General features: G+C 41.2%; 53 protein-coding genes and 1 tRNA gene (1 of these 54 running past the window's edge). 22 read left to right on the top strand and 32 right to left on the bottom strand.

Annotated features, from left to right (window positions below; genetic code table 11):
• The 7 genes from AN391_RS06750 to AN391_RS06720 all read right to left on the bottom strand — a co-directional run.
• A protein-coding gene (locus AN391_RS06750) for a hypothetical protein (RefSeq protein ID WP_055014691.1) crosses the window boundary here: on the bottom strand, positions 1–331 show its 5' portion. The gene continues 125 nt to the left of window position 1, outside the view; the window shows 331 of its 456 coding nt (coding positions 1–331); it begins with the start codon at positions 329–331; the stop codon falls past the left edge of the window.
• A gap of 178 nt (positions 332–509) precedes the next feature.
• Positions 510–3,632 (bottom strand): efflux RND transporter permease subunit, encoded by a 3,123-nt coding sequence (locus AN391_RS06745; RefSeq protein WP_055014690.1) that lies wholly within the window; start codon positions 3,630–3,632, stop codon positions 510–512.
• Positions 3,629–5,164 (bottom strand): efflux RND transporter periplasmic adaptor subunit, encoded by a 1,536-nt coding sequence (locus AN391_RS06740; RefSeq protein ID WP_055014689.1) that lies wholly within the window; start codon positions 5,162–5,164, stop codon positions 3,629–3,631. Before AN391_RS06740 ends, AN391_RS06745 begins: the two co-directional genes overlap by 4 nt.
• A 3-nt stretch (positions 5,165–5,167) precedes the next feature.
• Positions 5,168–6,490, bottom strand: coding sequence for a TolC family protein (locus tag AN391_RS06735; protein ID WP_055014688.1), 1,323 nt, complete (start codon positions 6,488–6,490; stop codon positions 5,168–5,170).
• A gap of 263 nt (positions 6,491–6,753) precedes the next feature.
• On the bottom strand, positions 6,754–7,119 hold the full coding sequence (locus AN391_RS06730; RefSeq protein WP_055014687.1) for a hypothetical protein: 366 nt from the start codon (positions 7,117–7,119) through the stop codon (positions 6,754–6,756).
• 63 nt (positions 7,120–7,182) lie between these two features.
• Entirely contained in the window at positions 7,183–7,791 is a 609-nt protein-coding gene (locus tag AN391_RS06725; protein WP_055014686.1) for a paraquat-inducible protein A, read from the bottom strand.
• 2 nt (positions 7,792–7,793) lie between these two features.
• Entirely contained in the window at positions 7,794–9,059 is a 1,266-nt protein-coding gene (locus AN391_RS06720; protein ID WP_055014685.1) for an EAL and HDOD domain-containing protein, read from the bottom strand.
• Positions 9,060–9,203: 144 nt separating this feature from the next.
• Here AN391_RS06720 and AN391_RS06715 point away from each other — a divergent pair, with 144 nt between their 5' ends.
• From AN391_RS06715 to AN391_RS06705, 3 genes are all read left to right on the top strand, one after another.
• Positions 9,204–9,962: an ABC transporter substrate-binding protein gene (locus tag AN391_RS06715; protein WP_055014684.1), complete on the top strand. Its 759-nt coding sequence runs from the start codon at positions 9,204–9,206 to the stop codon at positions 9,960–9,962.
• Between the two features lie 69 nt (positions 9,963–10,031).
• On the top strand, positions 10,032–10,598 hold the full coding sequence (locus tag AN391_RS06710) for an alkylphosphonate utilization protein (protein ID WP_055014683.1): 567 nt from the start codon (positions 10,032–10,034) through the stop codon (positions 10,596–10,598).
• A gap of 106 nt (positions 10,599–10,704) precedes the next feature.
• A complete protein-coding gene (locus tag AN391_RS06705) occupies positions 10,705–11,520 on the top strand; it encodes an META domain-containing protein (RefSeq protein ID WP_055014682.1) in 816 nt (271 codons plus the stop codon).
• Between the two features lie 56 nt (positions 11,521–11,576).
• On the opposite strand, the gene AN391_RS06700 is transcribed toward AN391_RS06705, so the two are convergent.
• Positions 11,577–12,416 (bottom strand): 23S rRNA (adenine(2030)-N(6))-methyltransferase RlmJ, encoded by an 840-nt coding sequence (locus AN391_RS06700; protein ID WP_055014681.1) that lies wholly within the window; start codon positions 12,414–12,416, stop codon positions 11,577–11,579.
• A 238-nt stretch (positions 12,417–12,654) separates the two neighbouring features.
• Here AN391_RS06700 and zapB point away from each other — a divergent pair, with 238 nt between their 5' ends.
• From zapB to AN391_RS06660, 8 genes are all read left to right on the top strand, one after another.
• On the top strand, positions 12,655–12,885 hold the full coding sequence (gene zapB / locus AN391_RS06695; RefSeq protein WP_024031454.1) for a cell division protein ZapB: 231 nt from the start codon (positions 12,655–12,657) through the stop codon (positions 12,883–12,885).
• Positions 12,885–13,187: a cell division protein ZapA gene (locus AN391_RS06690; RefSeq protein WP_055014680.1), complete on the top strand. Its 303-nt coding sequence runs from the start codon at positions 12,885–12,887 to the stop codon at positions 13,185–13,187. The genes zapB and AN391_RS06690 overlap by 1 nt, the downstream gene beginning before the upstream one ends.
• Before the next feature lie 62 nt (positions 13,188–13,249).
• On the top strand, positions 13,250–14,272 hold the full coding sequence (locus AN391_RS06685) for an MBL fold metallo-hydrolase (protein WP_055014679.1): 1,023 nt from the start codon (positions 13,250–13,252) through the stop codon (positions 14,270–14,272).
• A 30-nt stretch (positions 14,273–14,302) separates the two neighbouring features.
• Positions 14,303–15,787 carry a LysM peptidoglycan-binding domain-containing protein gene (locus tag AN391_RS06680; protein ID WP_408003143.1) on the top strand — a complete coding sequence of 495 codons (1,485 nt, stop codon included), beginning with the start codon at positions 14,303–14,305 and terminating at the stop codon, positions 15,785–15,787.
• Between the two features lie 67 nt (positions 15,788–15,854).
• Positions 15,855–16,343: a peptidylprolyl isomerase gene (locus AN391_RS06675; protein WP_024031457.1), complete on the top strand. Its 489-nt coding sequence runs from the start codon at positions 15,855–15,857 to the stop codon at positions 16,341–16,343.
• A gap of 26 nt (positions 16,344–16,369) precedes the next feature.
• Positions 16,370–17,098, top strand: coding sequence for an SDR family NAD(P)-dependent oxidoreductase (locus tag AN391_RS06670; protein WP_055014678.1), 729 nt, complete (start codon positions 16,370–16,372; stop codon positions 17,096–17,098).
• A gap of 10 nt (positions 17,099–17,108) precedes the next feature.
• A complete protein-coding gene (locus AN391_RS06665) occupies positions 17,109–17,948 on the top strand; it encodes an amidohydrolase (protein ID WP_055014677.1) in 840 nt (279 codons plus the stop codon).
• 52 nt (positions 17,949–18,000) lie between these two features.
• On the top strand, positions 18,001–18,372 hold the full coding sequence (locus AN391_RS06660) for a hypothetical protein (protein WP_055014676.1): 372 nt from the start codon (positions 18,001–18,003) through the stop codon (positions 18,370–18,372).
• A 130-nt stretch (positions 18,373–18,502) separates the two neighbouring features.
• Here the strand turns inward: AN391_RS06660 and AN391_RS06655 are convergent, their stop codons facing one another.
• The 4 genes from AN391_RS06655 to AN391_RS06640 form a co-directional block, all read right to left on the bottom strand.
• Positions 18,503–19,678: a mandelate racemase/muconate lactonizing enzyme family protein gene (locus tag AN391_RS06655; protein ID WP_055014675.1), complete on the bottom strand. Its 1,176-nt coding sequence runs from the start codon at positions 19,676–19,678 to the stop codon at positions 18,503–18,505.
• A 25-nt stretch (positions 19,679–19,703) separates the two neighbouring features.
• Entirely contained in the window at positions 19,704–20,471 is a 768-nt protein-coding gene (locus AN391_RS06650) for a class II aldolase/adducin family protein (RefSeq protein WP_055014674.1), read from the bottom strand.
• A gap of 166 nt (positions 20,472–20,637) precedes the next feature.
• Positions 20,638–20,961 carry a c-type cytochrome gene (locus AN391_RS06645; RefSeq protein WP_004587649.1) on the bottom strand — a complete coding sequence of 108 codons (324 nt, stop codon included), beginning with the start codon at positions 20,959–20,961 and terminating at the stop codon, positions 20,638–20,640.
• Between the two features lie 160 nt (positions 20,962–21,121).
• Positions 21,122–21,661, bottom strand: a complete 540-nt coding sequence (locus AN391_RS06640) for a DUF2058 domain-containing protein (protein ID WP_004587650.1) — start codon at positions 21,659–21,661, stop codon at positions 21,122–21,124.
• Between the two features lie 199 nt (positions 21,662–21,860).
• On the opposite strand from AN391_RS06640, the gene AN391_RS06635 reads away from it, so the two are divergent.
• Positions 21,861–23,006 carry an MFS transporter gene (locus AN391_RS06635; protein ID WP_055014673.1) on the top strand — a complete coding sequence of 382 codons (1,146 nt, stop codon included), beginning with the start codon at positions 21,861–21,863 and terminating at the stop codon, positions 23,004–23,006.
• On the opposite strand, the gene AN391_RS06630 is transcribed toward AN391_RS06635, so the two are convergent.
• Positions 22,973–23,473, bottom strand: a complete 501-nt coding sequence (locus AN391_RS06630; protein ID WP_055014672.1) for a prolyl-tRNA synthetase associated domain-containing protein — start codon at positions 23,471–23,473, stop codon at positions 22,973–22,975. The genes AN391_RS06635 and AN391_RS06630 overlap by 34 nt on opposite strands.
• 1 nt (position 23,474) lies before the next feature.
• A complete protein-coding gene (locus AN391_RS06625; protein ID WP_055014671.1) occupies positions 23,475–23,876 on the bottom strand; it encodes a hypothetical protein in 402 nt (133 codons plus the stop codon).
• A 164-nt stretch (positions 23,877–24,040) separates the two neighbouring features.
• On the opposite strand from AN391_RS06625, the gene AN391_RS06620 reads away from it, so the two are divergent.
• The 4 genes from AN391_RS06620 to AN391_RS06605 all read left to right on the top strand — a co-directional run bounded on the left by AN391_RS06620 (position 24,041) and on the right by AN391_RS06605 (position 31,034).
• A tRNA-Ala gene (locus tag AN391_RS06620) sits at positions 24,041–24,116 on the top strand.
• A gap of 154 nt (positions 24,117–24,270) precedes the next feature.
• Positions 24,271–25,533 (top strand): PotD/PotF family extracellular solute-binding protein, encoded by a 1,263-nt coding sequence (locus tag AN391_RS06615; protein ID WP_055014670.1) that lies wholly within the window; start codon positions 24,271–24,273, stop codon positions 25,531–25,533.
• Positions 25,533–28,751: a hybrid sensor histidine kinase/response regulator gene (locus AN391_RS06610; protein ID WP_055014669.1), complete on the top strand. Its 3,219-nt coding sequence runs from the start codon at positions 25,533–25,535 to the stop codon at positions 28,749–28,751. Before AN391_RS06615 ends, AN391_RS06610 begins: the two co-directional genes overlap by 1 nt.
• Positions 28,752–28,808: 57 nt before the next feature.
• A complete protein-coding gene (locus tag AN391_RS06605) occupies positions 28,809–31,034 on the top strand; it encodes an EAL domain-containing protein (protein ID WP_055014668.1) in 2,226 nt (741 codons plus the stop codon).
• Between the two features lie 44 nt (positions 31,035–31,078).
• Here AN391_RS06605 and AN391_RS06600 read toward each other — a convergent pair whose 3' ends face one another.
• Complete coding sequence (locus tag AN391_RS06600; RefSeq protein WP_055014667.1) at positions 31,079–32,326, bottom strand: glutamate-5-semialdehyde dehydrogenase; 1,248 nt, start codon at positions 32,324–32,326, stop codon at positions 31,079–31,081.
• Complete coding sequence (gene proB / locus AN391_RS06595) at positions 32,323–33,429, bottom strand: glutamate 5-kinase (RefSeq protein WP_055014666.1); 1,107 nt, start codon at positions 33,427–33,429, stop codon at positions 32,323–32,325. The genes AN391_RS06600 and proB overlap by 4 nt, the downstream gene beginning before the upstream one ends.
• Before the next feature lie 846 nt (positions 33,430–34,275).
• Here proB and AN391_RS06590 point away from each other — a divergent pair.
• Positions 34,276–36,126 (top strand): sodium:proton antiporter, encoded by a 1,851-nt coding sequence (locus tag AN391_RS06590; protein WP_055014665.1) that lies wholly within the window; start codon positions 34,276–34,278, stop codon positions 36,124–36,126.
• An 81-nt stretch (positions 36,127–36,207) separates the two neighbouring features.
• On the opposite strand, the gene AN391_RS06585 is transcribed toward AN391_RS06590, so the two are convergent.
• From AN391_RS06585 to cutA, 15 genes are all read right to left on the bottom strand, one after another.
• Positions 36,208–36,846 carry a tetratricopeptide repeat protein gene (locus AN391_RS06585; RefSeq protein ID WP_055014757.1) on the bottom strand — a complete coding sequence of 213 codons (639 nt, stop codon included), beginning with the start codon at positions 36,844–36,846 and terminating at the stop codon, positions 36,208–36,210.
• 110 nt (positions 36,847–36,956) lie between these two features.
• The gene (locus AN391_RS06580) at positions 36,957–38,270 is read right to left on the bottom strand and encodes an adenylosuccinate synthase (protein ID WP_055014664.1); all 1,314 of its coding nucleotides are present in this window, start codon (positions 38,268–38,270) and stop codon (positions 36,957–36,959) included.
• A 214-nt stretch (positions 38,271–38,484) separates the two neighbouring features.
• Positions 38,485–39,363 (bottom strand): protease modulator HflC, encoded by an 879-nt coding sequence (gene hflC, locus AN391_RS06575; RefSeq protein WP_004587662.1) that lies wholly within the window; start codon positions 39,361–39,363, stop codon positions 38,485–38,487.
• Between the two features lie 5 nt (positions 39,364–39,368).
• Positions 39,369–40,541, bottom strand: coding sequence for an FtsH protease activity modulator HflK (gene hflK / locus AN391_RS06570; RefSeq protein ID WP_055014663.1), 1,173 nt, complete (start codon positions 40,539–40,541; stop codon positions 39,369–39,371).
• A 100-nt stretch (positions 40,542–40,641) separates the two neighbouring features.
• Complete coding sequence (gene hflX / locus AN391_RS06565; protein ID WP_055014662.1) at positions 40,642–41,931, bottom strand: ribosome rescue GTPase HflX; 1,290 nt, start codon at positions 41,929–41,931, stop codon at positions 40,642–40,644.
• 15 nt (positions 41,932–41,946) lie between these two features.
• On the bottom strand, positions 41,947–42,210 hold the full coding sequence (hfq, locus tag AN391_RS06560) for an RNA chaperone Hfq (RefSeq protein ID WP_004587665.1): 264 nt from the start codon (positions 42,208–42,210) through the stop codon (positions 41,947–41,949).
• A 77-nt stretch (positions 42,211–42,287) separates the two neighbouring features.
• Complete coding sequence (gene miaA / locus AN391_RS06555; RefSeq protein WP_082422697.1) at positions 42,288–43,205, bottom strand: tRNA (adenosine(37)-N6)-dimethylallyltransferase MiaA; 918 nt, start codon at positions 43,203–43,205, stop codon at positions 42,288–42,290.
• A gap of 10 nt (positions 43,206–43,215) precedes the next feature.
• Complete coding sequence (mutL, locus tag AN391_RS06550) at positions 43,216–45,078, bottom strand: DNA mismatch repair endonuclease MutL (protein ID WP_055014660.1); 1,863 nt, start codon at positions 45,076–45,078, stop codon at positions 43,216–43,218.
• A gap of 34 nt (positions 45,079–45,112) precedes the next feature.
• Positions 45,113–46,456, bottom strand: a complete 1,344-nt coding sequence (locus AN391_RS06545) for an N-acetylmuramoyl-L-alanine amidase (RefSeq protein WP_055014659.1) — start codon at positions 46,454–46,456, stop codon at positions 45,113–45,115.
• A gap of 63 nt (positions 46,457–46,519) precedes the next feature.
• Complete coding sequence (gene tsaE, locus AN391_RS06540) at positions 46,520–46,999, bottom strand: tRNA (adenosine(37)-N6)-threonylcarbamoyltransferase complex ATPase subunit type 1 TsaE (RefSeq protein WP_055014658.1); 480 nt, start codon at positions 46,997–46,999, stop codon at positions 46,520–46,522.
• 125 nt (positions 47,000–47,124) lie between these two features.
• Positions 47,125–48,465: an acetyl-CoA carboxylase biotin carboxylase subunit gene (accC, locus tag AN391_RS06535; RefSeq protein WP_055014657.1), complete on the bottom strand. Its 1,341-nt coding sequence runs from the start codon at positions 48,463–48,465 to the stop codon at positions 47,125–47,127.
• 25 nt (positions 48,466–48,490) lie between these two features.
• On the bottom strand, positions 48,491–48,958 hold the full coding sequence (gene accB / locus AN391_RS06530; RefSeq protein ID WP_055014656.1) for an acetyl-CoA carboxylase biotin carboxyl carrier protein: 468 nt from the start codon (positions 48,956–48,958) through the stop codon (positions 48,491–48,493).
• Positions 48,959–48,990: 32 nt separating this feature from the next.
• Complete coding sequence (aroQ, locus tag AN391_RS06525; protein ID WP_024031479.1) at positions 48,991–49,443, bottom strand: type II 3-dehydroquinate dehydratase; 453 nt, start codon at positions 49,441–49,443, stop codon at positions 48,991–48,993.
• A 228-nt stretch (positions 49,444–49,671) separates the two neighbouring features.
• On the bottom strand, positions 49,672–51,486 hold the full coding sequence (locus AN391_RS06520) for a protein-disulfide reductase DsbD (RefSeq protein WP_055014655.1): 1,815 nt from the start codon (positions 51,484–51,486) through the stop codon (positions 49,672–49,674).
• Positions 51,486–51,806, bottom strand: a complete 321-nt coding sequence (gene cutA / locus AN391_RS06515; protein WP_055014654.1) for a divalent-cation tolerance protein CutA — start codon at positions 51,804–51,806, stop codon at positions 51,486–51,488. The genes AN391_RS06520 and cutA overlap by 1 nt, the downstream gene beginning before the upstream one ends.
• A 188-nt stretch (positions 51,807–51,994) precedes the next feature.
• Here cutA and AN391_RS06510 point away from each other — a divergent pair, with 188 nt between their 5' ends.
• The 5 genes from AN391_RS06510 (at position 51,995) to AN391_RS06490 (ending at position 55,587) form a co-directional block, all read left to right on the top strand.
• Positions 51,995–52,471 (top strand): FxsA family protein, encoded by a 477-nt coding sequence (locus tag AN391_RS06510; RefSeq protein WP_055014653.1) that lies wholly within the window; start codon positions 51,995–51,997, stop codon positions 52,469–52,471.
• A 109-nt stretch (positions 52,472–52,580) separates the two neighbouring features.
• The gene (locus tag AN391_RS06505) at positions 52,581–52,868 is read left to right on the top strand and encodes a co-chaperone GroES (protein WP_004587676.1); all 288 of its coding nucleotides are present in this window, start codon (positions 52,581–52,583) and stop codon (positions 52,866–52,868) included.
• Positions 52,869–52,916: 48 nt separating this feature from the next.
• Positions 52,917–54,566 carry a chaperonin GroEL gene (gene groL, locus AN391_RS06500; RefSeq protein ID WP_055014652.1) on the top strand — a complete coding sequence of 550 codons (1,650 nt, stop codon included), beginning with the start codon at positions 52,917–52,919 and terminating at the stop codon, positions 54,564–54,566.
• A 248-nt stretch (positions 54,567–54,814) separates the two neighbouring features.
• Entirely contained in the window at positions 54,815–54,970 is a 156-nt protein-coding gene (locus AN391_RS20540; protein WP_200909032.1) for a hypothetical protein, read from the top strand.
• Positions 54,971–55,194: 224 nt separating this feature from the next.
• Complete coding sequence (locus AN391_RS06490) at positions 55,195–55,587, top strand: VOC family protein (protein ID WP_004587679.1); 393 nt, start codon at positions 55,195–55,197, stop codon at positions 55,585–55,587.
• Positions 55,588–55,591: 4 nt separating this feature from the next.
• Here AN391_RS06490 and AN391_RS06485 read toward each other — a convergent pair whose 3' ends face one another.
• Complete coding sequence (locus tag AN391_RS06485) at positions 55,592–57,064, bottom strand: bifunctional ADP-dependent NAD(P)H-hydrate dehydratase/NAD(P)H-hydrate epimerase (protein ID WP_055014651.1); 1,473 nt, start codon at positions 57,062–57,064, stop codon at positions 55,592–55,594.
• Between the last annotated feature and the right edge of the window lie 607 nt (positions 57,065–57,671).

The raw sequence follows: 57,671 nt of genomic DNA, 5'->3' as shown, positions 1-57,671 counted from the left end.
AAAGTTCGATTACTTTTTTATGCTGCTCAGAGAGATAATTTTGAATAACCTTTTCATCAAACTCTTGGTCTTTGCTTATATCCTTAAACGTAATTAGCTCGGGGTTATCTGCAAAGTATTCGTAGCTGTAAGTATCTAAAGTATTGATCTCAGTAATTGCTTTAAAGCCAACTAGGTCTTCAGCTAACTTTTTTTCATAATCTAAATAATAGTCCACTAGCATTGCATTACGTTCGTCAAGCAACTCCTTAACGCTGTAAAAATTTGCCGCCATTTGTGTGTGAAATAAAACGGTCCAATCGTACACTTCTTTAATTGTTTTAACTTGCATGTGCATTCCTTACTGAGTTGACTGTATAAGCGATGAGTTGCGTAAAACGTGCCAACATAAACTTTATTAAAAACAACGAATTAAATAACAAAAAAGAGGAGCTAGGCGGTTTATCTGGTACAAGTTACAAAATACGGGTAATTTTTATAGGGCAATACAAAGCGCATTGCCCCGAGCTTTAATGAGAAATATGCCGCTTTTTCCACAGTAAATACACGGCAGGGATAACTAATAATGTAAGTATAATCGCACTTAACATGCCGCCTACCATAGGCGCAGCTATCCTGCTCATTACTTCGCTGCCAGTGCCTGTACCGTATAAAACAGGTAATAAACCAACAATAATTGTCGCTACCGTCATCATTACGGGGCGCACTCTTAGCCCTGCACCTTGCATAATAGCGTGTTGTAGCGCTTGTAAGTTAAATGCAGTTTCGGTTTGCTCGCACTGCTGTTGTTGCGCTGTATAAGCTTGGTTTAAATATACAAGCATAATGACGCCTATTTCTACGGCAACACCAGCCAATGCAATAAACCCTACACCCACTGCCACCGAAAAGTTAAACGCTTCAAAGTACATTAGCCAAATGCCGCCCACCATAGCCAAAGGAAGGGTGGCTATAATAATAAGTACTTCGCTTAGGCATTTAAAATTAAGGTATAGCAGTATTACAATAATCGCGAGTGTAAGCGGTATCACATAAGTAAGCTTTGCTTTTGCGCGTTGCATGTATTCGTACTGCCCTGCCCACGTAATTGAATAACCAGCAGGTAATTGTAGATTATCGCTAAGTACTTGCTGTGCTTGTGCTACATAGCTGCCAATATCACTGCCTTTAATATCAATTAAGCTCCACCCATTTAAACGCGCGTTTTCGCTTTTAATGCCGGTAGGGCCATCTTCAATAAATACTTTAGCAACATCACCAAGTGCAATATGTTGTCCTGATGGTGTAATAATAGGTAATAATTTTAAATCTTCAGGCGAAGAACGAAAGCGCTGCGGGTAGCGTAAATTTACCGGGTAACGCTGTTGCCCTTCAATTGTTTCAGTCACGTTTGAGCCGCCAATGGCAGTGGCTACAACCTGTTGTATGTCGGCTATATTTAGATTATACCGTGCTGCTTTTTCGCGGTTTATATCCACTTTAATATAACGCCCTGTGGCCACACGCTCTGAATACACAGAGGCTGTGCCAGGCACATCTTTTAACAACTGCTCAATTTGCTGCCCAATGTTTTGAATTTCTAACAAGCTTGGGCCTGCAATTTTAATACCTACGGGCGTTTTAATACCGGTGGCAAGCATATCAATCCGTGTTTTTATTGGCATAACCCACGCATTTGTAAGGCCCGGTAATGCAACTAAGCTTTCTAGCTCGGCTTTAATTTTTTGCTTCGTCATGCCCTCTCGCCACTGTGATTTGGGCTTAAATTGAATAAAGGTTTCAATCATTGTCAGCGGTGCGGGGTCGGTAGCGGTATCAGCTCGCCCTATTTTGCCAAATACAGTTTTTACTTCTGGCACTGAGGCTATGAGCTTGTCTGTTTGCTGTAAAATTTTTCGTGCTTCACCAATAGAAAGCCCTGGGTAAGTTGTTGGCATATACATTAAGTCGCCTTCATCTAGCAAAGGTATAAACTCACTGCCTATTTTATTTACCGGATAAAAGCCTATAACCGTCACTATAAATGCAATAAATAACGTACTTTTTGGAAATTTAAGTACGGTGGCTAACAGCGGTTTATACCCTGCAACCAAGGCTCTATTAACAGGGTTTTTATGCTCAGAAATGACCTTACCCCGAATAAAGTAGCCCATTAGCACCGGCACTAAGGTTATCGCTAAACCGGCAGAGGCTGCCATCGCATACGTTTTTGTATAAGCAAGCGGGGCAAACATGCGCCCTTCTTGCGCCTCTAAAATAAATACAGGCATAAAACTTACTGTAATAATGAGTAAACTAAAAAATAACGCAGGGCCGACCTCCGTGGCCGATTTAGTCACTATTTGCCAACGGTTTTGCTTGGTTAGTGGCGTTTTTTCCATATGTTTATGCATGTTTTCTATCATTACAATAGCACCATCTGTCATTGCGCCAATGGCAATAGCAATCCCGCCTAACGACATAATATTCGCGTTTACACCTTGCCAATACATCACAATAAAAGCCATTAATATACCCATAGGCAAGGTTATAATAGCCACCAGCGATGAGCGCACATGAAATAAAAATACCACACACACTAAGGCAACAATAATGAGCTCTTCAAACAATTTACTGCTCAGGTTATCGACCGCGCTTTTTATTAACGTGGAGCGGTCGTAAACCGGTATTATTTCAACCCCTTCGGGTAACCCTTGTTTTAATGACTCAAGTTTTGCTTTTACCCGAGAAATCGTTTCTTGGGCATTTTCGCCATAACGCATCACCACAATGCCACCCGCAACCTCGCCTTCGCCATTAAGCTCTGCAATGCCTCGTCGCATTTGTGGGCCTAAGCGTACATTTGCTACATCTCGTAATTGTAATGCACTTCCTTGGGCATTAATTCCTAATGGAATGGCTTCTAAGTCGGCGACACTTTTAATATAACCTGTGCTGGTTACCATGTATTCAGCTTCAGCCATTTCGATTACTGAGGCGCCAGTTTCTTGATTACCTTGGCTAATAGCCGTTTGTATCAAACTAAGAGGAAGGTCATGAGCACGTAACTTAATGGGGTCTACAACCACTTGGTACTGCTTTATCATGCCACCCACAGTGGCCACTTCAGATACCCCTTCAACGCTTTGTAGTTCAAATTTTAGAAACCAATCTTGCAAGCTACGAAGTTGGCTAATATTGAGCTGATTTGTTTTATCAACTAACGCATATAAATAAACCCAACCCACTCCTGTGGCATCGGGTCCAAGTTGCGCTTTTGCGCTAGTCGGCAAGCGGCTTTCTACCTGACTTAGATACTCTTGAACGCGGCTGCGGGCCCAGTAAATATCGGTATTTTCATCAAAAATAATATACACATATGAGTCGCCAAAAAACGAAAAACCACGCACCGTTTTAGCGCCAGGCACAGACAGCATGGCCGTAGTAAGCGGGAAGGTAACTTGGTCTTGCACTACTTGGGGCGCTTGGCCTGGGTAGCTGGTTTTAACAATGACCTGTACATCTGATAAATCAGGAAGCGCATCAACGGGAGTCTGTTTAACACTGTAAATACCCGCGCCAAATACAATAATACTCAGCAACAAAACGAGAAAGCGATTAACGATCGACCAGCGAATAACAGCAGCTATCATAATGACTCCCCATGCATTGAGTGATGAGCTACGCCTTTGCCAGTGGGGTGTTCAGCAATTTTGCTTATTACAAATTCACCGTCGATAATGCTAAAGGTAAAATTAACCTGCTGATTAGGGGAAAGCGCATTAATATCAAGCGCTTTAGCAAGTATAAAGTCCATCGTAGCGGGGCCTCTGTTCCATTTAGCAATAGCCTCTCTGCTAATATTAATAACCCGCTGCGCTGGGTTTATATTATTTATGGTCCCCATTACTGTGGCTGTTTGAACCGCTTCAGCCTTGTCTATTTCCATATCAGGCATATTGCTTATCGCTTGAGTGCTTGGTGCGCTCATACGCTCAAAGTCCGAGTCCTTACTCGACTCAGAGTCTATTAAAAACTGCGCAGCAGTCACAACACTATCCTCCTTGGTAATGCCTGATAGAATAGCCACCTCTTGTTGACTAATTTGCCCAACCTTTACTGCCACGGATTTAAAGCGTCCATTGCCTAGGGCAAGTACTACTCGGTTTTGTGCACCTGTACGAATAAGCGCTTGCTTAGGTATAACAAGTTGCACTGAGTTACTGTGTGTGTGAATGCTTACTTGGGCAAACATATTAGGTTTAAGAAGCCCGGCGGTATTTTCAAAACGCAGCCTTACACGTAGAGTACGATTTTGAGTATTAAGCGCTGGGTAAATGTAATCTACTACGCCCTGCCACTGCTTACCTTGGATGTAATCAAGTGTCATCGTCACAGGGAGCCCTTTGGTTACTAAAGCTGCTTGGCGCTCAAATACTTCTGCCTCTACCCATACTTGCTCTAATTTAGCGATACTCATCATTGAGGTGCCGGGCTTAACATAAAAACCTTCACGTATATTAAGCTCATCAAGCACGCCACTTTGACGCGCGTAAAACGTAATGTTTTGCATCACTTTGTTATTTTTTTCTAAGCGCTTAATAAAGCCATCAGACACATTTAGCGATTCTAAACGCGCTTTGGCAGCCCGAAGCAATACACTGTTTTTTCTATTTACTGCGAGTAAAAACTCTTCTTGCGCGTTCACAAGCTCAGGAGAGTAAAGCGTGTAAAGAGGCTCACCAGCACTAACGGGCTCCCCTTGCGCTTTTACAAATAACGTTTCTATCCAGCCTTCTACTCGGGGATGAATATGGGTTACCTGGTCTTGGTTGTATTGCACATAACCGATTGTATTAATATTGCTTTGCAGCGTTTTAACTTGCACTTTACTGGTTTTAACGCCTAAGTTATTAACCACTTCAGGTGATATTTTTATAGTACCTGGGCTGTCGTTTTCAGTGTTTGCATACACAGGTACTAGCTCCATGCCCATTGGCGATAGGCCTGGCTCATCACGCCTATAATTACTGTCCATTGGCGCAACCCAATACAACGGCTTCGCTTTTTTACTATCAGCGGTTGTGGCTAAGTGCTCTGTGTCATTAATCAGCCAGCGATTAGCAATAAACATTAACGCGGCACCAGTAAGCAGTGCTACAAGGTATTTTAAGTTCGTTTTCATTTTTTACCCTCGTAACTCAGCCATTACTAGCGAGTCTAAATTGGCTGCGTAATAATTTAGGCGAGCAATAATAATATGTTTGTCTATTTGAATATTAAGCGCATCTATTTTGGCATTTAGCTCACTAATACGCGCACGCATAACATCAGAAAAGTCGCCATCATCACGGGTGTACGCGTTTAAAGTAGCCTGCGCTTGTTGCGACATTTGCGGTAATAATGTGTTTTGATAAAGCGTATGGCGCTGCTTAATTCGCTCAAGCTGGCTAACCTCTTTAAAGTACTCCCCTTTTAGATTTTGTAGCGCCACGCGTTTGTCGGTTTTAATGGCTTCTACAGTGGCAATAGCGGCTTTAACTTGCTGATCTTGCCTGTTGTCGGTAAATAAAGGCAAATCAATACTCACGCCAACCGAAAGTAAATCAGCACGCGATTCACCAAATTGATTATCAGCGCGGTAGCCATAACCCATATTTACGCCAAGTTGTGGCTTATAGCTCTGTTTAGCAAGGCTCACTTGTGTGCGTTTAGCGGCTATACGCTGATCTATTGCCACCATAGAGGGGTGCGCCATAAGTAACTTAATGAGCTCATCAAGGTCTAAGCTATTAAATTGTGCAAGCGGAGCTGGCGCTGCAAAAGCCTGGCTTAATGGTTGGCTTAATATGCTGTGTGGTAACCACTGGACTAACCCTTGTTTAGCGGCGTCTAGTTGCTGCGCTAATATAATCAGTTTATCTTCAAGGCGCGTCAGCTCCAATTGTGCGCGAATAATATCTTGTTGGCGGGTTTTGCCTAAGCTACTGGAGTAACTGGCTACGGTAACTTCAATTAGCTGGGTAAACAATGCTTTATCTTGTTCAATTAACGCAATACTTTGCTGTGCTCTGTAGGCATTTAACCACAGTTCCATCACCCTCGCTTTTACTTGCGCCTTTCGCTGCGCCCTCAGCCACGGCTGCTCAAGTGCTTCTTCTTTTATTGCTTGCTGGCTAAGTGCCAGGCTATTACCACGGCTAAAGCTTTGGCTTATACCCAGTTTTAACTGCGTCATGTTTTCTTGATCAAACGCAAAGCCATCTACGGGTACGCTTTGTAAACCTATGCTCAGTACTGGGTCTGGTAAAGTACCTGCAGCAATACTTTGCGCTGTGGCGGCGGCTTGCTTTTGCTCACTGGCGCTCAGCCACGGCTCGTTATTGAGCGCCATGTTTATGGCATCCGTTAAATTAAGGGTGGGTACTTTTGCTATGGCATCACTATTAAATACAGCACCAAATAAGGTGGCACTTAGTAATACAGCTTTAAAAATTACAGTGCGGGTCATTGCCTGCTCCATCTAAAATTAAAAATAAAAATCTTAAATTAACAAGCAGAACAGGCGCTTTAAGCCAATATAGCTAAATTTCACGCATACCAATGGTAATGAGTTATTGAGTATTTATAGCAACAGTTAAATACAGTGATAACAAGGCATAAACATCGCCATGTAGGTGTTCTACATGAGAGGTTTATAACGCTGTTAACGCTTTATTTGGCACGCTAAATGGCTTAATAATCAGGTCGATTGGTATCACACCTATTCTGCGTTTAAGCAAACATAGGAGGGCGATATAAGGTATTACTGGGAGGGGAGGAGAGACCGCTATTAAACAGGGTAACTTTTTCACTCGATAACGAAAAAGCAGTAAATAAGGCTGGGTACGTTAGAATAGAGCTGCTTCCACAGCCATTTATTGGGCAATGACACTCACTTTGAATATCGGCTTCATCATTGCAGCAATCCATTTCCATCATACCTGTAGGCAATTTACTCTCGCTCATTACATGTGTGGCATGCTTTGCTGATAGGCTCATATGTGGCATTTCGCACTGCTGATTTACAGACGCGACGGCTTGCCCCACAAACGTGAGTAACATCACAACAACGAGCAAATTTGAGTAAAAACGCTGCAAAACTAAGCCTATTAAGTAAATTACCCAATAATAATATTTGAGTTGTTGAGCGAACTCAAATAATTAATTTTCTTTTTTAGGCGGGGTAATTAAGCTACTCGCTAAAATAGCAAAAATACAATAAGCACTAAAATACCAAAACCCCTCGCCAAACGTGCTATGCATAATGAGTAAATCGCTACTTTGGCCATGTGCATTGCCTGCCAAATAAGTCACTATTAACGCAATAACAAACACATCCACCATGCTCCACTTGCTCAGCGCGCAAATAACTACACCTAACTTATTTTTAAATACGCTGGCCGACAAGCAGCAATACAGCAATTGCATCAGTAGCTTTAAACATGGAATCACAATAGAGAACAACCCAACAAGCACCGCTACAAATAAATTATTATTGCTAGCCAGCTCATTAATAGTCCCCCATATACTTTGGGTTTTATTGTACGCGTTTATTTCACCTTCTAATTTATCAAGCCCTAACATGCTAGAGAACATCATTAACATACTGCGGGTCCGGCCATCGCCTTCCTCGGCTAACATGTCTATCCCAACCTTAGCCAGTTGCGATTTATCAATGTTACCCTCAATCGTCAATACGGGCTTAGTAACCCCTGGGAATAACAGCCCTAATGCAACCACAATACTTAAAATAGATAACCAATTACGCATATTTATTCTGCTATAGCCTCAATAATTTCGTCACTATACAGCACTGCATCAAGCACATAATTAAAAATATGCCCTATATGCAGATCACTGTTTATTGCTGGCATTAGTGTCGCTATTTTATCCATTTCATCTAGTTCAAACGCTCTAATAAGCGCAAGGCTTTGCCCTAAAATGCCCTCATTGTTTAATAATGCCTGGGCAATACTTTCATCTAACGAAAATTCTTTAACAATCGCTTCAAGGTCTGTATCTAAAATTGCATCCATTACCGAAAATAGCCCAACCAAATAGCCTTGGCCAACCAATTTTGGATAACTCTGACCTAACAATAGCGCAATAAACTGGGCTCTGGTTAACGCAAGCTTTGTAAGTTCTGTCGGTTTATCAGCGCCTAACTCACTCAGTGCTAAAACGCGAACTAGCTGCCTGATGCTATCCTCTCCTAAATACACAACCGCTTGCGATATAGAGGTAATGGTTAATTTGGTACTACTCGAGCGGGCATTAGCTAACTTTAATACACGCGCTGTAATGGCTACATCTCTGGCTACTTGCTTTTGTATTTCATCAAAGCATAAAGATTCTTTTGCCGTAAAGCGCAGTAAATCAAACACAATCACTTTGCCCGGCTCCACATCTTTGTAGGTGATCATTTCAGGACGTGCAAAAAAGTAACCCTGAAATAAATCGCAACCCGCTTTTTTTAACGAATGAAATTGCGCATGTGTTTCTATGCGCTCAACAATCACTTTTGCATGCGGGTTAGCGCGTTTAATTTTTTTTATCCGCATATTGGTCTTAATTATTACATCGTCCATTTCAATTTTGATGTAATCAACATGCGCAAGTAATGGCGCCCACTTATCGTCACCATCGTAATCATCTAAAGCAAACCTGTACCCCTCTTGCTTGAGCGCTTTAACGCGTTGAGTAACCTCTGCTATTTTGTTTGTACGCTCAACGATTTCTAACACACAATTTTGGGGCACTAGCAATTTTGGAAAGTTTTCTAAAATAGTGGCGGAAGAAAGATTAATAAACGCTAAGTGATGTGCTGTAAGTTTATCTGGCCCTAACATCATTAATGTATTAAAAAATAAGCGGCTAGTTGCTTGCTCATCAGAAGTCCCCACAGGAAATGCGTTATGGGCTGAATCGCGATAAAGTAGCTCATAGGCAAACACATTCTGCTGTGCATCAAAAATAGGTTGCCTTGCAACAAACTGCGTTAGCTTTTGCCCGTTCTCAAAAATATTTGTAGGGTTCACTTATAAAAACCTATCTTATTTAACGTTGTTTATTACAATTAAGTTATATACTGTAATTCAACTACCATGAAGATTCTAGAATCCTTGCATGTAAAGCTAAATTACATAGCACTCACTCATAAAAGTTTAGCAAAGGTTATTTATTTGTTTTTTTTAAAGTTGTTTTTATTCTTATTTATTGCCCACCTTGCTACATTTGCCAATGCAGAGCAAAGCCAGCCAGAGCTTAACTATAATGTTAGTGCATCGGGCAGCCATTACCCTTTTTACACCAGTAACCCAGAAAACCCTGGTATTTTGCCAGAAATTATTACCGCTTTAATGGCGCAGGCAAATATTACCGTCAATCATGTGGAGCTACCCACCAAACGCATTGCCAAGTATTTAGAAAACGGCTTTATAGATTTTGATGTGTTCTCTTTAAAATGGTTAGCCCAAAACGAGCGGGATAATCCTTACTATGTTTTTTCAGACCCGCTGATCCCCGCAACTGAAATGATTATAGCTTTACCTAATAAAGTGGCGCAGTATCAAACTGAACAAAGTTTATATTCGAAAGAGGTTGGTACCGTACTTGGTTACGATTACCACGATGATGAAAAATATAATCGCGTCGACTTTCCCTCTGAAAAAGAGCTACTAATTGCATTATCTAAAGCGCGTATTGATGTTGCCATTATGGGGATTCACACCGCAGCGTATTGGTCTAAGCAGTTAAATATTAAAATTGGGTTTGGCGCACAGCATTCGCACGGATATTTAAGAGTACGGTTATTAGCTAAGCATAAAGCCCTATTGCCTAAAATAAACCAAGCAATTGCTTACTTACACAGCAATGGTTATATAAAACGTATCGAAGATAAGTACATAGAGCCAATACCCGCACAAAACTTAAGGGATTAGTATCGCCCTGAGCCGCCACTGGGGTATAATACGGCCAAATGTAAACCTCCTCCTATATAAGAATGCCTTATGAGTATTGAAAAAGCCTTAATCGAGCGCAGCAATAATCAGTGTGAATTGTGCAGCGCAACCGAACACTTATCTGTTTACGAAGTACCTCCTGTTACCGAAACCCACTCAGATAAATGCATTTACACCTGTCAAACCTGTAAAGATCAAATAGAAAACAACAGCGAGCTTACCCCAACACATTGGCACTGTTTAAACGACAGCATGTGGAGCCAAACGCCTGCCGTACAAGTGGTAGCCTATAGAATGCTTACACGCTTAGCTGTTGATAGTGGCTGGGCACAAGATGCGCTAGATATGATTTACCTTGAAGAAGACACACTTGCGTGGGCCAAAAAAGCCCTTGCTGAAGATGACGATATAAAACATGTAGATAGTAACGGCGTAGTACTTCAAGCTGGCGATACCGTTACGCTAATTAAAGACTTAGATGTGAAAGGCAGTAGCTTGACCGCCAAACGCGGCACAGCAGTACGCAACATAGGCTTAACAAGTAACCCTGAGCATATTGAAGGGCGTGTAGAGGGCCAACGCATTGTTATTTTAACTAAGTTTGTCAAAAAATAGCTTTATGCTAAGGCGCATTAGCGCCTTTTTATGCCTTAAAAATTAAGCCATGATTAAGCTCCCTCCCCCTACACTTACCAGCAATACAGGAATAAGGAGCGCAAGCATGGCTAAACATCAATTGAGGTTTCAACAACGCATATTTACAAGCTTAGGTTTATTAGCACTAAGTGCATTCACATTAGCGGGCTGTGAAAAACCCGCTAACGAGTCACAATCTACAGCACAAGAAAAAAACGTGATGGGATTGACCGCTCAAGTAAGCTATAAAGATCGCAGTATGCCACGCCCAGGGTCGCAACTGATCGTAACGCTATCGGATGTATCAAAAGCAGACGTAAAAGCCGAAATAATCACCCAACAAATCCTAGATATAAACAAAGCGCCACCGTATACCGTAGAGCTTGCGTATGATGACAACAACATTGTTGATAAACACCGCTACAGCCTCACAGCCAGAATCATTAATAAAGACAAGGTTCTTTATACCAGCACAAGGCAGTACAACCCTTTTAAAAATGCAAAATCAGGGATCCTTCACGAAATTGAGCTTGAAAGAGTCGCCTCACCTAAAAGTGATGTAACGCTTGCAAATACATACTGGAAGGCAGTGACAATTAATGCACAAACAGTCAGTGTAAGAACAAAAGAGCCGTTCATACAATTTGATAAAGACAACCGTGTTAACGGCTTTTTAGGATGTAATAACGTCAGCGGCAGCTACAGTACAGAGCAACATTCAATATCGTTTAGCCAATTAGCAAGCACAAAAAAAATGTGTTCGCAAAGCATGGAGCAAGAAGCAGCGATGTTAAACATGCTCAATAACACACAAAAATGGGCTATAGAAGGCGAGTCTTTAGAATTAAAAGATAGCAGTGGCAACACGCTTGCCACCTTTAATGCGGTCTATTTTAATTAAGTAAAAGCCCAGTTAAACTGGGCTTTTTAGTGCGCGTATTTAAATACTCTCACACACTATTCATCTACTAACTGCTCGCTTCGGTAAAAGCCGCTAGGTTTACTTAAAAGCTTAACAAGCTCAGGTAGCACGTTATCCATTGTTTGCTTTAATTTCCAGGGCGGGTTAATCACTATCATACCTGAGGCAGTCATACCGTGTACGTCAGTGTCAGCCTCAGTACCTAGTTCAAATAATTGAATATTACGCATGCCCGACTCAATCAGACCTTGCTCCATATTATTGATACGCTCTCTATCAACAACAGGGTACCAAATCATATAAGTACCTGTAGCAAAACGCTGCTGCGCCTTTATCAGCGTGGTAACAACTGTATCGTAATCGTCTTTAATCTCGTAAGGCGGGTCAATAAGTACACATGCTCGGCGCGAAGCAGGCGGAAGTAACCCTATTAATCCGACAAAACCGTTTTCGCCACGTACGCGAATAGAACGCTTACCTTGCATGTTTTGCTCAAGTAACTGCAAATCGCGCGGATGTAATTCAAAAAACCAGCCTTTGTCTTGGCGGCGCAGGTAATGCTCAGCAATTTTTGGCGAACCGGGGTAAAACGCCAACTCATCCCCATCATTAAACGATTTAATTAATGAAATATAATCGTTTAGCGCCTCGTGCTCACTGCTATGCTGCCAAAGCTTAGCAATGCCCTCTTTGTATTCTTGTGTTTTTTGCGCATCTGATGAACTTAACTCAAAAAACCCCGCACCAGAGTGGGTATCAATGTAATCGAGGGGTTTATCTTTAATGGTTTGATATTGAAGTACCTGTGCAAGTACTAAATGTTTAAGCACATCGGCAGGGTTACCTGCATGAAAAGAGTGTCTGTAACTAAGCATGGATGATTTTCGCTATACGCAATTTAATATCGGCAGTGAACCACAAGCTCCGTATTTTGGCAACCTATTCACCGCTAAGCGCGCAGTTAAGTGAACCATTTATGAACAAAAAAGCCCCTACCCTGAATTATCACTTAATAAACAATAAAATTGTGCTAAAACCACCGTAAATGCTGGCAAAACAACACACTTTGCTTTACATTTGCATGACATTAATTACAGTTATATGAGCGCCTTTATGAACAACACAACTCTTCAACAACTCGAACAACTGATTGACTCGCTTATCGAGCGCAACAACCAATTACAAACGGATGTTGCTAGCTTAAAAGAGCAAAATGCAAAGCTAAGTGATGAAAACGAAATTTTACAACTAGAAGCCCTTGAAAACGAAGAAAAGCAAAAAGATGCTAGCTCTACGTTAACAGGCTTACTTGATAAACTACAAAGCGCACAACAGGCAAGCTAATGTCTGAGCTGCAAAACCAGCGGGTCACAGTTGAGTTGCTAGGTAAAGAGCAGCAGTTTGCATGCCCTGTTGGGCAAGAAGATGCATTAATAGCAGCAGCAAAAAATTTAAATGACTTGGTTGAGCAAACAAAGCAACGCTCATCAGTTCGCAACGAACAACAAGCGATACTTTTAGCAGCACTCACACTTAGCCATGAGTTACTAGAAGCTAAAACGCACGCCAGTGTAGAGCAACAACAGCAAGATCAACTCATTGATAAACTCAGCCAATGCTTGGCGAGTGACCCAACAAAAAAATAAAAAGCGCCCCGTGCGCTTTTTGTTTATTATGATAATAAATAAATGCTGCGCAGAGACACACAATGACGTTAAAACCCCTTTTAGTAACTGTAATCCCCGCTCTTTTTATTACCCTTAGCCTATTTTCTCAATCTACTCAGGCAGCGGTTACTTGGCAGCAAATTAACGACAATGTGCAATTTTTAAAACAACAAAATAAGCTACGCTTTTACGATTCAAACCAAGTGCTCATAGAGGGCGAACAATGCGCACTAATGGTTGATGCAAGCGGGAACTTTGCAGCCGTTGAAGCACTGGCAAAACAGTTAAAAAAACGCCTTAAAACCCCGTTATGTTATTTAGTAGCGACCCACTTTCATGACGACCACTTGCTAGGCATGGCCGTATTACAAAACGCCTTTCCAAAAGCACAGCTAATAGTGCATAAGCAAGTAGCCGATAACTTTGCCACATACCAGCAGGCGTACGATGATAAGTTAGCAGGCTATGAAAAAAGTATAGAACTGAGCTATCAGCGCTTAGCCACATTGCCCGAACAACAGCAAACACAGTGGCGCGAAAAGCTCTCTTTAGCTAAACAGCGTTTTTTACGTTGGAAAACCTATAACTTAGAATCACCTACAACTGTAATTAGTGAGCCACAAAGTATTGATTTAGGGAACTTTGCCGTACAAATAAAGCCCGAAAAAGCCCATACAAACGGCGATTTAACGCTCAGTACCAATAATGGCGCGCTGCTAATAGGCGGCGATATTGTGGATTGGCTACCCTACCCTGGTCACGGTCAATTACAAAATTGGCAAGCCCTACTCAAACGCTATATTAATCAGCCTAATTTGCGTACAATACTTCCCGGCCACGGCGAGGTGCTTAAAAAAACGCAACTTCAGCAACCTTTATTGTTTTTAACAAATTTAACTACCCATGTTAAAAACAATAAAAAACAATCACTTGATGAGCTAATCAACAGTTTCCCTGTGGATGTATTAGCGCCGTACAAACAAGAAGCGTTAAATACAAAATCGAGCCAATTATTTTTACAAGCAGGGCTCAAGCGCGCTCAATTAACTCAGCACACGGAATAGTGTTAACAAATAAAGGTACTTTTAAAAGAGATGATAATTCGCGGATTGTGTTTAATTTTTGCGTGTATTTTAATGTTTGGTTGCAGCTCCACAGAAAATGCAGAGCCTGTTGAAGCACCACAGATTTTCACTCACTTTGAGCCAAGCTACGAAAACCAAATTGACCTTGAGCCAGCAGAGCCAAAACAATTACAACAAGCAAAGCCTGCCCCGCCGGTAAAAGCAAAAAAAAACGTTGTAAAAAAACGCCCCGCGAAAGCTAAAAATCTATGGGTGCATATTGCCAACAACCTACATTTTACGGTGTATCAAAATCGCGCCTTAAAAAAGCGCATTAACTGGTATTTAAAACAACCTAACTATTTACCCACTGTAAATAAACGCGCCGCGCCTTATTTGTACCATATAGTAAAAAAAATTGAGCAAAAACGCCTGCCTATGGAACTGGCTTTATTGCCTTTTGTAGAAAGTGATTTTAGACCCACCATTGCTTCGTCGCAGCAAGCGGTAGGCGTTTGGCAGTTAGTGGCCGCCACCGCACATCATTTTGGGGTTAAATCCGATCAGTGGTATGACGGACGACAAGATGTACTTGCTTCCACCGATGCCGCACTTGAATACCTTAGCTATTTACACAAACGCTTTGATGGCGACTGGCTTCACGCACTAGCGGCATATAACAGTGGTGAAGGCCGAGTTAAACGAGCCATTGAGCGAAATAAAAAACGCGGTAAAAGTACCGATTATTTTTCTCTAAAGCTGCCAAAAGAAACGGCCGAATACGTGCCTAAACTGTTAGCGCTAAGCTACTTAGTAAAGCACCCGCAAAAAGGCTTTAAGCGCCCTAAACTTGCTAATAAACCAATAACAACCCTAATGAACATTGGCCAACAGTTTGATTTTTCGGTCATTGCTAAGCTCTCTGGGGTTGGCTCAAAACAGTTGCACGCGCTTAACCAAGGTTATTTAAAAAATCAGAGTTCACCTAATGGTCCCCATTCATTGCTTTTACCTATTGGCCAAGAGGCACTGTTAAAAAGTCAGTTTTTTAAGTCTAATTTTGCAGGCGAATACATCGTTAAAAAAAATGATACGCTATACAGTATTGCAAGGCGCTTTAGCATGTCGGTAAGCGCGTTAAAGCAGCTCAATGGCAAACAAAATAATATGATAGGGATAGGTGAAAAACTGTTTGTTGGACAGCCTAAAACGCTCCCCAAATCGCTCACTATAGATTATCAAATTAGTCCATATTTGGAGCCTCAAGAAGTCGTGATCCCAACCATAGAAATAGACTATGAAGTAAAACAAGGCGATAGCTTGTGGAGCATTAGCCAGCTTTACGAAGTGCCGCACAGCGATTTAGCTAAATGGAACAACTTAAGTGCCTCAAGCATTTTAAAGCCTGGCACGCAATTAACGCTATTTATTCCCCAGGCAGAACAACCCAAGCAACCGCAGCAAAAACAAGATTTACTGCAAGATCTACAAAAATCACTTATTCAACCACGCTGAGTTTATAAAGCTCGGTATTTCGCGTAAAATCGGCGTTTAACTTAGTCAAAAACTTAAAGAGACAAGCATGCAAATTAGCAAAAATTCAGCAGTTGAATTTCATTACACCTTAAGCGAAGCGGGCGAGCAACTAGAAAGCAGTGTAAACCACGCGCCGCTTAGCTATATTCATGGCAGCGAAGGCATGCTTCCTGGCTTAGAAAAAGCCCTTGAAGGCAAAGCTGCAGGCGATAAGTTTAGCGTAACACTTGAACCTAGCGAGTCATACGGTGAGCGCGTTGACGATTTAATTCAGCGTATTCCACTTAAGCACCTACAAGGTGACGTAAAAGTGTGGAAACCAGGTATGACTGCGATGGTGCACTCAAACCAAGGGCAGCACCAAGTAACATTAGTTAAAGTAGGCCGCTTTAATGCAGATTGCGATTTAAACCACCCGTTTGCAGGCAAAACGCTAACGTTTGATTTAGAAGTGGTATCGGTTCGTGAAGCAACCAGTGAAGAAATTTCGCATGGCCATGTTCACGCAGAAGGCGGCTGCGGTCACTCTCACTAGTCACATCCCTAAAATTAGGAGCAAGTATGTCTAAGGTTGCTATTGTTACAGGCGGTACAAAAGGCATTGGATTAGCAGTTGTAAAGCGCTTTATTGAAGATGGCTACACGGTGCACAATTTAGATATTGAGTACAGCGAGCTGGGTACTTTTCACCAATGCGATGTGAGTAATGTTAGTGCTGTAAAAGCATGTATTACGGCCATTTGTAATCGAAGCCCGCGCATAGATGTACTTGTTTCTAACGCCGGTAAACACCTCAGTGCTAGCATAGAGGATACCGATGAGGACACCTTCGATGCGTTATTTGCATTGAACGTGAAAGGGGCCTATGCGGCTGTACAAAGTGTACTACCAAGCATGAAAGCGCAAAACAATGGCGCCATTATTTTAATAGCCTCAGATCAGGCAATAATTGGTAAACCTAACTCGTTTGCCTACAACCTGACAAAGCATGCTCTGGCTTCTATGGCAAAAACCACAGCGCTTGACTACGCGCAATTTAATATTCGCGCAAATGCGGTATGCCCAGGGACAATAGAAACCCCTCTATTTCATAACGCCATAGATGCTTATTGTAAAAAAAGCGGTGCTAATAAGGCAGATATAGTGGCAGAAGAGGCAAGCCTTCAACCCCTAAACCGCTTAGGCCAAGCTGATGAAGTTGCCGCGCTAGTTAGCTTTTTAGCAAGTGATGATGCAAGCTTTATAACCGGTAGCCTGCAAAGTATAGATGGCGGCTATACAACACAATGAGCACATGCCGATGAGCCAAAAAATTATTGACCCCCACGTGCATTTTTTTAACCTTGCCGAGGGGCAATATACCTGGCTGCAAGGCGAAAACCCACCAGCATGGCCAAATTTAGAGTTAATAAAACAACCTATTAGTGAAAAAAAGCTAATAGGGAGCAGTGACTTTACCCTCGCCGGTATAGTACATATAGAGGCTGGTTTTGATAACAACGCCCCCATTAACGAACTCAATTGGCTAACGGCGCATTTAAAAAAGCTCCCCTTTAAAGCCATTAGTTACGCACAGTTAGATTGCGTACCTGTGCAATTTGAAAAAGCAATTAACGACCTTGCACACCCGCATTTAATCGGCATACGGGATATAACCGAAGGCGCAGACGCACAGCGATTATTTAACCCCGCTTGCTTTGGTAATTTGCAAACTCTTTGCCAGCAAGGGCTGCATTATGAAGCGCAGTTTGAGCTTGAAAATACTGTCGTAGCCGCTCAGCTTGCTCGTTACGCTAAGGCGCTGCCTCAGCTAAAAATAATAATAAACCATGGCGGCTTACCTAATAATATTAATAACTGGCAACAAAGCATTCGCATGCTAAGCGCGTACACTAATATAGCGATTAAGTTTTCGGGTTTTGAGCTTTTAGCGTTAAATTTACAACAGCAGCAATACTGTTTTGACACTTTGTTCTCGTACTTTGGCGAGCAGCGTATTATGTTTGCGAGTAACTTTCCGGTTTGCCAAATTAACGCAAGCTATAATGATGTTTGGCATAGCCATCAAGCCTTATGCAAAACAAATAAAATATGGCATAACCTCAGCTACGCAAATGCTAAGCATTTTTATAATATGTAGGGCGTGTTGATCTATATTAAATTTAACCACTTACTTAAATGCGGCAATGACTATGACACTACATTCGCGATTATCAGCCCTTGGCATCTTTACTATTTTAAGTGGTTGCGCGTCTAACACGCAGCCTACTCCTAAGCTGCATCATGCCTTACTTACCGCGCCAAATAGCCAAGCAGTTTCGCGTGTTATAGAGCGCCTAATGCATATAAAAAACATAAAACTTGCTGACGATGTATTTATGCACTCCAGCACCTTTACTCTTAAAAACACTAACCGTAGCGATATAACGGCTAATCAGCAGCGCAACTTTCCCGATCAATTTGAGCTAATGATAAACAATAACCGCTGCTATATACGCCACCTTGATAGTAAAGCCACCGCTGAAATAAACAGCGTTACGTGTTCAATTAACCCTTCTAATTAATCCCTTAAAATATTCAAGCGTTATTGCTCATAGGTATTAGGTGCGGTCACACAGCTATAAAGAAGCCGGTAAGTGAGCTATCACTTACCGGCTTTTACTTTTAAACAATAGTATTTAAATAACGCTTAGGCTATTTAATTTCTACACGCTGCGAGCGCATAACAATCTCATCGTTTAATTCAATGCCTAAGCCTGGCTCTTCTGATACTTCAAAAAAGCCATTTTTAGGTTGTGGATCTTGTAAGCACAGCTCTCGGTTCCACTTTTTAATGGCATAAGTATGATGCTCATGAATCAAAAAGTTTGGAATAGCGGTTTCTAAATGCAATGATGCGGCAGTCGCAACGGGACCACCACATACGTGCGCCTGAATACGCACATCAAAAATATCGGCGTAGTCACATACTTTTTTAGTTTCAGTAAAACCACCGCATAAACCGATATCAGGCTGTAGTACATCAATGCTTTGATCTTCTAAATAAGGGCGCACACCCCAGCGGTTGTATAAACGCTCGCCACCAGCAATGGGCACGGCCACTTTATCGGCTACTTTTGCATGTAAAGAATGATTTAAGTAGTTAACGGGTTCCTCGTAGTACATACAATCAAACTCTTCGGCTATTTCGCCAATTTGAATAGCAGAAGTTGCGCCAGGCAAGCTGTGGCATTCAAAAATAATATCCACTTCATCACCCACCGCTTCACGTATAGCTTGCATACGCGCACGGTATAACTTCATTTCACCACGAGAAATAATTTTAGTGCGGTCGTAATATGTATTCCCGTCTTTATCGTATTGAATAGGGTCAACTTTAACTGCATCATAGCCTTCGCCAACCGCTTTTAACGCTGCTTCTGCGTATTCTTGCGGTTGTACTAGCGCTTTAAACTCGCTGTCCCAGTCAAACTGTAGCTGCGATGCGTAAGTACGTAGTTTATCGTTTACTTTACCGCCCAGTAGTTGATACACAGGTAAGCCAAGTGCTTTACCTTTTATATCCCAAAGTGCTGTATCTATGGCGCTCATCGCTGCATACACAACAGGGCCGCCACCTAAACCCCAAAAGCTTTCGCGTAACATACGCGACCATAACTTTTCGGTTTGAAATGGGTCGTGCCCAATTAAAAAAGCATCAGCCATTTCTTTTATCATTGCTGCCGCTGCGCTGTGGCCTAAATCGTAAGCTAAACCAGCTTCACCTACACCACTAATACCTTCATCGGTATGAATACGTACAAAAACCGGCGTCCAAGCTGGACGCTCTGGGCAATGAATATCAAATACTTCTACGCGATTTACTTTCATTAAAATTCCTTATTAGCCACGCAGGCTATTGTGCAAAACTGGGATCAAGTCGGTACGCTTTTCGTAACATGGCAGGCCACGCTAATTGCCCGCCTGTACTGCCACTATGTACCACATTAGCTTGGTTATAAATATTGTCGATAATTGGCTGTGGCACCGGTATAACCTCTTGTGAACTGGCTTGTAATGCAAGCTGAATTTCGCAGGCACGTTGCAAGTCATAAAAACGCATAAAGGCATCGCCTACGGTTGGCCCTACGGTTAAGCCACCATGATTTACCAATAGCATATGATTGGTACTGCCTAAATCATCTTGTAATACTTTGCGCTCGTCATCATTTACAGCTAACCCCTCGTAGCCATGGTACGACAGCGAAGGGAGCGAAAACATAGAATATTGGCTTAGTGGCAATAGGCCATTTTTTTGTGTCGCAACGGCAATGGTTTCTTTGGTATGTAAGTGAATAACACAGTGAGCATCTTCACGCACTTCGTGAATGGCGCTATGAATAGTAAACCCCGCAGGGTTAATACTAAACGGAGTATCATCAATAATATTGCCGTGCAAATCAACCTTTACCAGGTTTGATGCGGTTACTTCGTCAAACGTTAAGCCAAATGCATTTACAAGGTAATGATCAGTCCCTGGTAAACGGGCCGATAGATGCGTGTATATTAAATCCCCCCAACGAAAATGCTCTACTAATCGGTAGCACGCTGCTAAATCTACGCGCAATTGCCACTCTTGCTCCGATACTTTATTTTTTAAATCTAGTTGGGGTAAATCAATCATAATCAGCCTTTTAAAATACGTACAACAACACAAGTACGAATAGATGTTTAGAAGTCTAAAGCAGTATTAATTTTATAGCAAACACAAACAAAACAGCCACACAAATGTGTGGCTGTTTACGCTTCGCTTTAATTTAAAACGATAATACGTTTTTAAACGCGGTGCTTTATTTTACCTTTGAAAGGTAGTCTGCAATCGCTTCAAACTCTTCGTCCGTTACTGTTGCAACCATTGCTTTCATTGCCGCGGTCATACCATTACTACGTGCGCCCGATTTAATATCTTTCATTTGGGCCACTAAATAGTCTTTGTTTTGACCATTAATTTTAGGGTATGCGCCCATAATAGGTGCTTTACCTTCTGCACCATGACATGTTTGACACATTTTTTGGGTGTAAAGGGCTTCGCCATCAGCAGCGGCGGCGTTAAACGAAAAACTTGCGGCTAAACTAATACCCGCGCCTACTATTAGTGCTTTCATCTTGCTCATTATATTCACTCTTCTTTTTGACGGTTAGAAAATAGTCTATTGATTGTAGTAAACAATCTGGTAAAAAGCATACGTATCAATTTACGTTAGGCGATCAAACAAACATGACTACGTTTTCAGCCATTGTTGTTAACTGTAGCAAACAATACTGAACAGACACTTACCATACTAAATCATCTGGTACTTCAAAGTCTGCATAGGGGTCGTCTTCGTCTTTTGGTTTGTTTTCAGGTTCAACATGAAAAACAATGTACTTTTCATCAACTTCTGCGACTTTACGCGCCGGTTCATCATCAAGTACGTAAAACTGCCCTTCCAGTACACAAATAGCTAAACGGCCACCCGATAACGCTTTTTGGGTTTTCTCGTTTACGTCTATCCCTTTTACTTTGTTGTCGTAAGTAAAATTAAAGGTACGCTCACCGCGGATAGAGTCTTGGTTATGGTGCTCAAGTATTTGCTTAACACGAGCAACTTGCTCACGTTGCTTAAGCTCTTCTTGGCGCGACTGGTTAAGTTCTTCAGCCTTTTTTTGCTGCTCTAATTTAGTTTGCTGTATATGCTTTTGCAGATCACTTGGGTTACTAGTAGCCCCCTTTTTTTGCTTTTTTTGTTGCTTACGTTTTTCTGACTTAGCAACTTTAGCTTTGTGCGATGTTGTTAACCCTGCTTGCAGCAATTGGTCTTGTAATGAACCCATGGCTTTGTTCCACTAAAAACTTATATTAGGTTTATTTTAATCACCAACGACTACAAATAACAGTGCTATTAGCATTAATCTAGCAAAGGGCTGAATATACACTTTGATTTAGCGCAATTGTTAATGATTTAACCTATGAAATATAAGCCATTTTTCATATACTTTGGCTAACTTATCAGCTTATATTTTAAGCCTAACAATGCGCTTTGCTCACTTACTTATTTGCTCGGTGTTTATATTTTTTGTGCTGTACGCACCTCAGCCTTTATTAAACTTATTTGCTAACGAATTTAGCGTGTCCCCAGCGCTTGCCGGCAGCTTAATGAGCGTAACCATGCTGCCTTTAGCAATAGCTCCTTTTATTTATGGGCTTTTTTTAGCCAAGCAAAACCCACTTGTTATTTTACGTATTGCTATGTTTATTTTAGGGGGGAGCTGCATACTGTTTACAGCTGCGCCCAGTTTTGAGCTATTACTTCTGGTGCGTTTTATACAAGGCTTAACTTTACCTGCCGCACTTACCGCGATGACGAGCTACATTGGTATACGCTACAGCGCAAATGCCTTACAAAAAAATATGACCTTATACATAGGCAGTACCATAGCTGGAGGTTACTTTGGCCGAGTATTGGCGGCGTTATTTAGTGATGTGTGGCATTGGCAAAGTTTTTATTATGTTATTTCGTTTGTACTTATTGGCCTAGCTATAAATATAAAGCCTACGGGCTTTGTGATACCTGTTATGCCAGCACATACGCCGCTAACGTATATTAAACAGCTAAAAGATGCAGCAATATTAAAATTGTATGGTGCCGTTTTTTGTATGTTTTTTTGCTTTGCGGCCTTATTAAATTACCTTCCGTTTATTTTGCAACACACCTTTTTAATTACAAATACTCGCGATATAGGTTTAGTGTACAGCGGCTACTTAATCGGTGCTTTAGCCTCTATTGCCACACCTTGGCTTGCTAAAAAAGCGCCTTCGCCTTGGCATTTACTGGCTGCGGTTTTTATCGTATATAACTTAAGCATAGTGTTACTTATAAGCCAGCAACTGAGTGTGTTTTTAATCGCATTTACGATATTTTGTGCTGCTATGTTTGTTATTCACTCAAGTGCAGCCCCGCTTGTTAACAAGATTAGCAAGGCACCTGCAAGTGTAACAAATGGCGGGTATGTATCGTTTTATTACAGCGGCGGAGCGCTGGGCTCGTTATTACCAGGTATTGTTTATCAGCACTCAGGGCAAACTGCATTTATGCTTTGCTTACTGAGTGTGTGTTTTATTGGTTTAGTCTTAGTCACGTTAGGCTATCGAGAAGGTAAAAACATTACCCGAGGCTGATGCCCTGTATGCTTAAAAAATATGTTTAAATCATTTTTTGTAAGCAGCCAAGTTTGGGGGTTTTCAAACGGGTGACAATGAAACAGCTCATTAAACCAAATATCTTGATCAAGCCACAAAGTGACCTTGCTTTGTTTGTCGTTTGCCAGAGCAAGCATAGACACACAGCCTGGTTGTACTTTTAAATACCGCGCTAGGCGCTCACTTGAAGCAAACCCCAACCGAGAAAGCCCTTGTTGCTTAGATAAGGTTTTTAAATCGAGTTGTTTGTCGTGTGCGGTGATCACTAAAAAGTGATTTTTTCCTTCATTATCACGCAAAAACAAATTTTTAAGTCGCGTACCTGGGCGTTCTACCATAAATGCATCAGCATCTAAACTAGTATGTAACGCAGGATGTTCTATCACATCGTAATTTATACCTAATTGCGCTAATAGCTGCGCAAGCTTTGCTTTATCGGCCAACATACTACAAACAACGCCCTCTTAGCTGCACACTTAAGTCTCGCCACAATACTTGTGTAATTTCGTGTTTATTTTCACAGTAGTTATTTTCACTTAGGGTTTGATTTAAAAACCTGACGGCTTCATCCTCCAGCTTAAGTTTTAATACACTGGAGTCTTCGAAGTGTTCTTGTTCTATGTAACGTTTTACATCAGAGCGGCTCGGTCTTTTCTCGCCTCGTCCGCCGTTATTTAAGTTTATGTTACTACGGTGCTTGGCCTTAACCGAAACAACATAAGCAAATACTTTATTACCCTGCTCATCTACGTTTTCATAAAACTGTTTGTTATTTATTTCATAAGGAGGCGCTTCATTACTTGCACAGCCGGCAAGCAGCAAAGCAAGTATACAGATACTTTTTTTCATTGTTTTTGTCGTTTCGCGAGGTATTTTTCACGAGTCTATCAAAAATAAACGATAACAGTTAAATATTGCTAAAAAATACTTGACCAATTTTATAAAAATATTTAAAGTTCACCCCGCTTGGAACTCAGCAACCAAGTAATTACAACTATGTAATTTAGGAATGTGGGGCTATAGCTCAGCTGGGAGAGCGCCTGCCTTGCACGCAGGAGGTCAGCAGTTCGATCCTGCTTAGCTCCACCACTTTCCTACTCTTCTATTATTTCCTATTTTTAATCATCTTATTATTCTATTATTTTTTACACTCTCATTTTTATATTTGCTCATTCCTTGTTTGTTTAGTCTTTGTTGTCTATAAATTATCTCATCTGTAGCGTTCATACTTTTGGCTTAAACAATGGATATACCTAAACGCACCACGTTAAAAAAGCTTGCTGTCATTGGTTTAACTGCGGGCGTGGTTACCCATGTACCTTATGTGTTTGCCAGAAAAAAAATAACCTTAAGAGTGTTAGGAACGCATGTCACGCTGCAAGAGGCTATTCGTAAACAAGCAATGCTTGATTTGGGTATAAATATAGAGTTTTCCCCTGCAGGTAGCGCTGCCGTATTACAAAAAGCCTCCATGGACCCTAGCTCCTTTGATTTATACGAACAGTGGTCAAACAGTATTAATGTACTGTGGCGAGCAGGGACGATTCAAGCCATAGAAAAAAAGCGACTAACCTACTTTAATGAAATAAATTCTCTGACTAAAACGGGTAAACTCACTCCCGAGGCCAAATTGGGCGCAGGCGACGCCCCTTATAAACTACTCAATGTACAAGAGAATGGCACACTAAGTGCAAACGAAAGCGATCATATTAGCTTTTTACCTTATGTACATAATGTTGACTCTTTTGGCTATAACACTGCCATGATTAAGCCTGGTATTGCTTATGAAACTGAAAGCTGGGGCTGGCTACTGGATGATGCGCACCGAGGCAAAGTCGGCATTGTAAATGCACCCACAATAGGCTTGTTTGACCTGGCTTTGGCAACACAAAGCAAAGGATTGATAACATTTAAAGATATTGGTGCGATTACTCGCTCTGAGCTTGACCGTTTATTTAGTATTTTAATTGACTATAAACGACAGGGGCATTTTGCGGGTTATTGGAACTCGGTGCCAGAGTCTATTGAATTTATGAAAAGCCAACGCGTGCATATTGAAAGTATGTTTTCTCCTGCTGTTGCCTCACTAAATAGTCAAAATATTAACGTACGATTTGCCGCCCCAAAAGAGGGCTACCGAGGCTGGCATGGGGTCATGTGTTTATCATCACAGGTCAATAATAACCAAAAAGATGCCGCATACGATTACATGAACTGGTGGCTTTCGGGGTGGGCGGGCGCATTTATTGCTCGCCAAGGATATTACATTAGTAACCCGCAGCGCTCAAAAGCAATGCTTTCACCAAGCGAATGGGATTACTGGTACTTAGGAAAGCCCACTTCGGTTAACTTGCTAAACACCCAGAAACAGGTCGCTGTAAAAGCCGGTGAGCAGCGAAATGGCGGTAGCTATTTAAAACGTTTAAGCAATGTAGCTGTTTGGAATAGCGTTATGCCTACTTACGATTACAGCTTACAAAAATGGTATGAGTTAATAAGCAGATAATGATAACCCGCTCAATAAAATCTAAAATAATAATTGCCTTATGCGTTTTAATTACCTTATTAATTTTGCAAAGTTACTTATTCAATTATTCGCAAAAGTCGCTTTTTGAGCTACAAAACGCGCAGCACAAAGCATTATTACAAAGTGAAGCTGTCACCCGCTTAGAAAACGATGTGATTTCTTTGCAAAGCCAAGCCATAGCTTATTTAGATCATGCTAATAGCAATACTATTGATAAGTTTAATATGCACTATAACGATGCAAAAATGGATTTAGGCAGGCTTAGTAAACATATAGAAGAATATGATGAAAGCTATCAAAGCAACATTAAGCGCCTCAACGAGTATTTAAATAATTACCAAGATACGTTTAACCGGGTGGTCGTTAACAGAACTAAGCGAGAGCAGTTGTACCTTTCACAGTTTAAGCAGCCTATTGACACACTAAAAGCGCAACTTAATAAGCTGGAGAAAAGCACGCTTGGTAACAAACAGACAATAATAGTGAATATCCTTTTAACTATTAGCAATATAGAACAGGCAGCAAACAACTATTTACACAAGCCAAATTATGATGAAGCAAAAAATGTGCAAGATAACCTAGCACACTTAAACACCCTGCTTGCGCGCATTGAAACCGCTAATACTATCCAATTTAATAATACTGACGAGCTTGAGCAAGCATATAGCCAATTAGTTATATTAACGCGCAGTTATACGTTTTCTATAAATGTAGTTTTAACTGGAATAGAAAACGAGCTCCTTTACCTAGCCGAAAAAATCAGAGCTATTGAGAAACAAAAGCTCACCCAAACAGAGCAGCAGCTGAGAGAGCACGTACTCAAAAGTACAGAGATGGGAAATCTATTTGCGGCTTTAATCTCCGTCATAATTACGATAATCACCTTTTTTATTTTTAACTCCGTCATTAAGCCTATCGCACAGTTAACCAAGCTGCTAAAAGATATGAGTAATGAAAAACAAGTTACACTTAATAGTAATACACACCATCAAAATGAAATTAACTCTGTTATTACCGCGGCCAATGCGCTGTATTTAAAAAATAAGCAAACAAAAGAGCTACTAGCAGAAACGCAAGCGCTTAATTCAAAAATGGAATCAATGAATAAAGAGCTTACACTGGCCATCACTCAAGCAAAAAATGCCAACCAAGCGAAAAGCGACTTTGTTGCTAATATGAGCCATGAGCTACGTACGCCCATGAATGGTATTTTAGGCATGCTACAGCTTTTACAAAGCAGCGCCCTGCCACCCAAGCAAAAACACTACGCCGATAAAGCCTTTTCAAGTGCCCAAAACCTTCTGCAAATTCTAAATAACGTGCTCGATTTTTCTAAACTTGAGTCTGATAGAGTCAAACTTGAATCAATCCCTTTCACTTTGCATACCGTGGTGTCTAATGTAAAAAATTTATTCTCGGTGAACGCTAAACAAAAAGGGTTGCGCCTTAATTTTGTATTACATGTTGATGCAGGGCTAGAGCTGATGGGTGATCCGCTGCATTTAAGTCAAATTATTAATAACTGTGTAGGTAATGCAATTAAATTTACAGAGCGCGGTGAAGTAACAGTAACGATTGAAGCCACCACACAAAATGAACAGCAAATTCAATTGCGCTTTGGTATTAAAGACACTGGCATAGGCATGACCCCAGAGCAAACAGCATCCATTTTTGACTCGTTCTACCAAGGCGACTCTAGTACAACACGCAAATATGGGGGAACAGGGCTAGGCTTAACCATTTGTAAGCAGCTTACTAAGTTGCTAGGTGGCGAAATACAAGTACGCAGTACACCACAGCTAGGCAGTGAGTTTTACTTTACACTCCCATTTAAAATGACCAATAAAGAAGCACTTAAAAAACATGCGCTACTTATTAGCCCCGATAATGAGCAAATAAAATCACTCACCGCGTTGTTAAGCAACGCCGATATTACGGCAGAAATTACCCAAGAGCCGTTGCGTGCAATTGCAAAAATGTCTCAACCCAGTAACCCTTTTAATATTGTTATTATGTCGTTGCCGCATAAAGAGCTAAAAGATAATTTTATTTTGCAGCAACTGTACTTACAAAAACAAAAAAATAAACATAAGTTACTGCTTATTCTACTTATTAGCGATCAAGAACACCCACAATCAATCCCCGATAGCGACCATATTGATATTTTAACAATAGGCAATACCGATACTGAGTCACAGTTAATGCGTTTATTATTGCCCGAAACAACGCAGCTTAAAGAGGGAGAGTCTTACCCACAATATACTGGTTATACTGCACTTACTGTAGATGATAACTCTGTAAACCAAGAGATTCTTGAAGCACTGTTAACTAAAATGAATATGACCGTTATCTCTGCAAATAACGGTGAAGAGGCCCTAATAAAAGTAGAAGAAAGTGCAATTGATATTATATTTATGGACATTCAAATGCCTGTTATGGATGGTTTAGAAGCCACACGTATACTACGCCAAAGAGGTTATACGCTTCCAATCGTTGCAGTTACGGCAGCTGTATTACCTAATGATAAAAAAGCCGCTATAAGAGCAGGCATGGACGACTTTTTAGTGAAGCCGCTGTTATTTGGCCTGCTTTGTAATACCGTAGAAAAACATTTAAAAAAGGCCCAAACGCTGAGTACATTAAATCTCGCTGTAGCAAAGGATAACCTTGAAGATAATAATGAACTCATCAATTCAATCTTTTCTAAATTTGACAGTGACTATAGCCACTTTATGGAAACAATCTTAAAGCATTTAAAAAATAATGAGCATGAAGCATTAGTTAGGGAAATGCATAATTTAAAAGGCCTTGCTGGCACACTAGGGTTAGAGCGACTTGAGCAAAGTGCCAAAAAAATTGAATTAGAGCTGATAAATAACACTCACCCTGATTTTAGCGCTTTTAATGAACAACTGACCTTAGCACTTTATGCCATTAAACAGTTGCAAGTAACCAATACGTATAACCAGCAGGCCGGCGCAATTAATTTAGAACAAAGCCCAGATACATTAATTGATGAGGTATATTCTTTAGCGTTATCTGCTCGTCCTATTCCTAGTAAATTAATTAGAGCAGTTGAGCTTCAAAAATTCGAGCATTCTCATCCATTATTTAAGCTAAAAGAGGCAATTGATAACTTTAACTACGCTTTAGTAATTAAACTGATTGATAAGTACAGAAATAACTATAAAAACTAGACAATTATGGCAACTATAAACTAACTTTAATGAGTAATTAAAGAATAAGGATTTAGTGTGCATTCAACCTTTCTTGCTAGCAATAATAAACCGGTAGTAAATCAACAGCGAAAACCTTTGATTCTCATAGTTGATGATGAACCTAGCAACCTACATGTACTAGTGGAAGGCCTACTTGCAGACTACGATGTACGCATTTCAACAAGCGGTGAGCAAGCGCTTGTATTTATAGAGTCCACCCGCCCTGATTTAATTTTACTCGATATTATGATGCCGGGCATGGACGGTTATGAAGTATGTAAAATACTTAAGGCAAAGCAAAACACCAAAGGCATCCCTATCATTTTTGTTACTGCTCTTACAGAAGAAGAATCTGAAGAGAAAGGCTTTGCCATGGGAGCTATTGACTATATCCATAAGCCTTATAAGTTAGCTTTGGTTAGAGCACGTATACGCACACACATTACTGCGCAAGGCATGTTAGACAGACTTATAGAAAAAAACTTTGATTTGCACGATAAATTATTAGAAATAGAGGCCCTTGCAAAAGAGTTAAGTCAGCGTGAAGAAGAGCTTAAGCAACTCTCATCTAAACAAAAATTATTTTATCAAGCCCTTACTAGTACGGCCGATGGTGTTGTTATCACTAATAGCGAAGGGAAGATTATTGCTGTTAATCCATCTTTTTGTAGAATTACAGGCTATTGCGAAGCTGAATCACTGGAAATGGACTTAAAAGATATTAAGCAAAATAACCACCCAAGTATTAGCTTTGATGAAGTGTGGAAACACGCAAACGAAGCAGGTTACTGGAGCGGCGAGCTTGTAACACGACGAAAAAATGGGGAGCTCTACCCTGAGCTTTTAACACTTAGTATGGTTAAAAGCGAACAAGACACCAATATACATTATATCGGCGTATTTAGTGATATCTCCAGCGTGAAAGTAACACAGGAACGAATAGATTATTTAACGTGGCACGATGAGCTTACTAAGCTACCTAATCGTAATGGCTTTTTGAAACAATTAGAGCAACAGTTACAAGATTGCAGTAACGATAAAACGTGTGCCTATATTTATATTATCGATATCGACAGCTTTCACTCCATTAATGATGGTTTAGGGCTTTTAGCAGGAGATAATATTTTAAAGGAGCTTGCTCAGCGTATTCATGCCAGTTTAGATAAAAAAGATATTATTGCACGCTTAGGCAGTGATGAATTTGCAGCCTTATGTAGTGTAGATAAAGGTGTTGGACGCACACGTGCGCAATCAATAGCAGAGAGCAAAGCACAAGAGCTTTTACACGCAGTTAACCGCCCTTTTGACGTTGATGGGCAAGAAGTGAGCTTAACAATTAGTATAGGCACTTATATTTTCCCGCGTGACGATGTCTGGGAAAGTGCGATTGAAACTATCAGAAATTGTGAAGCTGCCTGTTATAAAGCCAAAGAAAAAGGCGGAAACAGAGTTACATTTTTTGATACCACATTTGGTGAGCAAGCTAAACGACGCTTTGAGATTGAGCAAGATTTAAGAAAAGCCATCTCTCAAAATGAGCTATCTATATTTTTACAGTCACAATTTGATAGCAAGCAAACATTAAAAGGCGCTGAAGTTCTGTTGCGCTGGGAACACCCTCAAAAAGGGTTTATAAGCCCCTGTGAGTTTATATCAATAGCCGAAGAATCAGATGTTATTTTTGAGCTGGATTGCTGGGTTACTACCCATGCGCTTAACTTACTTACCAAGCTTAAATATAACCATCCAAGTTTAAATATCTCGGTTAATATAAGCGGCCGGCACTTTCATGAAGCGCGTTTTTTAAACTTTATAAGCGAGCAAATTAAACGTGTTGATATTAATCCTCAGCAACTGACTATAGAAATTATAGAAGGGACGCTACTAAATCACATGGAAGCCGCCATTGAAGCCGTACACTGCCTTAAAAGGCTGGGCGTACGCGTATCGATAGATGACTTTGGTACTGGTTACTCAAGTTTAACGTATTTAAAGCAGCTACCCATTCATGAACTTAAAATAGATCGCTCATTTGTACTCGAAGCCCCCACTGATAACAACGATAAATTAATTATTGATATGATTGTCAGCCTTGGCAGGTTATTTCAGTTAGAGGTCGTTGCGGAGGGGGTCGAGAATCAATCGCACTTTGACTTATTACAAGAGTATCCGGAAGTTATCTTACAAGGGTACCATCTGCATCGGCCTGAACCATTAAAAGATTGGTTAGAGAAGCTAAGTCACACTGTACAAAATGCATAAAAAAACGCCGATTTAACAATCGGCGTTTTTTTCTTTAATTGTCGTTAATCACGCACTTGGCCTTCACCATTAACTAAATACTTTTCAGTGGTAAGTGACTCAAGACCCATAGGGCCATAAGCATGTAGCTTAGTTGTAGCTATACCAATTTCGGCACCTAACCCCAATTGCGAGCCATCTGAAAAACGCGATGAAGCATTTACCATCACTACCGATGCATCAACACTGCGTTGGAAAAGCTCAGCCGCGGTGTCGTTTTTAGTACAGATAACCTCAGTGTGGTTTGAACCAAACTGTGCAATATGATCCACAGCAGCACTAAAACTTGGTACTACACGAATAGCAATTTCTAAATCTAAGTATTCTTCACCAAATTCGTTGTCGGCGAGAACTGTTGCATTATCGAAATATTTTGCCGCTTGCTCATCTGCATTAATTTTCACGCCTTCTTGGCGCAATACAACGGCACATAAATTTAAAAATTCGTCAGCGACGTCTTGATGAACCACAAGCCCTTCAAGCGCATTACATACGCCTGTACGCTGTGTTTTACCGTTTAATAGTAAGTTAAGCGCCACCTCTAGGTCGGCGTCTTTATCTACGTATAAATGACACACACCTTTAAAGTGCTGAATAACTGGAATAGTACTGTTTTCAGTTACAAAGTTAATTAACCCTTCGCCACCACGTGGAATGATTAAGTCTATGGTGTCACGTTGCTGCATTAGCTCCATAAGCAAAGCACGGTCTGGGTCAGGAATAACTGAGATCAGCGCTTTAGGTAAGTTATGTTTTTCCAGTACTCCATGCATTACGCTCGCAATGGCTTGTGAGCTTTTAAGGGCTTCTTTACCACCGCGTAAAATAACACCGTTACCCGATTTAAAACACAATGCCCCTGCATCCGCAGTTACGTTAGGGCGCGCTTCGTAAATCATGCATACAACACCTAATGGTACACGCATTTTACGAATTTTAATGCCATTTGGGCGCTCTGTAATATCGCGTAGCTGACCGACGGGATCATCTAAACTTACGATAACTTCAATACCTTCAGCCATGGCTTCAATACGCTCTTCGTTAAGCGTTAGGCGGTCAATCATTGAAGCGGCTAAGTTGTTATCGCGTGCTGCGCTTAAATCACTTTCGTTTTCTTTAATTATAAATGCTTTTTCTGCGCGCAGTGCTGCCGCCATCTCTGTTAACACTTGGTTTTTAGTCTCGGTGTCGAGTAAAGCAAGTGTATTTGCCGCTTTTGCTGCTTGGCGTGAAATATCCGTAATCAAACTCATGACTTCTCCAATAATGCGATATCTTTTTCTGAAATAACAGGACCAATAGAATCCTGCATTTTTTCACTAAATTCACTTTGCTCGTTATCAGCAATAAAGCTTAACAAGCAACTACTATAATTTGCGGTGGCTTTTGCTAAACGTGTGCCATCCTCGCTTCTAACTAAAATGGTATCGCCAATGGCAAACTCACCATGAACTTCCATTATTTCGTCGCCACGTATGCAACCGTTTTCACCTTCAAGAGACTCATCGAATGAGCCATCTACGACCACTTCACCTTGCTCATTCGCTGTATGCGTCATCCAGTGCACAGCTTCTTGCATTGGTTTTTCATAAGGAAGAAAGACACTACCGGGGTTATCTCCATCCAACAACCTATTAAAGGTCTCTTCTTTAAAACCATTAATAATGTATGTAGCAATACCGTGAGAAGTCGCTTTCTCTGCAGCTTCGATTTTGGTCTTCATACCGCCGGTGCCCACTGCGCTAGTAGCACATCCTGCCATAGCGTAAATAGACTCATCAATTGATTTTATTTCAGGCAGTAAAACTGCGTCTTCATGTAAATTTGGGTTTTTGTCATATAGCCCGTCCACATCTGAAAAAATCATTAATGCGTCAGCATCTGCAGCCGCTGCGACCATGGCTGATAAGTTATCGTTGTCGCCCACTTTTAAGTCATCGGTTGTTACAGCATCATTTTCATTAATAATGGGTAGAACACCATGTTCTAGCAAGGTAAAAATAGTTTCACGAATACTTTCATAGCGCTCACGGTCACGTAAGTCACCGTGCGTTAATAATAATTGCGCTGATGGAAAATCAAAAAAGCGATCCCACATAGCCATCATTTCGGTTTGCCCTGCCGCTGCCATCGCTTTTTTCATGACAACTGAACGTGGAATGTCAGATGGGAATAAGTGTGAGCCTGCAGCGACAGAACCTGAAGATACTAAAATCACCTCAATACCTCGAGCGCGGCAGCGAACAATAAATTGCGCAATGGTTAGTAAATAGCGTGAGCGGCACCCATCTTGATCAGGCGCGATTAATGCACTACCAACTTTTAAAACAATACGACGCCAATTTAACTTTTGCATAAAATCTCAACTTTCCATTTTATCTACATTCACACTGTGTGAACTAAAATTAGGTAATTGCGTCAATAGCACGCAATTTCGAATAGGTTTTCATACACTTTTTAAACGCACGCAAACACACGACCTAAAATTGCTTTTAGGTTTGTAAAGACATGAAACAGCACCAACCAAAATGAATGGAGGCCTATTAAATATAAAGATAAAAAGTGTTGTTTATGTATCGCTGTAAAAAGCTGTGTGTGGCTTTTTTGTTAACAACATACATAGAGCCTCTAAAGTCAGATACACCAACAGATAGGGTGATGACTCAAGGACCGAGATTTAGCCGCCACGATGGGAGCTAAACATTGAAAGTAATAGTTCAACTCAAACATTTATTTACTTAATTACTTAAATAAACATGCTTGAAAAAACCATACCAAGATATTCAAAAATACAATAGCTACTAATTTAACGCTAATAACAGCATACATTACTATTATTACAGACCAAATATGACGTTAGTATTAATATTTAACGCGGTCTTGAAAATTATAATTAGATGACTAATTGTTTGAACTCTAAATATAATACGATATTTCGATAGACAAAATCAAGGCTAAAAATCACTCTAATGTGTACCCAGCCCTAGCACAACATAAATTAGTCACTTAAAATCAATCACTTATATTTATTTTCACGCTTTTATTCATTTTTTATAAATAAATCAATAAGTTTAACCTACAATTTTTGTATTAAGCGCTAATATTTTATTAGCAAATTAAACATTTCACGTGTATACCCCTGTATTAATATTTAACAAAAGTTATACTTTTCATATTGTGATAAATAAGGAATTCTTAATTTATGTCAGCAATTTATATAGCCGGTATCGCACTTTGTTCAGTGCTTGCCCAATGGGTAGCGTGGGCATTTAAAGTACCCGCTATCTTGTTCTTATTGCTTACCGGTTTATTGCTAGGACCGTTTAGTGGTGTATTAGACCCAGATGCTTTACTTGGCGATTTGTTATTTCCTGTGGTGTCATTGAGTGTTGCTGTGATTTTATTTGAAGGCGCTCTCACTTTGCACTTCAGAGAATTAAAAGGCATAAGTAAGGTCGTTCGTAACCTGTGCTCTATTGGCATGATCACCACTTGTGTGGTGATAAGCTTAAGTGCCTATTGGCTACTCGAACTCAACTGGCGAGTTGCTGCTGTATTGGGGGCCGTACTCGTTGTAACAGGCCCCACAGTAATTGCCCCTTTACTTAATTCGATGCGCCCAACTCAAGATATTGATCGGATATTACGGTGGGAAGGCATTGTGATTGACCCAATCGGTGCCCTTTTTGCTGTACTTGTATTTGAAGCAGTTATGCTAGTAGGCCAAGGAGAAGTACTTAGCCATACTATTGTTGCACTTGTTAAAACAGTCGGCGTTGGGCTGTCTATAGGTATTGTTGCTGGGTGGATCACCACACAACTTATGCGCCGTGAATGGCTCCCCTTTGAACTCCATAAGTTTGGCATACTTGCATTAGTACTTATTAGTTTTTCGGTCTCTAATCATTTAAGCCACGAGTCAGGATTGTTGGCGGTTACCGTATTTGGTATTTGGCTTGCCAATCAAAACGATTTAGAAATCGATTCTGTATTGGAGTTTAAAGAAGACTTATCGATGATTTTAATATCATCACTGTTTATTTTACTTGCTGCACGCCTGCAGCTTTCTGACTTGATGATGTTAGATAGCGACGTATTTATATTTTTAGCCGTGGTGTTATTTATAGCGCGCCCATTGTGTATTGCTATATCTACTTTTGGTACTGACTTACCAATGAAGTCACGCCTGGTGCTATCATGGATAGCCCCAAGAGGTATAGTTGCTGCCGCGGTTGGGTCGGTGTTTGCATTAAGCATGATGGAAGCAGGCGTAGCTGATGCTGAAAAAATGGTGCCGTTAATATTCACTGTTATTATTATTACTGTGGTGCTCCAAAGCTTAACCGCTATTCCGGTTGCTAAGCTATTAGGTGTGCGCCAGCCTTCCCCAAACACTATTCTGATTATTGGTGCGAACCATGTATCGCGCGCTATTGGTAAAGGCTTGCAAGAGCAAAGTATTCCAGTTCACTTATCAGACCCCGCATGGGAGAACTGCAAAATGGCGCGTATGGATGGCCTTGCTTGTTATTACGGTAACCCACAGTCAGAGCATGCTGAGCGTTACTTACCGCTCACAACAATAAGAACGGTATTAGCGCTTTCACCTAACCGCCACCATAATGCGCTTGGTGTACAATATTTTTCTCATTTATTAAATGAAAAAAATGTATTTTCATTGCGCTCATCTACCTCGCATGCAAAAGCGAACAAAGACAGTGCAACATTCCTATCTAGGCAAATTTTGTTTGGTGAAGATGGTTCATACGCTCGCTTAAGCAGCATTATCGCTAAAGGTGGCAAAGTAAGCGCTACACGTATTTCAGAAGAGTTTGATTGGGAGAAATACCAAGAGATGAACCCTGAAGCGATCCCACTGTTTATTTTAAAAGGTGATAAAGACAACGACGAAGATACGCCAGTTAAGCTTCGCCCATTTACCAGTAATATGGAAAAGCCACCGCAAGAGGGAGAGCGTATATTTGCACTTCAGCCCCCAAAAATGTCAGTGTTAAAAGACCCAGCTAAATCAAAAGGCAAAGAAGAAAGCTAGCCACTTATAGTTATTAGACAAAAGCCCTAATTAATCATTAGGGCTTTTTATTTTATAAAAATGGTGAGTATTATTTGGCACTTACATGGGTAACCGGGCGCGGGCCACAACACTATCTGGCATTTTTTGCGCTAGTAACTTAAGTGCACGCTCAATTTTTTTATGGGTGGCTTTATCTGCTACCGTGGTATTAAATAACCAGCGGTACGCATCTTCAAAGTCACGTGGGCTTCCATAGCCTGAATTAAAAAGCTTAACCAACCTTAGCTGCGCTTTTAGGTTTCCTTGAGCTGAAGCCTCCCGTAAATAGGTAATGGCCATAGCTTTATCTTGCTGTACTAAGCGGCCAGTGTCGTAATAACGCCCAAGCTGCTCTAGCGCAGCCGCTAGGCCTTGCTCAGCCGCTTTACGCATGTAGTACACACCTAACTCTACATTGCGTTCAACACACACGTTATAAGCCAGCATATCACCATATAAAAATTGGTAAGAAGGCAGTGCCATTTTATTGGCCCTTGCCTCTATATCTTGCACTAACTGGCAATCATCTGCCTTCACACGCTGTAAATGTGTATTTTTGTTTATTAGTGCGATTAGCTCCGGCTCGGTATAAAGCGGCACCGCAGCGGGTGTTTCTTCAGCTAACACATTGCTACTGATAGATAAAAGTAATGGAGCGAGCAAAGACGCTAATAAAGTATTACAGGTAGATAGGCGCATGTTTACCACGTATATAATAAAACTTATCAAATAATATACAAAGATCGTTCCAAGGTGAATTTTAGGCATAAAAAAAGCTGCAAAAGCAGCTTTTTTTATATTAATGGTAATTAAGCAAACGGGTTGCGAAGTACCATTGTTTCTACACGATCTGGGCCGGTAGAGATAATATCAACAGGTACACCTGTGATTTCTTCGATACGCTTGATGTAGTCAATCGCAGCCTTTGGTAGGTCTTCGAGACTAGTTACGCCTACTGTGTTTTCAGACCAACCCGGCATCTCTTCGTATACTGGTGTTACTTTCTCGTAACCCTCAGCAGCTAATGGCGTTACATTAGTCACTGTGCCATCTTCTAGCTGGTAACCAGTACAGATTTTAAGTGTTTCTAAACCATCTAACACATCTAACTTAGTTAAACAAAAACCTGAGATGCTGTTGATTTGAACTGCACGGCGCATTGCCACTGCATCTAACCAACCGGTACGGCGTAAACGACCTGTTGTCGCGCCAAACTCATGACCTTTATCGCCTAAGTGCTTACCTACTGGATCTTGTTTTTCAAGGCCATCGTAAAGCTCTGTAGGGAAAGGACCAGAACCAACACGTGTAGTGTACGCTTTAATAATACCTAGCACGTAATCAAGGTTTAATGGACCAAAGCCAGCACCAGTCGCAACACCACCAGCAGTGGTATTAGAAGAGGTTACATAAGGGTAAGTACCGTGATCGATATCAAGTAATGTACCTTGTGCACCTTCAAATAAAATGTGTTCACCCGCTAAACGTGTCTGATCTAAAAGCTCAGTTACATCAACAACCATTGCTTTTAAGATGTCTGCAACAGCCATTGCGTCATCAAACGTTTTTTGGAAATCAACAGCATCTACTTTGTAGTAGTTAACTAAAGTGAAGTTATGGTATTCAAGTACTTCTTTTAGTTTAGCTGCGAATAATTCTGGATTGAATAAGTCACCTACGCGTAAACCGCGACGGGCTACTTTATCTTCGTACGCAGGACCGATACCACGGCCAGTTGTACCAATTGGCTTGTCGCCGCGAGCAGTTTCGCGAGCTACATCTAATGCAACATGGAAAGGCAGAATTAACGGACATGCTTCACTAATTAAAAGACGCTCACGTACAGGTACGCCACGCTCTTCTAACATGCCAATTTCTTTCATTAGCGCTTCTGGTGATAAAACCACACCATTACCAATCACACATTTAACATTGTCACGTAATACACCCGATGGAATAAGGTGTAGAACTGTCTTTTCACCGTCAATAACTAAAGTATGACCCGCATTGTGGCCACCTTGGTATCGAACTACTAAAGATGCTTTGTCTGTAAGGAGATCAACAACCTTACCCTTACCTTCGTCACCCCATTGGGTGCCTAATACAACAACGTTTTTACCCATTGTAAATTCACTTCGAGAAAATTAGGACGAGATTTTACCAGAAAACTAAAGTAAAGATCACCCCTGTTCAGCTTATTTTTTCTGCGCGTATTTTTTAGGCCATCATACTTTTTAAATAACCACATATATAACAGCCATTTAAACTTTCAAATTATACTTAACAAAAAGCCCCGCATAGGCGGGGCTTTATAGCTTTAAATGATTAAGGCATCGCTTATTGCGCTGCAGCGCCTTTCATATATTTAAAGAAGTCGCTGTCAGGTGAAAGCACCATCACATCTTGCTTATCTTTAAAGGTCTTTTTATACGCCTCTAAAGAACGAACAAAACCAAAGAACTCTGGATCTTTGTTGTATGCTTTAGCATAAATAGCAGCAGCTTCTGCATCACCTTGACCACGTACTGAGCGCGCATTACGCTCCGCATCAGCGAGCATGACCGTTACTCGGCGGTCAACATTAGCACGAATTGTTTCTGCTTTTTCTTGGCCTTCCGAGCGATGCTCTTTTGCAACAGCAGTACGCTCAGCGCGCATACGTTGGTAAATAGAGCTGCTCACTTCTTGTGGTAAGTTAATTTGCTTAACACGCACGTCAAGTACTTCAATACCTAACTCGCGCGCACTTTCAGAAGCTTGTACTAATGCCTCTTCCATTAGCTCACTACGCTCACCTGATACAATCTCGCGAATAGTACGCGTACCAAAGTTAGTACGCAGACCATTATTAACTTTTTGCTTTAGTAGTGTTTCAGCATATTGCTTATCACCACGAGCACGAAGGTAAAATGCGCTAAAGTCGTTTACGCGCCATTTAACAAACGAATCAACAATTAAGTCTTTTTTCTCGCTTGTCACAAAGCGGTCTGGCGTGCCATCTAGCGTTTGAATACGTGCATCAATACGACGTACTTGGCTAAAAAATGGTACTTTTAAATGAAGGCCTGGGCTGTATACAACCGCTTTGTCTTCACTGTCTTTTTCAACCTTGCTAAATAGCAACACGATTGCTTTTTGCCCTTCAGGTACTACAAATACCGCAGAGAAAGACATAACAATGGCAGCTAATAGTATGACTAAACTAAAGTTTTTCATGACGCTTATCTCCCGTTATTGTTAAAGCGATCGCTGTTAAAACGGTCGTTACCGCTGTTCACAGTGCTGTTACGTGATGTATTTACTTTGTTACGTAAATCTTGAATATCACTTGAGCTTGGTAAAGCTACACGTGTTGCAGTGCCTTGCTTTTCCATAATTTTATCAAGTGGTAAGTACATCATGTTGTTACCGCCTTTAACATCAACAATGACTTTAGAGCTACTACCTAGCACTTCTTCCATTGCATCAATGTATAAACGTTCACGCGTTACTTCTTTAGCTGCTTGATATTCAGGTAATAGCTTTTCAAAACGAGCCACTTCACCTTGCGCTTCAAGTGTAATGCGTTCTTGATAACCTTCTGCCTCTTGCGTCATACGTGTTACTTGACCACGCGCGCGCGGTTCAATTTCACGTGCATAAGCTTCGGCTTCACGGATAAAACGCTCTTCATCTTCTTGTGCGGCAATCGCGTCATCAAATGCATCTTTTACTTCAGTCGGCGGACGCGAATCTTTAAAGTTCACATCGGTCACAATTAAACCTAAGTTATACGGTTCGATGATTTTATTAAGCTCATCCCACGTATTTTGACGAACGACTTCACGGCCATTAGTCAGTACTTGGTCCATTTTTGCATGGCCAACAACGTAACGTAGTGCGCTATCAAGCGCCTCTTCTAAGCTATTATCAGCATTAGTTACGCTAAACTTATAAAGATACGGGTCAATAACACGGTATTGCACTTCAAACTCAACGCTTACTACGTTTTCATCTTCAGTAAGCATAAACCCAGATGCAGATAATGAACGCACAGCTTCAATATCTACCGGAATAACCGTTTCAATAAAGGTCATTTTCCAGCGTAAGCCTGGCTCTGCAATACGGTCATACTTACCAAATTGCAATACCACACCACGTTCGGCTTCTTTAACCGTATAAATACCACTTAACGCCCACACAATTGCGGCGATAATGAGGATAAATGAAATACCGGCTCCGCCAAGTCCACCGCCGCTATTATTGCCGGATTTTTTACCGCCAAATAAGCCGCCTAACTTGTTGCTAAACTTACGGAACACCTCGTCTAAATCAGGTGGGCCTTGATCACGTCCGCCTTTATTGTTCCACGGATCTTTGTCATTGCCATTATTACCCGGTTCATTCCAGGCCATAGCTATACTCCATTGTTATCTAAATAAATTAGGAAATTGTGTTAAATCTATCAAATCTACCGCGTTTCTCATACAAAAACCGACATTTATATACCAATTTTTAATCGCGATTGATAAAACCCTCAATTTCAGGACCAAACTCTTTAATTAATCGGCTCCACTCAACCATAGGTAAACGTACATCTAACAACCAGTTACCTTGCTCATCAAAGCGCTCTTCATGGACTGCACTTAAGCTAAATAAGGACGCTCTTAATCGGCCATATTGAGGAGCAAGTAATAACGTATCGCTAAACATTTTCTTAGCAAGCAGGTCACTTATTGCTTCGCTAAGTAGCTCACACCCTTCGCCGGTTTGTGCAGATAACCATACTCTTATAGGCTGCCCTTGGTCATCCCGATCAATTCGTGGGCTTACATCATCAAGTGCATCAATTTTGTTATATACTAATAGTTGCGGTACTTCATCGGCTTCAATCTCTTTTAAAACCGATTGTACTTCCTCTATGTTTTCACGTCTGCGCGGGTCTGCAACATCAATTACGTGTAATTGAAGGTCGGCTTCACGCGTTTCTGTTAGCGTTGCTTTAAAGGCTGCCACTAAGTCATGCGGCAAATGGCGAATAAATCCTACTGTATCGGCCAAAATAACCGAACCAACATCACCTATATCAAGTTTACGTAGTGTTGGGTCAAGCGTGGCAAAAAGCTGATCCGCTGCGTATACATCTGAGTCTGTTATACGGTTAAACAGGGTTGATTTACCCGCATTGGTATACCCTACAAGTGACACGGTAGGAATTTCGTTACGCGTACGCGCACGTCTACCTTGCTCACGTTGTACAGCGACTTTGGCTAATCGGGCACGAATATTTTTAATGCGCGCGCGCAATAAGCGTCTATCGGTTTCAAGCTGTGTTTCGCCTGGACCTCGTAAACCTATTCCCCCTTTTTGGCGCTCAAGGTGAGTCCATCCTCGGATTAATCGAGTAGACATATGCCTAAGCTGAGCAAGCTCTACTTGTAGCTTACCTTCGTGGGTACGGGCTCTTTGGGCAAAAATATCAAGAATAAGTGTTGTTCTATCAAGTACACGACATTGGCAAACGCGCTCTAAATTACGTTCTTGAGACGGACTTAATTGATGATTAAAGATGACAACATCTGCATTGTGGATTTTGACAATCTCAGCTATTTCTTCTGCTTTACCGGTACCGACGAATAGTTTCGGATGTGGTGCTTGGCGGCTGCCTTGCACAACCGCCAAACTACTAACACCAGCAGAAGATACCAACAACTCTAATTCATGAAGATCTTCACGATCGCCATCTTTAGGTAAGTCGATATGAACTAAGACTGCCTGTTCGCCGGATTCATAGCGGTCAAACAAGCATTACGCTCCTAATTAAATATTTCCTGGTTCTTGCTCTTCAGTGTCATCGCTCCCTTGAACACCTTGGAAGTTGACTGCACGAGCAGGTACAACTGTTGAAATTGCGTGTTTATACACCATTTGGTTTACAGTGTTTTCAAGTAAAATAACAAATTGGTCAAATGACTGAATTTTACCTTGTAATTTTATGCCATTTACCAAAAAGATTGATACTGGAATGCGCTCACGACGTAGTGCATTCAAAAATGGGTCTTGTAACGATTGGCCTTTTGCCATGTTATTGTTCCTTCGTTCTAGGTGTTATTATAATTTAAGTAGCTGAACTTATTTAATTAAATAATTAGCAACTACTACTAGCTTAGCGAACTTACTACGCGTTGCAAGTTTTCTTCATCGCCTGTTGTTAACCACGTAACATCAGACCAACTCCGTAACCACGTTAGCTGGCGTTTTGCCAATTGACGCGTTGCAGCAATGCCGCGAAAAACCATCTCATCATGGTCTACTTCACCCGCAAGGTAATCCCACATTTGTCTATAACCTACACAACGAATAGAAGGCATATTGGGGTGTAAATCCTTACGTAGATATAGGGTCGAAACTTCTTTTTCAAACCCCTGCTCTATCATTATTTTAAACCTTTTTTCAATTCGCTGATGCAATTCACTGCGATCATCAGGCGCAATCGCAAATTGATGAAAAGTATAAGGTAACGTTGGCTGCTTTTGCTTTTGCAATTCCGTCATTGTTTTACCACTAATACGGTAAACTTCCAAAGCTCGATTTATTCTTTGTGAATCATTTTCACTTATTTTGTCGGCCGCTTGCGGATCAACTTTAGCAAGCTCTTGATGCAAGTGTGGCCAGCCAAATTGTTTTGCTTGCGCTTCAAGCTCTGCTCTTACTATTGGGCAAGCCTCTGGCAGTGGCGATAATCCATCAATTAAAGATTTAAAATACATCATGGTGCCGCCCACCAATATAGGTACTTTACCTTGTTGATGAAATTCATCAATTTTTTTTATCGCATCACGTCTAAAATCAGCAACTGAATAAGTTTCACTCGGATCGAGCAAATCTATTAGGTGATGCGGAGCACGCGCAAGTTCCTCTGCATCGGGCTTTGCCGTACCTATGTCCATACCTTTATACACTAACGCTGAATCAACGCTGATTATTTCCGTATTTAAGTGCTCACACAGTGAAATTGCCAATGCTGTTTTACCAGCTGCGGTTGGGCCCATTAAAAATATGACCGGTAAATTGCTCAACACGGGTACCTTAATTTAATTGCGTTAAATAGTGTTCTAGATCTATTTTAACTGCTTTTTCTTTTAAACGTTCAATTGTTTGCGGATTATTTTGTAAGCTAATTTGTAATTCAATAAACGCATTACTTTCATAAAAGCGTTCTGGTACGCAACTAAGTTGCCATGACAGCCATGCTTGTAAGTCCTCTAGCTGCGCTTTACATGCGCCAAGTAGGCTTTCAATTGCAGCAGAAACATCGAGTAAATATAAACAAGTCGGTAGCTTTTTAACCATCACAAACTGTTTTTCAATAACTAACTCAAAGCCCAATAAGGTAAACCACGACTGTTGCTGAGCGATTAGTTCGCAGTCAGCTTTTTCAAGGTTAACCCTTACTGGTAATAACAAGGCTTTGCCCTCTAAATTACCCAGCTCTTTTATTTGGCCATGCCAATAATCTACAAGTGCATGCTTATAGTGCGCGCAAAATAATTGTCGCTGTTGAGTAAATACACACACACCTTTATTTACATTTAATACCTGCACACTTTTAAATCTGTGTGTAGCGCTCTCATCAGTTATCAGCTGCGAGGGTATACTATGATCAAAATGTGCTGCTTGTTGTTCACTTACCCCTTGATAAAATGCATTGACATCGTGATAACTTGAAGCACTTTGTTTAGACTGAGAAGCCCTCCCTGCACTGGCTCCGCCTGAGCCCATAAGATTAGAGGAAGGACGACTAGAAAAACCACTACTTTGTGAATCTATTGGCTGCAACGGTGACTTGGGGTAATCATACCCTTGCTGAACTGTCTGATTATTAGCTACATGACTTGGCTGCTCAATAAACGCTGAGGATTGGTAATCGTCTGTGGGCGCTTGATTAGTTGCGAATTCACCTTGTAAAGGCACAACTACTTGCTTAATCGCCTGCAATATAAAATCGTGCACTAACCGGCCTTGATGAAAACGCACCTCGTGCTTAGCGGGATGAACATTTACATCTACCTGTCGTGGGTCAATATCAATATAAATAACAAAACCAGGAAGCTCTTGCGCGCCACTTACTTCTTCAAACGCCTGACGAATAGCGTGTAAAATTAGCTTATCGCGCATCATGCGGTTATTTACATAGGTATATTGCGTGGTATTTGCTGACCCCACCGGTAATACCCAACCATGCAGCTGTAAACCACTTTCACCAGATTGAATATGTAATCCTTGCTCGGCAAACGCTTTACCTGCAACTTGCGCAACCCGAGTAATAGCTTGATCAGGATCGGTTTTAGCACGATACTGCCTAACCACCTTTTGGTTATGCGTCAGTGTAATCGACACATCAAAACGACTCAGTGCAATACGTTTTATCAGCTCATCTATATGGCTAAATTCGGTTTTTTCGGTGCGTAAAAACTTACGCCTTGCTGGGGTGTTAAAAAATAAATCTTTAACTTCTATTGTTGTGCCATCTGGGTGAGCTACGGGCTTTACTTGCACATCCATATCGCGGCCCTGTGCAAACGCTTGCCATGCGGCATCTTGTGCTTTGGGCTTTGAGCAAAGCGTTAAACGCGATACCGAACTAATAGAGGCAAGCGCTTCACCTCTAAAACCTAAAGAGCAAATGTTTTCTAAATCATCAAGCGATTTAAGTTTACTTGTTGCATGGCGTGAAAGCGCTAGCGTTAACTCATCTTTACCAATACCTGAGCCATTATCACGAATACGAATAAGCTTGTGACCACCACGCTCTATATCTATTTGCACACGCGTAGCGCCCGCATCTAAGCTATTTTCGACCAGTTCTTTAACCACTGAAGCTGGGCGTTCAACCACTTCACCTGCCGCTATTTGGTTAGCGAGTCGTGCTGGTAATATTTCAATACTCATAAGGCCCCTAATACGTGTACAGGTTTAATAAGCATCAACTCTGCGGTATGTCCAGCTCTTGACCTATGAACAAGGTGTTTGAGCGTAGTTGATTAACTTGTTTTAATTTGGCTACCGATACGCCATAGCGACTCGCTAATAAGCTTAGCGATTCACCTGGGCGAACTTTATGCTTTGTTGGATACTGCGATTTAAGCTTTGCAAATAACGAATCATCAGGTGGGTTTTTTAAGTAATAATTTTTTATAGACGTAAACATGGCTTTTGCTAAGCGTTCTTGGTGGTTAGCGCTTTTTAACATACGCTCTTCACGGGGGTTAGAAATAAACCCTGTTTCTACCAAAATAGATGGAATATCTGGCGACTTTAATACAGCAAGACTTGCATGTTGTGGATCTTTTTTATGTAATTTGGCTACTTTTTTTAGCTCTTTGACCACTTCTTCGGCCACACTAAGCCCTGTTTTCATTGAGTGGTCCATCGACATATCAAGCAGGGCCTGCGCAAGGTATTTTTCGTTAGCGGCATCTTTAATTACATCGGCTGCACCACCTAAAAGCTCTGAGTGTTTTTCTTTATCTTCTATCCATTTACCAATCTCAGAATTAGCGCGACCCAGTGATAAAACCCACACCGAAGCACCGTTAGGCCCTGGGCTGGTAAAGGCATCGGCATGAATTGACACTAAAAAGTCGGCTTTTTTCTGGCGTGCTCGGCTGGTGCGGGTATTAAGCTTAACAAAGTAATCGCCACTTCTTACCATGCGCGAAATCATGCCACGTTCGCCGTCAATCATACGCTCTAAACGTTTAGCTATTTGCAACGTAATGGTTTTTTCATACGTGCCTGAGGGACCAATAGACCCTGGATCTTCTCCACCGTGGCCCGCATCAATTGCAATAACAATATCACGCTCTTGGCTTAACTGGCGCTTTTTAGCTGCTTTTTGGGCAGGTGTAGTGCTTACTGCGGGTTCACTTTTATTATATAAATCCACAACTAGCCTGTTTTTGTACGGGCCAGTAGGTGCCAGCGCGAAAATAACCGGCTTAATAGGCGCAGTTAGCTCAAAAACAAAACGTACGCTTTGCTTATTTTTAGGCTTAGAGTAACGTAATTTGCTAACAATTTTATGCTTAGAAGGAATATTCGGTAATACTTTTAACCCTTTGGTGTTTACAAGGTCTACCACTAAACGGCTTGGGTTTTTAAGCATAAAGTAGCTGAAATCGGGCTTGTCATCTAAATCAAATACCACCCGAGTGCTATCTGGTGAGGGCCATACCCGTACACTATTAATTGTATTTTGTGCCCACAGCGGCAGGCTCATAGCGAAAGCTATGAAACAAATAAAAAGTTTAACTACACCTCGATTCATTTTAACTACCATTGCCTTAACTATTTATTGTTATGAAAGTGAATACATTGATCCACTATTAATTTATTCACCAAGGTTTAGGCTATTGAGTTTTTCAACAATCGCTACTCCACGCTCACTAGCACTGTTTATTGCAATTTTACGCTCATCACCAACATAACTTAAGGTAATATCTAAATCGGGAACGGGTATAAAGTCGCCGCCTTTTTCTGGCCACTCTACAACACAAATAGCCTGCTCAGAAAAGTAATCTCTTATACCCATGTATTCAAGTTCTTCAGGATCGCCTAACCGGTACAAGTCAAAGTGATACACATTTGCACGTACCAGTTCGTATGGCTCTACCAGCGTGTAAGTTGGGCTTTTAACCTTACCTGAGTGTCCAAAGCCTTGAACTACACCACGCGTAAATGTTGTTTTACCTGCACCTAAATCACCGTGCAAATAGATCACTGCACCTTGCTCTATAATAGCAGCCAGTTTGTTACCCATAGCTACTGTGGCAGTTTCATTATGTAGGTGAGCTTTAAAACTACGCGTCATGGTTACCTCAAAAATTTACTAAAAGCGCATCTTTGCTAATCATACCAGAATATTTCTTGAAGGCGATAAATTGGCGTTTTAGGCATAAAAAAACCGGCCTAAGCCGGTTTTAATTAACTGTGGCTTTATAGCCCTAGTTTTTTCTCAAGGTAGTGAATATTTGTACCACCACTTTGGAAGTTTTCGTCTGCAAGAATTTTCTTATGTAATGGCGTATTTGTCTTAATGCCATCGATAACCAATTCGTTCAACGCATTACGAGCACGGGCAATTGCTACATCACGGTTTTCACCGTAAGTAATAAGTTTACCAACCATCGAATCGTAATGTGGAGGCACTGTATAGTCAGCATAAATATGGCTATCCCAACGAATGCCTAAGCCACCTGCAGGGTGAAAACGCGTAATTTTACCAGGCGACGGGATAAACGTTTCAGGATCTTCTGCGTTAATACGACACTCAATTGCATGCCCGCGAATAACTACGTCATCTTGCGTGAAAGACAGCGGTTGCCCTGCAGCAATTTTTAGCTGCTCTTTTATTAAGTCAACACCGCTTACCATTTCTGTCACTGGGTGCTCAACTTGAATACGCGTGTTCATTTCAATGAAGTAAAATTCGCCGTTTTCGTATAAAAACTCAAACGTACCCGCACCACGGTAACCAATTTCGATACATGCACGTGTACAGCGCTCACCAATAAATTTACGCACTTCTGCCGTTATACCTGGCGCAGGCGCTTCTTCAACTACTTTTTGGTGGCGACGTTGCATAGAACAGTCACGCTCACCTAAATGGACAGCATTACCTTGTCCATCTGCAAGTACCTGAATTTCAATATGGCGAGGGTTTTCAAGGAATTTTTCCATGTAAACCATGCTATTACCAAAGAACTGTTTTGCTTCTTGTTGAGTAAGCGCGATTGAATCAATCAACTCAGCTTCGCTACGTACTACACGCATTCCACGGCCACCACCGCCACCAGCGGCTTTAATAATTACCGGGTAACCAATGCGCTTAGCAATTTGCATGTTGCGTTCTTTGTCATCCGATACTGGACCATCAGAACCAGGTACACAAGGTACACCAGCTTTGCGCATTGCATTAATTGCCGATACTTTATCGCCCATAAGACGAATAGTGTCGCCTTTTGGACCAATAAATACAAAACCACTTTGCTCAACTTGGTCTGCAAAATCTGCATTTTCTGAAAGAAAACCATATCCTGGGTGAATAGCTACAGCGTCTGTTACTTCAGCAGCCGCAATAATACGCGGGATATCTAAGTAACTTTCAGAGGCTGGAGGTCTACCGATACAAATGGTTTCATCTGCAAGTAATACGTGCTTAAGATCGCGATCCGCCGTTGAATGCACAGCAACCGTTTTGATCCCAAGCTCTTTGCAGGCGCGCAATACGCGAAGTGCTATTTCACCTCGGTTTGCAATGACTACTTTATCTAACATAAGAGTTGGCCTTTAGGTTACTAAATTATTCAATGATGAATAGAGGTTGATCAAATTCTACTGGTTCGCCATTTTCAACTAAAATAGCTGTCACTGTACCGGCTTTATCTGACTCAATTTGGTTCATCATTTTCATTGCTTCAACGATACATAATGTATCACCTACTTTTACCTGAGAACCTACTTCTACGTATGCTGGCGCTTCTGGCGAAGCCGCTGAGTAAAATGAACCAACCATAGGTGATTTAACTTGATGGCCTGCAGGCGCTGCAGGTGTAGCATCGGCTTCAACGGCTGGCGCAGCTGGAGCTTGTGTTGGTGCAGCAGGCGCTGGAGCAGCAAATTGCTGTGGTGCGTACTGAGCGTAAGCAGGACCTGCGCTCATGTTGTTACGGTTAATACGTACTGACTCTTCACCTTCAGTGATTTCTAGCTCAGCAATGCCTGATTCTTCTACTAATTCGATTAGCTTTTTGATCTTGCGAATATCCATGAACGACCCGCCTATAAGTTTGTTAGTTTAAATTAATTCGAGTTTTGCAACCGGCTCACGGCAGCATTCAATGCTGCGTGGTAACCCATTGCACCTAATCCACATACCACACCTTGCGCCACATCAGAAAAATACGAATGATGACGAAATGCTTCACGTGCATGCACATTACTTAAGTGCACCTCAAAAAAAGGAATATCAACGCTTAACAATGCATCACGTAAAGCGACGCTAGTGTGCGTAAATGCAGCAGGATTAATAATTATGTAATCAACTGCCTGCCAAGCATCGTGTATTCTTTCAATAAGGGCTTGCTCACTATTACTTTGAAAATGCGTAAGCTGAACATCTAGACCCTCTGCGGCAGTCGTTAGTTCGCTCATAATTTCACCAAGAGTGTGCAAACCGTATTTTTCTGGCTCACGCTTTCCTAGCATGTTTAAATTTGGACCATTTATAACTAAAAGTTTAAATTTTGCAGCCATAATACGCGATATATCCTCTAAGTAATGAGTAAAGCCGTTGCGAGCTAATTTTGTACACTAAAGTAAGTATAAAAAACAAAAATTGCAACAAATTCTCACGTTAGCCAACTATTATAGTCAGTTCGATGTAAATAGCAGCAAAATACTGGTCTAATCTCTGGAGGTGTAATAAATATGACGTAATTGGAGGCAAGCCACTTGGTAAGCCCAAGCGGCTAAATTGCACTATTATTGTGCGCTGGCGCGCACTGCAGCTAGGTGGGTGGCAAAATCATCGGCGTTTAAAAATCCTGTAACGCGCTTTGAACTTAGCTCCTGCCCTTGTGTGTTAAAAAACAAAATACTGGGTAAACCAAACACAGTAAACTCTTCCATTAGCTCAATGGTGGTGTCATCACTTTGTGTTAAATCGATTTGAATTAACTGATAGTAACTAAACTCACTCTGCACGTTAGGATCAGGGAATGTGTAATGCTCAAACTCTTTACATGCCACACACCAATCGGCGTATAAATCAACCATCACCAGTTTACCTTGCTGATTTGCCTCAGCAACGGCCTTTTTTAACTCGGTTAAATTAGCCACTTGTTTAAACTCATTACTTTGCTGACTAACCTGCTCAATCTGTTGCACTGGCCAAATAACATTTTTAGCTAACGTAAAACCGGTAACTACTAAAAATGTAGCACTAAACCAAAGCGTGGTTTTAAGTTTGCTTTGTGGCTGTGCACTTTGCCAATAGTGTAAGTAAACGGCCGTTGCCAGAGCTAAAATACCCGCCAAAAGTAAAATAATGTCCGCACTAATTATGCGCTCTAATAAAATAAGCGGCACTACAAGCATAATAAAGCCAAATAATGTTTTAACTTGCTCCATCCAACCGCCCGCTTTAGGAAGCAACTTTCCTCCAGACGTACCAAGTAATAAAAGCGGTAGGCCCATTCCTAAACTTAATACGTACAGGGTTAAACCACCGACAAGGTAATCACCACTTTGGGCTACAAATAACAGCGCAGCTGATAACGGTGCTGTGGTACAAGGTGATGCAATTAACCCCGACAATACCCCCATTAAAAACACACCAAGGTAATTGCCGCCTTTTTGGTTATTACTAACTTGCGTTAGCTTGCTCATCATGGCGCTGGGTAACTTGATTTCGTACCAGCCAAACATCGACATTGCGAGCAATACAAACAGTAAACTAAAACTAATAAGTACATAAGGGTGTTGTAAGTACCCCTGCACTTGCCCGCCTAAAGCCGCCACTACTAACCCTAATGCAGCATAAGTAAGCGCCATACCTTGTATATATACAAACGACAGCGCAAACGCTTTTTTAGTAGATAGATTTTGCTGTCCCGCAATTAAGCTCGATAAAATAGGAAACATAGGGAACACACACGGTGTAAACGCAAGCCCCACCCCAACAGCAAAAAATATAAGTAAATTGGTTATTAAACTTTGACTTGCTAATCGCTCTGTAAAGCCTAATTCTTGAGTGGGTGTGTTATTTTGGTTACGTGATGAGTCTACAGAAGGGGTTAATGCGCTTAATGTATCACCGGTATTAGCAGACGGCTTGTTACCTTGCGCTTGTTCTGAGGCAATAACGCTTAAAGGAATGCTAATCACCTCTGGCGGGTAACACAGCCCTGCTTTGGCACAGCCCTGATAACGCACCTTTACAACAGCACCCTCTGTAACATTACTGAGCTTACTTATAACACTTACACTATTGAAAAAAACTTCGGTTTTGCCAAAAAACTCGTCTTCAATTATTTCGCCAGTACCGGCGTCGCCTACCTTTATGTTGGCACCTTTGGCGATAATTTCTATTTTCTTTTTATAAAGGTAATAGTCAGGGGCTATATCCCACCCCACAAATAAAGTGCTACCTTGCTGATCAAAATCAAATACAAACGCTTGGTCTACGGGTAAAAAGGTTTGCTGTGGCGGGGCAAGTAAATCACCTAGCACATTATTGGTGTTTGCCTTTACCGGAAGCGCCAGCAAGCTAACCAATAATAAAAAGAAAAACCGCATTAATTTAATACCTCATCCATCCAATGAAAATAAGCCAAATTACCGGTGGCCACATCAACCACCTGAATTTCGGGTACTTCGTAACTATGTAAACCTTTAATGGTTTCAAAAACATCATTCATTTTTTCTGATTTTGTTTTAATCAGTAGTTTTGCTTCTATCTCTTCAGCCACATCGCCTTCCCACATATAAACTGAGGTCATATTTGGTAAAATATTTACACACGCCGCTAATTTTTGCGCTACAAGTGCTTTTGCTAAAGTGCGCGCTTCAGCCTCATCTTTGCACGTGGTAAATATCAATTTAAATTGCGTAGTCATAATTAACCTTTACTAATTTATAGGGAACTAATGCAATAGTATCTGATAGCTAATGTAATGTGTAGGCGATGAATAATTGTAGATATTAAGCAATTATTAATCACTTTAAGCTCAACCTTGAAAATAGACCCTTTCACCCTCACTTATATTTCATTCACTCTTTTGAGTGCCATTATTTAGAGAGCCCTATGTTTAGATTTTTATTTGTGTTGTTTATTATCATTCCTATCATCGAAATTGCGCTACTAATACAGGTTAGCGATGTAATTGGTGGGTTTGCGACTATAGCCCTAGTGATTATTACGGCTATTTTGGGCGCCAGAATGGTTAAACAACAAGGTATGGGTGCATTACAAAATGCACAAAGCCAAATGGCCCAAGGGCAAATGCCAGCTAAAGAATTATTTACCGGTATTTGCGTGATCATTGCGGGTGTTTTATTACTAACCCCAGGCATTATGACCGATGTATTCGGCCTATTATTATTAACCCCTTCAATACGCAATAAACTGGCTGCAGGCCTTGCAAGTCAGGCAACGGTGCGTATGAGCACAGGTGCACAACAAGGCACTTCAGCCTTTACACAACACCCACACTCGCAGCAAGAACAACAGCATGTAAATAAACCAACGACCATTGATGGCGAATATGAGAGAAAAGATTAAAAATTTATCGATTTTTCTCTTGGAATTTTACACTCTACCCCCATTAATGAATGCAAATTAGAAAAGCTTTTTTCTGTACTGTTCAGAAACTGTTAGGAGAACTAAAAAAATGAACATTCGTCCTTTACAAGATCGCGTAATCGTTAAGCGTCTAGAAGAAGAAACCAAGTCTGCTGGCGGTATTGTATTAACTGGCTCTGCAGCTGAAAAATCAACTCGCGGAGAAGTTATTGCTGTTGGCAATGGTCGCGTTCTAGATAACGGTGACGTTAGAGCTTTAGAAGTAAAAGCCGGTGACACTGTGTTATTTGGCTCATATGTTGAAAAAACTGAAAAGATCGAAGGTCAAGAGTACCTGATCATGCGTGAAGACAACATTTTAGGCATTGTAGGCTAACCCTACTTTTCGTTTAACAAACATTTAAGAATTTAGAGGAAATTAAAGATGGCAGCAAAAGAAGTACTTTTTGCAGGTGACGCACGCGCTAAAATGCTAACAGGCGTAAACATCCTAGCAAACGCAGTAAAAGTGACCTTAGGTCCTAAAGGCCGTAACGTAGTACTAGATAAATCATTTGGCTCTCCAGTGATCACCAAAGATGGTGTATCTGTAGCAAAAGAAATCGAACTTGAAGACAAGTTTGAAAACATGGGTGCACAAATGGTGAAAGAAGTTGCATCTAAAGCAAATGATGCAGCGGGTGACGGTACCACTACCGCAACTGTACTTGCACAATCTATTGTAAACGAAGGGCTTAAAGCGGTTGCAGCGGGTATGAACCCAATGGATCTTAAACGCGGTATTGATAAAGCAATTATCGCTGCAGTAGAAGAGCTTAAAGCGCTATCTGTACCATGTGCTGATACTAAAGCAATTGCACAAGTAGGTACTATTTCAGCTAACTCTGACAAAGAAATTGGCGAAATCATTGCTAACGCAATGGAAAAAGTAGGCCGTAACACAGGTGTTATTACTGTTGAAGAAGGTCAATCATTAGAGAACGAACTAGATGTTGTAGAAGGCATGCAGTTTGACCGTGGTTACCTATCTCCGTACTTTATCAACAACGCTGAAAAAGGCGCAGTTGAATTAGATAACCCATTCATTCTACTTGTAGATAAAAAAGTATCTAACATCCGTGAGCTACTACCTACATTAGAAGCCGTTGCTAAAGCAAGCAAGCCACTACTAATCATTGCTGAAGACCTAGAAGGCGAAGCACTTGCAACACTTGTAGTTAACAACATGCGCGGTATTGTTAAAGTATCAGCAGTTAAAGCGCCTGGTTTTGGCGACCGTCGTAAAGCTATGCTACAAGATATTGCCGTACTAACTGGCGGTACTGTTATCTCTGAAGAAATTGGTTTAGAGCTTGAAAAAGCAACTATCGAAGACCTAGGTACTGCTAAGCGCGTAGTTATCACCAAAGATGATACAACTATCATTGATGGCGCAGGTGAAGAAGATGGCATTAACGGCCGTGTTGCACAAATCAAAGCGCAAATTGAAGAAGCAACATCTGACTACGATAAAGAAAAACTACAAGAGCGTATGGCTAAACTTGCCGGCGGTGTTGCAGTAATTAAAGTAGGCGCAGCGACTGAAATTGAAATGAAAGAGAAAAAAGACCGTGTTGAAGATGCATTACATGCAACTCGTGCAGCGGTTGAAGAAGGCGTAGTACCTGGTGGTGGTGTTGCTCTAGTACGTGCTGCTAGCAAGCTAGTTGAGCTACTTGGCGACAATGAAGACCAAAACCACGGTATTAAAGTTGCACTTCGTGCAATGGAAGCACCACTTCGTCAAATCGTAACAAATGCAGGCGACGAAGCGTCAGTAGTAATAAACGCTGTTAAAGGTGGTGAAGGTAACTACGGTTACAACGCAGCCTCTGGCGAATATAACGATATGCTTGAAATGGGTATCCTAGATCCAACGAAAGTAACGCGCTCTGCACTACAATTTGCAGGTTCGATTGCGGGTCTAATGATCACTACCGAAGCAATGGTTGCTGAAATCCCTAAAGAAGAAGCTGCAGCTGCCCCTGATATGGGTGGCATGGGCGGAATGGGTGGTATGGGCGGCATGATGTAATCATCCTCCTTTAGGCACCTTGCTTATATAGAAACCCAGCTTCGGCTGGGTTTTTGTTTTTTAGTACAAGCCTATTGTTATTGCTTAATTTACCTCCACATCTATACCATGAGTTATTGGATTAAAGGTAAAAGGATTTGCTTAATAATAATTAAATAATCACCTTCTTTGTTTTGGTACTACTTATCTCAGGGTTAGTGGTATTTATTGCCTGGATTATGCTTAAGCCCGTTATATGGGGCAAGAGCATGTCTAAAGGAGCGTATTTATTTTTAGCGCTTTTTCCACTAATTTCACTTATGCCTATTCCACCCCCTACTTATGAGAATGTTCAAAAGGCCAAGCAAGAGCAGCGTAAACGCAAAGAGGACTCAGGTGACGACCCTACTAATGAAGATGAGTAAACCAGTTTAGCTGCGTAAATTAAAACACTTTTTAAGGATGCTTTAAGCATGCTCTAAGGTTTAAAATCGAGTGAAGCCTTATATTGCTAGCCCTATATGCAAAGCCAATGTATAACGTATATCTCCTCTTAAAATAAGCTTTAATAAACATTTACCTAAACTATTCAACCCTGTATTGATATGTGAAAATACACCGACATAAAACAACTTTAGGTTTTTAAGTTATGCCAAAGCAACATATAGGTAGTATTGCTCTTGTTGTAAAAGACTATGACGAAGCAATCGCATTTTATACAAAAAAGTTAAGCTTTGAATTAGTGGAAGATACGGATTTAGGTGATGGTAAACGCTGGGTGTTAATAACCCCACCCAACTCAAACGGCACACACATATTACTTGCACAAGCCACAGAGCCAGAGCAGTTTAACGCTGTTGGCAATCAAGCAGGTGGCCGCGTATGGCTATTTTTAAATACTGACAACTTTTGGCGCGATTACGAAAGCATGCTAGAAAATGGCGTAGTATTTCATGAGCAGCCTCGTAATGAGCCTTACGGTACGGTGGCCGTGTTTGAAGATCTTTATGGTAACAAATGGGATCTTATTCAACAGAGCTAAATACTTAGTTGATTAACGACCTGACTATTTGAAATAAATCCGAGGGTAGCATGCCGCGCTGCCCTTGCTCTTCAGCCGCAACCTCACCAGCTCGAGCATGGAGAGTTACCCCGTATCGTGCTGCTTCGTCGATACTAAGACCTTGAGCAAGCAATGCACCGATAATACCTGTCAGTACGTCGCCACTCCCTCCCACGGCAAGTGCTGCATTGCCATTTTCACACACCCAAGTGCTTTTACCATTATCAATTAAAGATCCAGCACCTTTTAATATGCAAGTAGCGTTATACCGTTTTGCGCATAATCGCACGCTATCAAACCTATTTGACTCTATTTCAGAGGTATTTTTGCTAATGAGCCTAGCCGCCTCACCAGGATGCGGAGTAAGAACACATTGAGCCAATGTATAAGCACTTGCATTTTCAGCTAATAAATTAAGTGCATCAGCATCAAGTACAAGCGGCATATTGTGCTCTTGGCAATAGTGCATTACTGTGCAAAACGTTTTTTTAGCCCATTCATCCTGCCCAAGTCCAGGACCAAGTACAACACAAGTTGCCCACTCTAAAGCCTGCTCAAGGTTTTCACTCATGACCATTAATTCTGGCCTACCGATACTTATTGGCATAATAGAGCTTTGGTGCGTATACACCTTCACCATCCCCGCTCCTGCTCGAAGCGCAGCTTCACTGCTTAGTCTGATTGCTCCCGCAGTACCTTGGTTGCCCCCTACGCATAATAACTTGCCATGATTGCCCTTATGGCTATTTAAAGCCCGAGAGCCCAAGCGATTAAAGCTGTCTATATTTATTAAATGAGCACAAGGTGAAGCGAGCTGACTAAAAGTATCTTCAATTGCTAATTCATCGAGAATCAACTCACCGGCATGTTGTTTACCTGTCCCTGTAGAAAGGCCTTGTTTAATCGCAATAAAAGTAAGCGTTTTTGTAGCTTGAATAGCTGCGCCTAATACTTCACCTGTATTTGCATCAATCCCTGAGGGAACATCGATACTTAAAACAGGCTTTTCGCTTTGGTTGATGGCAGTAATAATCTCACAATATTTTTCACGAACAGGTGAATTAAGGCCAGTACCCAGTAATCCATCTATTACACAGTCGCAGCAATCTAAGTCACTCTTAGTAAACTCGTTAACTATGCCACCATTATCAAGCCATAGCTGCTTTGCTTTAGCAGCGTCACCACTGAGTGTTTTTGCAGGATCTATAGCGCAAACTTTAACCTCTGCACCCGAGTCCTTAATTAAACGCGCGGCTATGTAAGCATCACCCGCATTATTGCCATTACCTGCAATAATTAAAGTGAGCTTAGCGTTAAAAGACTGCCACTGCTTGTATACGGACTCCCCCGCTCGCTGCATTAAAGTAAATAAATCTATTCCACATTGCTTAGCCGCCTCTCCCTCATAGGAGCGAACCTGCTCTTTCGTGTAAATATGCCTTTGTTTATTTAACATAGAAACTCGCCATAAATAAGTGTGTAGATCTTCTATAACTATAGCTTGGGATAAAAGAGCACTTTTCAATAGTAGATTTAGCGTGCTAAACAGCATTGAAACTAAAATTGAAGGCTTTATTACCAAGAGTTCGAGTTCTGTAGTGGTTTTTTTCGCGGGTTTCGTGATACCCAACCCACGCTACAGAGACAGGTGGGTAATGTGTAAAGGCATATATTGCACTTTTCTGGAGACGCAAAAAAGCCGCTTCATTTCTGAAGCGGCTTTCTCGTATCTGGAGCCTGGCGATGTCGTGGTGCCGATAGCAGTGGAGAGTCACTAACAGATGCTGCCTATCATCGCTTAATGTGTTGGATAACCAAAACACGGTTCACAAAGAGGCGCTGCGCTTAGGAGACGCTACGCTTTAGAGAAGAACATGCTGAATATTTCTTTTCTTATATTGGGAGCATGGCAATGTCCTGGTGCCCACAGCGATGAAGAGACACATAGCAAAGTACTCTTAATGTTTTTTAATAGGATTCACTGGGCACTGAGGTGGTCGTCGCGTTCTTTTACCCGTGGGTTTCATGATACTCAACCCACGCTACAAAGTACTGCTTGACGC

The organism is Pseudoalteromonas sp. P1-13-1a (assembly GCF_001401875.1).
GTDB lineage: Bacteria > Pseudomonadota > Gammaproteobacteria > Enterobacterales > Alteromonadaceae > Pseudoalteromonas.
This window is presented reverse-complemented; position numbering and strand designations above follow the sequence as displayed.

Coding starts and splice junctions, on each gene's coding strand:
- AN391_RS06745 (WP_055014690.1), bottom strand. CDS start 3,632: ATGATAGCTGCTGTTATTCGCTGGTCGATCGTTAATCGCTTTCTCGTT.
- AN391_RS06740 (WP_055014689.1), bottom strand. CDS start 5,164: ATGAAAACGAACTTAAAATACCTTGTAGCACTGCTTACTGGTGCCGCG.
- AN391_RS06735 (WP_055014688.1), bottom strand. CDS start 6,490: ATGACCCGCACTGTAATTTTTAAAGCTGTATTACTAAGTGCCACCTTA.
- AN391_RS06725 (WP_055014686.1), bottom strand. CDS start 7,791: ATGCGTAATTGGTTATCTATTTTAAGTATTGTGGTTGCATTAGGGCTG.
- AN391_RS06710 (WP_055014683.1), top strand. CDS start 10,032: ATGAGTATTGAAAAAGCCTTAATCGAGCGCAGCAATAATCAGTGTGAA.
- AN391_RS06705 (WP_055014682.1), top strand. CDS start 10,705: ATGGCTAAACATCAATTGAGGTTTCAACAACGCATATTTACAAGCTTA.
- AN391_RS06700 (WP_055014681.1), bottom strand. CDS start 12,416: ATGCTTAGTTACAGACACTCTTTTCATGCAGGTAACCCTGCCGATGTG.
- zapB (WP_024031454.1), top strand. CDS start 12,655: ATGAACAACACAACTCTTCAACAACTCGAACAACTGATTGACTCGCTT.
- AN391_RS06690 (WP_055014680.1), top strand. CDS start 12,885: ATGTCTGAGCTGCAAAACCAGCGGGTCACAGTTGAGTTGCTAGGTAAA.
- AN391_RS06685 (WP_055014679.1), top strand. CDS start 13,250: ATGACGTTAAAACCCCTTTTAGTAACTGTAATCCCCGCTCTTTTTATT.
- AN391_RS06680 (WP_408003143.1), top strand. CDS start 14,303: ATGATAATTCGCGGATTGTGTTTAATTTTTGCGTGTATTTTAATGTTT.
- AN391_RS06675 (WP_024031457.1), top strand. CDS start 15,855: ATGCAAATTAGCAAAAATTCAGCAGTTGAATTTCATTACACCTTAAGC.
- AN391_RS06670 (WP_055014678.1), top strand. CDS start 16,370: ATGTCTAAGGTTGCTATTGTTACAGGCGGTACAAAAGGCATTGGATTA.
- AN391_RS06665 (WP_055014677.1), top strand. CDS start 17,109: ATGAGCCAAAAAATTATTGACCCCCACGTGCATTTTTTTAACCTTGCC.
- AN391_RS06660 (WP_055014676.1), top strand. CDS start 18,001: ATGACACTACATTCGCGATTATCAGCCCTTGGCATCTTTACTATTTTA.
- AN391_RS06655 (WP_055014675.1), bottom strand. CDS start 19,678: ATGAAAGTAAATCGCGTAGAAGTATTTGATATTCATTGCCCAGAGCGT.
- AN391_RS06650 (WP_055014674.1), bottom strand. CDS start 20,471: ATGATTGATTTACCCCAACTAGATTTAAAAAATAAAGTATCGGAGCAA.
- AN391_RS06645 (WP_004587649.1), bottom strand. CDS start 20,961: ATGAGCAAGATGAAAGCACTAATAGTAGGCGCGGGTATTAGTTTAGCC.
- AN391_RS06640 (WP_004587650.1), bottom strand. CDS start 21,661: ATGGGTTCATTACAAGACCAATTGCTGCAAGCAGGGTTAACAACATCG.
- AN391_RS06635 (WP_055014673.1), top strand. CDS start 21,861: ATGCGCTTTGCTCACTTACTTATTTGCTCGGTGTTTATATTTTTTGTG.
- AN391_RS06630 (WP_055014672.1), bottom strand. CDS start 23,473: ATGTTGGCCGATAAAGCAAAGCTTGCGCAGCTATTAGCGCAATTAGGT.
- AN391_RS06625 (WP_055014671.1), bottom strand. CDS start 23,876: ATGAAAAAAAGTATCTGTATACTTGCTTTGCTGCTTGCCGGCTGTGCA.
- AN391_RS06615 (WP_055014670.1), top strand. CDS start 24,271: ATGGATATACCTAAACGCACCACGTTAAAAAAGCTTGCTGTCATTGGT.
- AN391_RS06610 (WP_055014669.1), top strand. CDS start 25,533: ATGATAACCCGCTCAATAAAATCTAAAATAATAATTGCCTTATGCGTT.
- AN391_RS06600 (WP_055014667.1), bottom strand. CDS start 32,326: ATGAGTTTGATTACGGATATTTCACGCCAAGCAGCAAAAGCGGCAAAT.
- proB (WP_055014666.1), bottom strand. CDS start 33,429: ATGCAAAAGTTAAATTGGCGTCGTATTGTTTTAAAAGTTGGTAGTGCA.
- AN391_RS06590 (WP_055014665.1), top strand. CDS start 34,276: ATGTCAGCAATTTATATAGCCGGTATCGCACTTTGTTCAGTGCTTGCC.
- AN391_RS06585 (WP_055014757.1), bottom strand. CDS start 36,846: ATGCGCCTATCTACCTGTAATACTTTATTAGCGTCTTTGCTCGCTCCA.
- AN391_RS06580 (WP_055014664.1), bottom strand. CDS start 38,270: ATGGGTAAAAACGTTGTTGTATTAGGCACCCAATGGGGTGACGAAGGT.
- hflC (WP_004587662.1), bottom strand. CDS start 39,363: ATGAAAAACTTTAGTTTAGTCATACTATTAGCTGCCATTGTTATGTCT.
- hflK (WP_055014663.1), bottom strand. CDS start 40,541: ATGGCCTGGAATGAACCGGGTAATAATGGCAATGACAAAGATCCGTGG.
- hfq (WP_004587665.1), bottom strand. CDS start 42,210: ATGGCAAAAGGCCAATCGTTACAAGACCCATTTTTGAATGCACTACGT.
- mutL (WP_055014660.1), bottom strand. CDS start 45,078: ATGAGTATTGAAATATTACCAGCACGACTCGCTAACCAAATAGCGGCA.
- AN391_RS06545 (WP_055014659.1), bottom strand. CDS start 46,456: ATGAATCGAGGTGTAGTTAAACTTTTTATTTGTTTCATAGCTTTCGCT.
- tsaE (WP_055014658.1), bottom strand. CDS start 46,999: ATGACGCGTAGTTTTAAAGCTCACCTACATAATGAAACTGCCACAGTA.
- accC (WP_055014657.1), bottom strand. CDS start 48,465: ATGTTAGATAAAGTAGTCATTGCAAACCGAGGTGAAATAGCACTTCGC.
- accB (WP_055014656.1), bottom strand. CDS start 48,958: ATGGATATTCGCAAGATCAAAAAGCTAATCGAATTAGTAGAAGAATCA.
- aroQ (WP_024031479.1), bottom strand. CDS start 49,443: ATGGCTGCAAAATTTAAACTTTTAGTTATAAATGGTCCAAATTTAAAC.
- AN391_RS06520 (WP_055014655.1), bottom strand. CDS start 51,486: ATGCGGTTTTTCTTTTTATTATTGGTTAGCTTGCTGGCGCTTCCGGTA.
- cutA (WP_055014654.1), bottom strand. CDS start 51,806: ATGACTACGCAATTTAAATTGATATTTACCACGTGCAAAGATGAGGCT.
- AN391_RS06510 (WP_055014653.1), top strand. CDS start 51,995: ATGTTTAGATTTTTATTTGTGTTGTTTATTATCATTCCTATCATCGAA.
- AN391_RS06505 (WP_004587676.1), top strand. CDS start 52,581: ATGAACATTCGTCCTTTACAAGATCGCGTAATCGTTAAGCGTCTAGAA.
- groL (WP_055014652.1), top strand. CDS start 52,917: ATGGCAGCAAAAGAAGTACTTTTTGCAGGTGACGCACGCGCTAAAATG.
- AN391_RS20540 (WP_200909032.1), top strand. CDS start 54,815: ATGTCTAAAGGAGCGTATTTATTTTTAGCGCTTTTTCCACTAATTTCA.
- AN391_RS06490 (WP_004587679.1), top strand. CDS start 55,195: ATGCCAAAGCAACATATAGGTAGTATTGCTCTTGTTGTAAAAGACTAT.
- AN391_RS06485 (WP_055014651.1), bottom strand. CDS start 57,064: ATGTTAAATAAACAAAGGCATATTTACACGAAAGAGCAGGTTCGCTCC.